The sequence below is a fragment of the Stenotrophomonas sp. yr243 genome (assembly GCF_900184195.1).
Classification (GTDB): Bacteria; Pseudomonadota; Gammaproteobacteria; order Xanthomonadales; family Xanthomonadaceae; genus Stenotrophomonas; species Stenotrophomonas lactitubi.
This window is the reverse complement of record NZ_FXWT01000001.1, coordinates 1-57,671: the sequence shown is the minus strand read 5'-3', so window position 1 is coordinate 57,671 and position 57,671 is coordinate 1. Positions and strand designations below refer to the sequence as shown.

The window sequence follows — 57,671 nt, the reverse complement described above, 5'->3', positions numbered from 1 at the left end:
CCTTGGTCAGGTCGTACGGGGTCATTTCAACCTTGACCCGGTCACCGGTGAGGATGCGGATGTAGTTCTTGCGCATGCGGCCGGAGATGTGGGCGATGATTTCGTGCCCATTTTCCAGACGAACGCGGAAAGTGGTGTTCGGCAGCGTCTCGCTGACGGTGCCCTCGAACTCGATGGAATCGTCTTTCGACATGTAGTCCTGTGCGGTTCAGAAAACGGCCACGTTGGGCCTAAGGCGCAGCATTTTACGCGTCAAACGCCCAGCTTGCAAAGATTGTGTTATTCCCCGGCAAAATCCGCTGCCGGCACGCGCCCGACCAGCTGAGCCCAGGCGCCTTCCCGGCCCGGCGCCTGCACCGCGCTGCGGACCTGTTGCAGAAACGGCGCGCGCGGCAGGTGCTCGGCGCCCATGCGTAGCAGGTGCGGGTTCTCCACCTGCGCATCGATCAGTGGCCAACCCCAGCCATGCAGCGTGCGCGCCAGTGCCGCCAGCGCCACCTTGGAGCCGCCGCTGGCGCCACTGAACATGCTTTCGCCGAAGAACATCGCGCCGATGGCCACGCCATAGATACCACCGACCAGCGTCTGCCGGTCCCACACTTCGAAGGAATGCGCGAATCCCAGGTCGTGCAGCTTGCTGTAGGCATCCACCATCGCAGGGCTGATCCAGGTGCCGTCCTGGCCGGGACGGGGGGCGCTGGCGCAGGCACGCATCACCTGGCTGAAGGCGGTGTCGGCGGTCACTTCCCAGTTGCTGCCGCGCAGTTGCCGGCGGAACCTGCTGCTCAGGTGCACACCGTCGGTACGGAACACCATGCGCGGGTCCGGCGACCACCACAGGATCGGCTCGCCCTCGCTGAACCACGGAAAGATGCCGCCGGCATAGGCGTTGAGCAGGCGCAGCGGGTGCAGGTCGCCGCCCACGGCCAGCAGCCCGTCGGGTTGGCGCAGGGCGGTCTCGGCCGGCGGGAAGGGGGCATCCGGCGCATCGGCCAGGCGCCAGGGCAACTGACGGGTCATGCCGGCATTGTATTCGTCGTGGCGATACGCGATGTCTGGCACCATCACGCTTCACCGGCAAGGAGCCCCGCATGAGCGACCCCATCACCGCCATCCTCGATGCGCACGATGCGCCGCGCACACGCAATGACAGCCTGGGCATGCTGTTGACCCTGGCCAGCGAAGACCGCCCCCAGCTTGGCGCGCTGCTGCTGCAGGCGCTGGAGCGCCGCTCGCCCAGCTCCACCTTTCTCGATACGGCGCTGGATCTGCTGCCGGATGAAGCTGTCGCGCCGGTCTGTATCGATGCTTGGCGGCGCTATCGTGACGGCGAGCGCAGCGAGCTGCTGACCAGCGTGCTGGAGTTTGCCAGCTACCAGGCGCCGCAGGTGCTGCAGGAGGACTGGGACGCGCTGCTGGCGGTCGCCATCGAGGATGACATCCAACTGGCCCCGCAGGTCTGGCAGGCACTGCCGCCGCCGGTCGCGGCGAACTGGGCGCATCGGTTGACCGAGGCCGATGACGATCGCGAACTGGAGCGCGCCAAGGCACTGCTGTTGGCAGCCCAGCCGGAAACCCATGCCGCCGCCCGTGGTTACCTCGCCGACTGGAGCGATCTCGACGCGGAGGTGTGGGCGCACTGGGCAGGCCTGGCTGATGGCCCTCGGCTGCGCCGCCTGCATGACCAGCAACCGCTGCACCTGCGCTTTGGAATCAGGCAGCACCGTGCACAGGTGGCCGAAGAGCCGGGCTGGCGCAAGCGGATCTGGCGGCTGCACCCCACCTGGAATGGCGGTCAGGTGCAGCATGCGGGGCACATGGGCGGCTTGCTCGACGCTGTGTGTGGCAGTTGTCATGCACCGCTGCAGCGTCTGTTGCAGACCGACACTGCGGCGCTGGAGGAGGGAGCGGCCGGCTCGATCACCCTGGGCCTGTGCCTGGACTGCTGCGGGTGGGAAGATCCGCCCGTGCGTTTCTATCGCCACGATGCGGAAGGCGTGCCCAGCTGCCACCCCAGCCAGCACCGTGAGGTGCCGATCAATCCCACCGACAGCGGCGACCTGATGCAGGCCGACGTCGGTCTTGCCGCGATGGACAGCCCTCGCTGGCAGCAGCAGGACTGGGGCCAGTCCAATCATCGGCAGAACCTGTCGCGCGTGGGCGGCGCGCCCAGCTGGGTGCAGAGCGCGCACTACCCGGCGTGCGTCGATTGTGGCGAGCAGATGCCTTTCGTGATGCAGCTCGACTCAACATTGCCAACCACCAATGAGGGCATGTTGCTGTGGGGGAGCGGCGGCATGATGTACAGCTTCTGGTGCGGAAAGTGCCGGGTGAGCGGGCATTTCTGGCAGTGCACCTGAGCGCAGTGCCCTGAATTGCTCTGGTAGGTGCCAACCTTGGTTGGCACGCTTCTCCGACGCTACGGCTCCGCACGAAACGGGCTATGCCCCTGCAGCTCCTGCTGGTAGCGCCGCACATCCCGCCGCTCCTGCCGGCACCAGTCGCGCAGCGCCTCGGCAAACTCTGCATCGGCCACCCAGTGCCGGCTTCGCACGATGGTCGGCAGGAAGCCGCGTGCCAGCTTGTGCTCGCCCTGCGCGCCCGGCTCGAAGCGGGCCACGCCCTCGCGCAGACAGTACTCAATGCCCTGGTAGTAGCAGGCCTCGAAGTGCAGGCCGGGCAGGGTGGCGCCGCCCCAGTAACGGCCGTACAGCGTGTCGCCACCGCGCAGGCACAGTGCACCGGCAATGGGTTCGCCGTCCTGTTCGGCCAGGAACAACACCAGCCCGCGGCCCAGTGAAATCGCCAGGTGGCGCAGGAACGCCTCGGTCAGTGCTGGCGCGTTGCCGTATTCCAGGAACGTCTGCAGGTAGAAGCGGTACATCGCCTGCAGATCTGCGCGGCTGGCTTCGTCGCCATGAACCACCCGGAAGGTGATGCCCTGGCGGGTGACCTTGGCCCGCTCCTGGCGGATGTTCTTGCGGTGTTTGTGGTCCATCGCGCCCAGGAACTCTTCGAACGTCACCCAGTCACCCGGGTTCTGCCACTGGAACTGGATGTCCTCGCGCAGCAGCCAGTCGTCATCGAAGACCGTTTCGTCAGCTGCCGTGTGGAAGTTGATGTGTGCTGATGACACATCCAGCGCGGACAACTGTTCGCGCAGTGCCGTCAGCAGGGCGGTGCGCTGCGCGTCGTCACGGGCCAGCAGGCGCGGACCGGTCACCGGCGAGTACGGCACCGCGCCGAGCCACTTCGGGTAGTAGTCGCGGCCGTGGCGCGCATAGGCGTTGGCCCAGGCGTGGTCGAACACGAATTCACCGTGGGAATTGGTCTTCAGGTAGCCGGGAATGGCGCCGACCAGGGCATCACCGTCCCACAGGGTGAAGTGCTGCGGCTGCCAGCCCCAGTCCTCGCGCAGGCAGCCGTAGGTTTCCAGGCCGGACAGGAAGGCGTGGCTGACGAATGGATTGCGGCCATCGTGCAGGGCGTCCCAGGCGGTGGCGGGAACGGTCTGCAGGGAGTCGAGGAAGCGGGCGGTGGGCATGTGAGAAAGGATAGGGCAGGTGGGATGCGAACGGTGTTGGCGGGATCGGGTTGGTTTGTTCCGGGCCTTGAGTGAGGAAAGTTTGAATCCTTTGGGGGTGTGCGCGCGTTGGAAGAACGCCGCTGCGGCATCGGACAGGCTGGGTGCGTGCCGCAGGAGCGGTGCATTCATTCCACACAAGGAGTAGTCACGTTGAACCGGAAAAATCCCCGAAGAACCCTTTTTGTGCTGCTGACCCTTTTGGGCGGCGCACTATCACCTGGCCTCGTCCTGGCTGCCGCGCCTCCCGTCGCAGCAGAGCGCGACGCAGGACTCGACATGCTGTTGACCCAGAAGGCGCGTGACATCCTGGAGCGGGTTCGTCTCGTGGATGGGCAGGCGCGGACCCGCCGGGTCGAGGTGTCAGCGGATATCGCCAAGGGTGTTGTGACCGTGGCCTTGGATCGGGCCTTCCTTCCGGCCGATTACGGACCGTCGTTCGAGGATCAGCGAAGCGAGATCAGTTTTGGACTGCTGCATTGGGCCGAGCAGGCGGCGCCGTTCAGTCGTGTCATTTTTCTGTATGACGGGAAAGATATCGAACACTACTTTCCTGAGATAAAGGCTGCGGACGATGCGGCGCGGGAGGCGGGGGAGGCGCTGCGGCGGATACGTGGAACACCTGGTTCCGGGATGGCATTCGTAGCAGCCGGGCATGGGTATTTCTACAGCTACAAGGACAACCGGTGGGTGACCTCGAGGGATGAATGGAATGGCGTCTCCGAGGGGCTGTTGACTCCGTCGTACGCCGAGGAACTAAAGGCGGTGATCGAGCAAAGGAGCCAGATGCCTGTCGTCCGTCCGCGCGTTCAGACCATGGGGACGACTCATCCGCCGAGTGGTGAGGAGTGGTGGACCATAGCTGCGCGCTACGCAATTGCGGAGCAGTATCCGGGCGAGACAAAGATATGGAATACGTACGCAGGTAGTGCGCTTTGGGATCGGGAGGAGCGTGAAGACATCAACAGTCGACCGCTTCTCGCAAACCACCACCGGGCTGAGGTGGCGATTCATCTACATAGCAATGGAGAACCCTCGGGGTCCGCACGAGGCACTCGTGTGATCGTGCAGCCTGGAAGGCCGATGGATGCTGCCCTTGCACAGAGTGTTCTATGTTCGATGAAGGAGCTGATTCACTCGTTGCCTGAACATGGGGCATTCACCGTGGCTCCTGCTCCACACGCGCTGAACAAAGGGGAGAATCGAGAGGCGCACATGCCGTCGATCATCGTAGAGACGGCGTTTCACACGAACCCGGATGATGCCAAGGCGCTTCTTGACCCCGTCTTCCGGTCTGCTGCCATGAAGGGTGTTGAGAAGGGCTATCGCCTATGGGCGACGGGGAAAGCCTGCGAGCCACTGGCCCTGCAAGCACTTCCCGACGTCGAGATTCCACTTCATTCGTCCCGTGAAGTGATGGTCAACTTCGCGGGGAATCCTCAGTATCCGCTAACCGTCGAGGTGTCCGTCGCGGACTGTGACAGGCTCGGCGTGTGCACTCCTTGGAAAGGCCGGTTCGATGTGCCTGGGGAGCCGGTCAAGTACAAGACGAGTTGCACCTCCAGCAAGCCCGGCGTCGTTCGGTGGAGCGTGTTGATTCGGGATGCGGATGGTGTGACGGCGCCGCCGGTTGAGTTCAACCAAGCCTGCGTGCGGGTCTGATCGCCCCTTACGGTGAAAATAACGGCGTGCCGACAGGTGCGCACTCATCAAAAAGGCCGACGCTTTCGCGTCGGCCTTCCCGGTCAACCAAACCTCGACGCTACAGAAGCCAGCCTCAGCTGGCCTTGCCCTGCGCATCCAGGTAACGCTCGGCATCCAGTGCGGCCATGCAACCGAAGCCGGCCGAGGTGATGGCCTGGCGGTAGTGCTGGTCGGCCACGTCGCCGGCGGCGAACACGCCTTCCACCGAGGTCTGGGTGGCGTTGCCGCCCAGGCCCGAACGGATTTCCAGGTAGCCATTGTTCATGGTCAGCTGGCCGTCGAACAACTGAGTGTTCGGGTGGTGGCCGATGGCCACGAAGAAGCCGTGCGCATCGATGTCGCGGGTGCTGCCGTCCAGGGTCGACTTCACGCGCACGCCGGTCACGCCGGCCTCGTTGCCCAGCACTTCCTCCACCTGGTGGTGCCAGACGGTTTCGATCTTGCCGGCTTCCACCTTGGCGAACAGCTTGTCCTGCATGATCTTCTCCGCCTTCAGGGTGTCGCGGCGGTGGACCAGGTAGACCTTGCGGGCGATGTTGGACAGGTACAGCGCTTCTTCCACGGCGGTGTTGCCGCCGCCGACAACGACCACGTCCTGGTCGCGGTAGAAGAAGCCGTCGCAGGTGGCGCAGGCGGACACGCCGCGGCCCTTGAACTCGTCTTCGGTCGGAATGCCCAGGTACTTGGCGGTCGCGCCGGTGGAGATGATCAGGGCGTCACAGGTGTACTCGTGGCTGTCGCCGATCAGCTTGAACGGGCGCTGCGACAGGTCCGCGGTGTGGATGTGGTCGAAGATGACCTCGGTCTCGAAGCGCTCGGCGTGGGCCTGCATGCGCGCCATCAGGTCCGGGCCCATCAGGCCGTGGGCGTCACCCGGCCAGTTGTCCACTTCGGTGGTGGTCATCAGCTGGCCACCCTGCTGCAGGCCGGTGATGACGACCGGCTTCAGGTTGGCGCGGGCAGCGTAGACGGCAGCGGTCCAACCGGCCGGGCCGGAACCGAGGATGACAAGACGCTGGTGGCGGGAGGGCAGGCTGGTGCTCATGTAGACTCGCGAAAAGGTAGATGGGACAAGGCGCGGCGATGTTTGCACAGCATCCTTGGCTGGTCATAGAGTGGCGGCTGGGGCAGGGCGATTCAAGCCGATGAACAGAACAGCGCCATCCACCGGCGGTTTCGGGCCCTGTCCCCGCTTGCGCGGCAACGGATAACTGAAAACTGACGCCGTCTCGTTTATTATCAAACACTAACAGCGCATTCCAAAGGTATGGTCTAAGGTGGCGAAGCAGGTCCCCGAACGCTCCAAGTCCGACGACAAAAAGGCATCGCGTCGCACGGCGGCAGCGGCCACGACCGACAATCCACGCCGTCAGCGCCTGTGGCGCGACCTGGGTCTGATCGCCATCGCGCCGGCGCTGCTGTATCTGGCTGCCAGCCTTTTCACCTATTCAGCGACGGACCCGGGCTGGTCGCACACCGGCAGCGTGGTCGCGCCGGTACACAACATGGGCGGCCGAGCGGGCGCGTGGATCGCCGACGTGCTGCTGCAGCTGTTCGGCTATATCGCCTTCCTGCTGCCGGTGGTGCTGGGCGCGCTGGCCTGGATCGCGATGTTCGGCCTCAAGCGCGAGAGCAAGGGCGAGAACGACCTGGACCCCGCGTTGCGGCTGGTCGGCCTGGTCGGCTTCCTGATTGCAGGCACCGGTTTCCTGCACGTGCGCCTGTTCAGTGGCGACGTGTCCCATGCCGGCGGCATTCTCGGCAAGCTGGTCGGCAATTCGCTCAGCGTCGGCTTTGGCGCGCTCGGGGCGAACCTGTTCGTGCTGGTGCTGCTGCTGGCCTCGATCACCTTGGCCACAGGCCTGTCCTGGTTCGTGGTGATGGAGAAGATCGGTCGCGGCGTGATGTCGCTGGCGCCGTTGCTGGAGCGCAAGAAGGAGCAGGCCACCGAGTGGCAGCAGACCCGCGTGCTGCGCGAGGAACGCCAGGAAGTGCGCAAGGCCGATGCCGAAGTGCGCGCCAAGCGCGAACCGGTGAAGATCGAGCCGCGCCCCGAGCCGGTGATCGAAAAGAGCGACCGGGCCAAGCGCGACAACCAGATCCCGATGTTCCGCGGCGTCAACGGCGACGGCTCGGACCTGCCGCCGCTGGCCCTGCTGGATGATCCCAAGCCGCAGCCCGTCGGCTATGACAAGGACACCCTCGATGCGCTGTCGCGGCAGATCGAGTTCAAGCTCAAGGATTTCCGCATCGATGCACAGGTGGTCGGCGCCAACCCCGGCCCGGTCATCACCCGCTTCGAGATCGAGCCGGCGCCGGGCATCAAGGTCAGCCAGATCAGTTCGCTGGACAAGGACATCGCCCGCGGCCTGTCGGTCAAGTCGGTGCGTGTGGTCGATGTGATTCCGGGCAAGTCGGTGATCGGCCTGGAAATCCCCAACGTCACCCGCGAGATGATCTACCTGTCCGAGTTGCTGCGCTCGAAGGAATACGACAAGTCGGCCAGCGCGCTGACCCTCGCGCTGGGCAAGGACATCGCCGGTCGCTCGACCGTCGCCGACCTGGCGCGCATGCCGCACCTGCTGGTGGCCGGCACCACCGGCTCGGGCAAGTCGGTGGCGGTCAATGCGATGGTGCTGAGCCTGCTGTTCAAGGCGTCGCCGAAAGACCTGCGGATGCTGATGATCGACCCGAAGATGCTCGAACTGAGCGTCTACCAGGGCATCCCGCATCTGCTGGCGCCGGTGGTCACCGACATGAAGGAGGCCGCCAACGGCCTGCGCTGGTGCGTGGCCGAGATGGAGCGCCGCTACAAGCTGATGAGCGCGGTGGGCGTGCGCAACCTGGCCGGCTTCAACAAGAAGGTGAAGGACGCACAGGACGCCGGCCAGCCGATGATGGACCCGCTGTTCAAGCCGAACCCGGAACTGGGCGAGGCGCCGCGGCCGCTGGAGACGCTGCCGTTCATCGTCATCTTCATCGACGAATTCGCCGACATGATGATGATCGTCGGCAAGAAGGTCGAAGAGCTGATCGCGCGCCTGGCGCAGAAAGCACGTGCGGCCGGCATCCACCTGATCCTGGCCACCCAGCGCCCGTCGGTGGATGTCATCACCGGCCTCATCAAGGCCAACATTCCCACCCGCATCGCCTTCCAGGTCAGCTCGAAGATCGACTCGCGCACCATCCTCGACCAATCCGGCGCGGAGACGCTGCTCGGCCACGGCGACATGCTGTACCTGCCGCCAGGCACGGCGATGCCCGAGCGTGTGCACGGCGCCTTCGTGTCCGATGAAGAAGTGCATCGCGTGGTCGAGCACCTCAAGGCGATGGGCCCGGCCGACTATGTCGACGGCGTGCTGGATGAAGTGCAGACGATGGGCGATGGCGTGGTGGTCGGTGCGACTGGCCTGCCGGAGACCAGTTCCGGCGGCGGCGATGAGTCCGACCCGCTGTACGACGAAGCGCTGCGCGTGGTCACCGAGACCCGTCGCGCTTCGATCTCCGGCGTACAGCGGCGTCTGAAGATCGGCTACAACCGCGCAGCGCGACTGATCGAGGCCATGGAAGCGGCCGGCGTGGTCAGTTCGCCCGAGCACAACGGCGACCGCACGGTGCTGGCACCGCCGCCGCCGAAGTAACCCTGCCGCATTCCCGACGCCCAAGGAACCGACGCATGCTTCAACCCGTTTCCTGCGCGCTGGCGCTGGCCTGCCTGCTGGCAGCCGGCCCGGCGCTGGCTGATGCCGCCGCGACGGCTGCACCTGCGGTCGCGCCGCCGTCCACCGGCAGCGATGCCGAGGCGAGCAACAACTTCAGCTTCGTCCGCTATCGTGCCGACTACCAGGTGCGCCCTGATGCCGGCAACGTACAGACTGAAACCTACGAAATCCTGCTCAAGACCAAGGCAGCGGTGGAGCAGTTCAGCCAGGTGCGGCTGAGCTACAGCGAGAAGATGGAAACGCTGGACGTGGTCAACGCCTACACGCTGACCGCCGACGGCCAGCGCCGCGAGGTGCCGGCCGATCGCATCTACACCCAGGAAAGCTATTCCAGCGCCTCGGCGGCGATGTATGCCGACCGCAAGGTGCGGGTGATCGTGTTCCCCAACCTGGCGCCGGGTACGCGGCTGTTCTACCAAGTGCGGCGCACCCAGCTGACGCCGTACTTCCCGGGCTACTTCGGCCTGTGGGAAACCTTCAATGTGTTCACCCAGTACGACGATGCCGAGGTGACCCTGAGCGCGCCGGCCAACCTGCCCATGCATGTGGACAGCCGCGGCGTGCAGGGCAGCGATCGCCCGGTGGTGAAGAACGGCCAGGCGACGTGGCGCTGGCGCTACCAGCGCCGCGAACCGATGCAGGCGCAGAACTGGTCGGCGGCGGTGTGGGAGTTCGGGCCGAACATCATGGCCAGCACCTACCGCGACTGGGCGCAGATGGGCCGCGCCTATCAGCTGAAGGCAGGGCCGGCCGCGCAGGTCACGCCGGAGATCCAGGCGCTGGCCGACGAGGTCACCACCGGCATCAGCGACCGTCGCGCGCAGGCCGATGCCTTGTACCGCTGGGTCGCGCAGAACATCCGCTACGTGGCGGTGTACCTGGGCAATGGCGGCCTGGAGCCGAACAGCGCGCAGAGCATCCTCGACAACCACTACGGCGACTGCAAGGACCACGTAACGATCCTTGAAGCGTTGCTGGCGGCCAAGGGCATCACCAGTTCGCCGGTGCTGATTGGTGCCGGTGGCGGCCCGACGCTGCCGAGGATTCCGCTGCTGGGCCGCTTCAACCACGCCATCACCTATGTGCCCGAGTTCGATCTATACCTGGACTCGACCAGTGCCTGGGCGCGCTTCGGCCAGCTGCCCGATGGCGACCTTGGCGCACCGGTGCTGCACACTCGCGATGCCACCCTGGCGCGCACGCCTGCCAACGACCCGCAGCGCAACGCGACGGTGATGGACGTGCGCTTCACCTTTGACGCGCAGGGCAATCTGCGTGGCGAGACGGTGCCGCAGCTGAGCGACAACGCCGAGATCGGCATGCGTGCGCAGTTCGCCCAGCTCAATGCGCAGAACCGGGCGCGCGCTGAAGAATCGATCATGGCCGCGTCCGGTTTCGATGGCCGTGGCCAGCTGCAGCTGCAGGGTGTGCCGGTCGACCTGACCCGGCCGTTCGGTTATCGCATGGCGTTCCAGGCCGAGGATTACGTGGACTTCGACGTGGCCGGCGGCATGGCCGTACCCGATCCGCCGGGTGGCGAATCAGTGCGCGGGCTTTATGCCAGCGCCTCGGCACCGGACAACGAGACGCCGTTCTACTGCAATGCCAGCCTGCGCGAGGAAACCTATCGCCTGCAGTTCCCGGCCAATGCCCCGATCATCGCGATTCCCGGCAGCCAGCGGTTTGCCAATGCGGCCGGCGAGTACCGGGTCGACTGGAGCCGGCAGGGCCAGGAAGTGACCGTGCACCACCGCCTGCAGCAGAACGCGGTGCGCGGCGCCGAGGCGCTGTGCCAACCGCAGGACTATGCCGCGTTCCGTGCGCTGTTCCGCGAGGTGCGTCGTGGCTTCCGTGGTCAGGTGCTGTACGGCAAGCTGCCGGGCGCGGGCGGCTGAATCGCCGATCAGCGATCAGGGCGTCATAATGGCGTCCTGATCGCCCATTCATCTTTTGCCGGGCACACTGGCACCCAACTTTCCTGGCCGCGCGCCCACAGGATTTCCGCATGAACCTTCGCCTCCGTCGTTTCCTCGCCACCACCACCCTGGCCGTGGCCTGCGCCGCCGCCGGCAGCGCCTGGGCCGGTGCCCGTGATGACCTGAAGACCTTCACCACCGGCCTGAAGGGCCTGGATGGGCAGTTCAGCCAGCAGGTGTTCGACAGCCGTGGCAAGGTCAAGGAATCCACCAGCGGCCGCGTAGCCTTGTCGGCGCCGCGCCTGTTCCGCTGGGAGTACGTGCGCCCGCATGAACAGCTGATCGTGGCCGACGGCAAGAAGGTCTGGATGTTCGAGCCGGACCTGGAACAGGCGACCGTGCGCGAGCAGGGCAAGGAAGAGCAGAACAGCCCGCTGACCGCGCTGATCAACCCGGCGCTGCTGGAGCAGCAGTACGACGTGAGCGAAGAGGCCGCCACCCGCGATGGCCTGCAGTGGCTGTCGCTGTCGCCGAAGCGCGATACCGAAGCCAGCTTCCAGTACGCCGCGCTGGGCTTCAATGCGCAGGGCCTGGCGAAGATGGAGATCACCGACGCTGTCGGTCAGCGCACCGTGATCAGCTTCAGCGGCTGGAAGCGCAACCCCAGCTTCGCCGCCAACACCTTCCGCTTCACCCCGCCGGCCGGCACCGACGTCATCGGCAACTGATCGTGGTCGCCGGGCATGGCCCGGCGCTACCTGCTCTGGTGGATGTCAACCTTCGCCCTTGGTGGGTGTCAACCTTGGTTGACACGCTTTTGATCTGCCGGCCAGCGGCCGGCACTATCGATCATGGTCCGCCGGGCACGGCCCGGCGCTACCGCCGTTGGTAGGTGCCAACCTTGGTTGGCACGCTCTCGCGGTACAATGAGCACGTGCCAAGACATCGCTCCACTTCATTCCCCGGTCCCGATCTGCTGAGTGTCGATCGGGAACACATGCGCCCGCTGGCCGAGCGCATGCGCCCCCGCACCCTGGACGAAATGGTCGGGCAGAAGCGTCTGCTCGCGCCGGAAAGCGCGCTGCGCCGCGCGGTCGAATCCGGTCGCGTGCATTCGATGATCCTGTGGGGGCCGCCCGGTTGCGGCAAGACCACGCTGGCGTTGCTGCTGGCTGAATACTCCGACGCCGAATTCCGTGCCATTTCCGCAGTGCTGTCAGGCCTGCCGGAAGTGCGCCAGGTACTGGCCGAAGCCGCGCAGCGCTTCGCCGAGGGCCGTCGCACGGTGCTGTTCGTCGACGAAGTGCACCGTTTCAACAAGGCACAGCAGGATGCGTTCCTGCCGCATATCGAGCGCGGCACCATCCTGTTCGTTGGCGCCACCACCGAGAACCCGTCGTTCGAGTTGAACTCCGCGCTGCTGTCGCGTTGCCGCGTGCACGTGCTGGAAGGCGTCTCGCCGACCGACATCGTTGAAGCGCTGGAGCGTGCGCTGGGTGATCGCGAGCGCGGCCTGGGCGAAGAGCGCATCGAGGTCGCGCCGGAACTGCTGCTGGAAATCGCCACTGCCGCTGATGGTGACGTGCGCCGTGCGCTGACCCTGCTGGAAATCGCCGCCGAACTGGCGGGCGGGGAGGGTGGTCGCATCACCCCGCAGACCCTCACCCAGGTGCTGGCCGATCGCACCCGCCGCTTCGACAAGGGCGGCGAGCAGTTCTACGATCAGATCTCCGCGCTGCACAAGTCCGTGCGCAGCTCCAATCCTGACGCCGCGTTGTACTGGCTCACGCGCATGCTCGATGGCGGCTGTGATCCGTCATATCTGGCGCGTCGGCTGACCCGCATGGCCATTGAAGACATCGGTCTGGCCGACCCGCGCGCGCAGAGCATGGCGCTGGAAGCGTGGGACATCTACGAGCGGCTGGGCAGCCCGGAAGGCGAGCTCGCCTTCGCCCAGCTGGTGCTGTACCTCGCCAGCACCGCCAAGTCGAATGCCGGCTATGCCGCCTTCAACCAGGCCAAGGCCGATGTGCGCGACAGCGGTACCGAAGAAGTGCCGCTGCACCTGCGCAATGCGCCGACCAAGCTGATGAAGGAGCTGGGCTACGGCGCCGAGTACCAGTACGACCACGACGCCGAGGGCGGCATCGCGCTGGATCAAACCGGTTTCCCCGATGCGATGGGCGAGCGGGTGTACTACAACCCTGTGCCGCGTGGGCTGGAGATCAAGCTGAAGGAAAAGCTGGACCGGCTGCGTGCCGAGCGCGAGGCGGCGAGGGCGGCCAAGGGCGCATAGCCCGGTTTGCTTGCGGACAACGCTTCTCATTGCCTCGCCCGCCAGCATTTGTCAGACTGCGCGGCTCTTTTTTCAAGGAACGATGCCGTGCAGGAAATGATTCTGCCGTTGAAGCGCTATGCCCAGTTCGAGGGTCGCGCCAACCGCCGCGAGTACTGGATGTTCCAGCTGTTCCTGTTGCTTGCGGCAACCGGAGTAGGCGTGCTGTCGCTCACGGTGGCACTGGTTGCCGGTCTCGTCCTGGAAGCCGATTCCAGCTGGATGGCCGGGATCACGATCGGGGCGCTGGCGCTGGTGGGTCTGCTCTGGCTGGCCACGATCGTGCCGCTTATCGCAGTGACCGTGCGCCGCCTGCATGACTGCAACCAGTCGGGCTGGCTGTACCTGCTGGCGCTGGTGCCGATGGGTGGTCTGGTGATCCTGGTGTTCGCGCTGCTGCCGGGTACGCCGCAGGACAACCTGTATGGCCCCGTGCCCGCTGGTCCCTGACCGCACGGGCCACACCTCATGCAACGAAGCCGGCTCTGAGCCGGCTTCGTCGTTTCTGCGCTGCTGTCAGTGGTGCCGAGCTGCTTACTGCAGAACGCAGTCGCCCAACGCCAGGTAATCCGATCCCGAGCTGAACTGCAGCGTGCAGCTGGCGGTGAAGGAAACACCTTCCTCCATCGCTGCAAGCTTGGCGTTCTGCTCGTCATCGGAAGCGGTCAGGCGGGCCAGCACCTGGCCATCTTCGTCGCCCGCCTCAAGGACCGGCTCGCCCTGCAGGTTGCTGGAGGCGCCCAGACTCACCGCCGTGAACTGCACGGTCTGGTTGAGCTCTTCCAGCCCTAGGGAGGAATAGCCGGCCTCTTCGTAGGCCGAATACAGCCCGGCAAGGCTGGGCGCGGCATGGCCGGCCAGCGGAGCGAGGAGGCCAGCGGCGAGTGCGATCAGTGCTTTGTGCTTCAAGGTGTTCTCACAATCATGGGATCCGATCCCATGAGGGTTGTGGAGCTGATGGGCGGGGGCCAGGCTGGCACCCGCGAGGGCGGGGCGATTCCTGCGCCCCGATGGCACGAAAAGTAGATGAACACGGACTTCCGGCGCAAGCGCTGGCGCACATGCTGCCGCGCGCGTGATACACAGTGTGACGTTTGATCGATGTGATAATCATTCGCGTTTAAGGTAGACTGCGGTCCCTTGTGAACCGGTGGCCGCGTGCCGCTTTCGCCGTCACTGATGAAGTCTTCCGTCCTGCCTCCGCGCCGTGGCCCGCTGCTATCCGGCCTGTCCGCCTTGATGATGGGCCTGCTCCTGGCTACCCCGTACGCATACGCGCAGCAACGCAATCCGCTGCAGAAGATGGGCCAGACCGTGCTCGACGCACCGGCGGCCAGCTATCGTTTCGAGCGTTTCGTGATCGACAGCCCCGACCAGCAACGCCGCTGGCGGGTGAACGTCGCGATCCCGGCGAAGGCATCCAAGGCGCCATCGCCGGTGCTGTACGCGCTGGATGGCAATGCCGTGGCGATGGTGCTGGACCAGCCATTGCTGGCCGAACTGGCCACACGCAAGGCGCCGCCGGTGCTGGTGCTGATCGGCTACGACAACGACCTGCGCATTGACTCGGCGTCGCGCACCCGCGACTACACCGCGTGGATCGACCGTGCCGATGATGAAAGCGGCAAGACCCAGGCCGTTGGCGGCGGCGCAGCGGCGTTCCTGGACATGGTCGAGCGCCGCATCAAGCCCGAAGTCGAACGCCGCGCCAACATCGATCGCCAGCAACAGGCGCTGTGGGGCCACTCGCTCGGGGGTCTGTTCGTGCTCAGCAGCCTGTACACCCGTCCGGCCGCCTTCCAGTACTACCTCAGCGCCAGCCCGTCGTTGTGGTGGAGCCAGGGTGCGCCGCTGGGTGACGTCGAGCAGCAGTTCGTGCAGAACGCACACGGTCAGCCCGCGAAGGTGTGGCTGATGCTCGGCGGTGCCGAGCGCGTCGGCGACCGCGGCAAGCGCGATATGAGCAATCCACGCGTGGTCGCGCATCTGCGCCGCATTGGTGGCGCCACCCCGGATGCGGCAATGCAGCTGTCCGAACGCCTGGGCAAGGTGCCGGGGCTGAGTGTGCAGTACCGCGAGTTCCCCGGCCTCGGCCACGGCCCGATGCTGCCGGCGTCCTTCCACGCAGCCCTGCATGAACTGTATGGCGTGACCGATCGCAGTGCCGGTGACGGCCAGCCAACCGGTGGTGACAACGCCGCCGAATGAATCCCTCGCACGGCAGGGCCGTGCGACCCCACTACCCAGGCGGACTGTCGACGTGCAGCGGCCAAGGCAACCGATGAATCCCGCGCCACGAGGCGCGGCCTACGTGTGCAAGGAGCCTTTCATGTCGTTCCGTCCGTCTTTCCGCCTCACTTCCCTGGCCGCCGGCCTGCTGCTGGCAGTGACCGCCACCGCACAGCCGGTGTTCGACCAGCCGGCCAGCGCCACCTTCAAGGGCCAGGTTGCCTCACGCGGTGACAACGTGGTTCCCGGCAGCACCGCCGATGTCACCGGCCGCGGCTTCGTGCCGGGCCAGCAGGTCAGCCTGCTGCGTGGCGATACCGTGCTCAACAGCCAGCCGGTGGTGGTCGATGCCGATGGCAATTTCAAGACCCAGCTGGCCATTCCGGCCGATGCGGTGCCGGGCACCCACCCGGTGGTGGTGCGCGCCAGCCAGCCCGCCGCCGCAACCGTGCTGAAGCTGCGCGTGTCGCCGCAGTTGCCGCTGTCGGGCCAGGCGCGGTTCGCTACCCAGTCCAACAAGCTGGTGCCGGGCCTGTACCAGTCGGCCTACAGCGCTGCCAGCAACGCGGTGTTCGTGACCTCGGCGGTCGGTCGCCCGCCGGTCACCCAGTCACAGCTGCTGAAGCTGGACCCGAAGTCGCTGAAAGTGACCAAGGCCATCACCCCGGCGCAGGTGCCGGGCAGCGCCAACGGTGCCGTGTTCGCGGTGTATGGCGTGGGCGTGGATGATGCCAACGGCAACGTCTGGGTCAGCAACACCCGCCAGGACACCGTGGCCGTCTATCGCCAGGCAGATCTGTCGCTGGTCCACCAGTTCCCGGTCGGTACCGTGCCGCACGCACGCGACGTCGTGGTCGACAGCACGCACGGCAAGGTGTTCGCCTCGGCCACCGGCGAAGATCACCTGTCGGTGTTCGACGCGAAGACGCTGAAGGCGCTGGAGCCGATCACTCTGGCCTCGGGCGTGGACGACGAGAAGTTCGTGCCGATGAGCCTGGTGCTGGATGAGCCCAGCGGCAAGCTGTTCACGGTCAGCATCGGTACGCCGGAAGCGGCAGTGATCGATGTGGCAAGCGGCAAGGTCGACAAGGTGATCGACCTGGGCAATTCGATCAGCGCCTCGGGCGTGGCTTTCGATGCCCAGCGCAACCGCCTTTACGTGGCCTCGCAGGGTACTGACAACCTGCTGATCGTCGACGTGGCCAGCGGCAAGGTCGTGCACGACGTGCCGGTTGGTGCCGGCGCACTGAACGTGGCCTTCGATGCGAAGAGCGGCCTGGCTTACGTCACCAATCGCGGGGCCGGTACGGTCACTGCCGTTGATCGCGATGGCAAGGTGGTCGGCAATCTCGATGGCGGTACCTTCCCCAATCACGTCCGCGCCGATGGCAAGGGCAATGTCTTCGCCGTGAACAAGTCGCGTGGCGCTGAAGATCCGAAGGGTGACCGCATCACCCGCATCACCCGCATCAGCCTGCGCCAGCCGTAAGCCACAGGGCAGGGCGGCACCCCGCCGCCCTGCCAGCAAGGAGAACCTGCATGAACATCGCTTCCCGCCTGCGCCTGTGCGCGCTCCCGCTTGTCGTTTCACTGGTGCTGGCCGCCTGTGGCGACAAGGCACCGCCGTCTTCGGGCAACCCCGACGCAGCTGCGCCGGCTGCCGCCACCGCCGAGGCCGGGGCACTTCCCGCAGGCTGGCAGCGGGTGGCGGGCAATGACGTGCCGACCCTGCCGGGGCAGCAGGCGGTGTTGCCGACCAAGGTCCAGTCCGACGATGGTGCCGGTGTGGAGGTGGACGACACCAGCCGGATCATTGCCGGCGGCGACGACATCATCGCGGTGATCGAAGCGCTGGGACTGGGCAAGCAGGTGTTCGCCGCGCCGACCAACACCACCACCGAGGCAGGCCTGGCTGCGCCGCATCAGTTCCTGTTCAACCGCACGACCGGCGTGGAAGGCGTGCTGAGCCTGCAGGGCTCGCTGTTCATCGGCAACAGCCTGCGCCGCCACACCGAGCTGGCAAAGAAGCTACGTGAAGTAGGCGAGCCCGCGGTGGTGATCGATGACCTGCAGCCGGCACCGGACAAGGTGCGCAAGATTGCCGCCGTGCTCGGCGTGGCCGACGCAGGGCAGACCTTGGCCACCCAGGTGCAGCGTCAGCTGGATGAGGCTGCCGTTATCGGCAAGGGGCTGGAGCATGCGCCGCGGGTGATCCATGTGTCGGCGACGGGTGCAGGCGGTGCACCGACCGTGGCCGGTGCCGACAGCGCGTCGGCCAAGCTGATCGCGCTGGTCGGCGGCATCAACATCGGCACCGAGGCCGGCGTGGCCAACTATTCGCGGCTGAGCAACGAAGGCGTGGTCGCGGCGGCACCGGAGGTAATTCTGGTGACCGAGCATGACCTGCAGTTGTTTGGCGGTGCCGAGGGCCTGTGGAAGGCCTATCCGACCCTGAAGCAGACTCCGGCCGGACAGGCCAACCGGGTCTGGGTGATGCCGGATGCGCAGCTGAAGTACGCCAGCATCGGTTCCGGTGCGGGCGCGTTGGCTCTGGCCCAGGCGCTGGCGGCGCTGCCGAAGGCATGAGTCCTGCGGATCGGCGCCGCCGTCGCGGGCGGACGATGTTGTTGATTGCGCTGGTCGCGCTGCTGGGTGCGGTGCTGGCGTCGTTTGCCGTGGGGCCGCTGCGCCTGCCGCCACTGGAAGTGATGCAGGCGCTGGCGGTGAAGCTGGGCCTGCTCGATCCGCAATCGGTCAGCAGCCGTGACCTGGCCGTGGTGTGGCAGCTGCGCATTCCGCGTGCGCTGCTGGGTGCCATGGTGGGGGCGGCGCTGGCGATGGCCGGCGCCAGCCTGCAGGGACTGTTCGGCAATCCGCTGGCCGATCCGGGCATTGTCGGTGTCAGCCAGGGTGCTGCGTTGGGCGCGGTGGCGGCGATCGTGCTCGGTGCGGCAGGCGCAGCCGGCTGGCTGGTGCCGGTGGCGGCGTTCGGCGGCGGTGCCGCCGCGATCGGGTTGACCTACGCGCTGGCACGGCCGGGCAAGGGCAGCGGCAATGCCACGCTGTTGCTGGTGGGCATTGCGATGGCCGCATTCTGCTCGGCCCTGATCGGCTTCCTGACCTACATCGCCAACGAAAGCGAACTGCAATCGCTGGTGTTCTGGCAGATGGGCTCGTTGGCGCGTGCCAACTGGGCTGATGTGGTGGCGGTGCTGCCGCTGTTTGCCATCGGCGCATTCGCGCTGCAGCGCCTGGCCACGCCGCTGGACATGCTGGCACTGGGCGAACGCCAGGCGCAGCACCTGGGGCTGGATGTGGCGCGTACGCGACGCCTGCTGGTGGCGTTCAGTGCGCTGTTGGTGGGTTCTGCGGTGGCGTTCGCCGGTTCGATCAGCTTCGTTGGCCTGGTGGTGCCGCATGTGGCGCGGTTGCTGGTCGGCCCCGGCCATCGCTGGCTGCTGCCGTTGTCGGGCTTGCTGGGTGCGCTGCTGATCGTGGTGGCCGACACCGCTGCACGCACCCTGGACCCGCCCGCCGAGATTCCACTGGGCCTGTTCTCCGCCGCGCTGGGCGCGCCGTTCTTCCTGTGGCTGGTGCTGCAGCAGCGTCGCAAGGCGGCTGCATGAGCGCATTTCTGCAATTGCGCGACGTGGTGGTGCGCCGCCAGCAGCGCGAAATCCTGCATGGCATCACCCTCGGATTCCAGCCGGGCACGGTGACGGCGCTGGTGGGCCCCAATGGTGCCGGCAAGTCCACCCTGCTGGGTGTGGCGGCCGGCGATCTGCGCGCCGACGGTGGCGACGTGCATCTGCACGGACGCCCGCTGCGCGACTACAAGGCCGGGCCGCTGGCACGCGAACGTGCGGTGATGCCGCAGGAACATGGCGTGCGCTTCGCCTTCAGCGTGGAGGAAGTGGTGGCGATGGGGCGCCTGCCGCATCCGCCGGATCCGCAGGTGGACGATGCGCAGGTCGAAAGCGCAATCGATGCTGCCGAACTGCAGGTACTGCGCCTGCGCGAAGTGCAGCAGCTGTCGGGCGGTGAATCGGCGCGGACCACCTTCGCCCGCGTGCTGGCGCAGGACACGCCGTTGCTGTTGCTGGATGAGCCCACGGCTGCACTGGATCTGCGCCACCAGGAGCGCACCCTGCGCAGCGTGCGTGCCTGCGCCGAAGCGGGCGCGTGCGTGATCGTGGTGCTGCATGACCTCAATCTGGCGGCAGGATATTCCGATCGCATCGTGCTGCTGGAGCAGGGCAGGGTGGCCGCTGACGGCACGCCTTCGGAGGTGTTGACTGAAGCCAACCTGCGGCGCGTCTACCAGCAGGACGTGGTGGTGCTGCAGCATCCGCGCCGCGGTGTGCCGTTGGTGGTGGTTACCTGAGGCGAAGCGGGCATGCGAGGTTGTGCCGCGTATCATGTGCGGCTCGATTTTTTCAAAGGAATGGCCTGATGAATCTCTCCCGCCCGCGTTGCGCCCTGTATGTCGCCTTGATCGGCGTTGTCGGCGCTGCAAACGCCGCTGCGACCACCAAGGTTTCGTTGATGACTGCATCCGAGCAGGCGTCGCTGATTGAGACACGGCATTCGACCGGCGAGGGTGCAGCGGTTTCATCGTTCACCACCGAGTACTTCGGCAATGGTGAGATCGGCATGGCCTGGGAGGACAAGCGTGTGCTGCTGTTGTGCAAGAAAGCGGCCTACCTCAATCTTCCAGGGATGAAGCCCGACGCCAGCAAGCTGTCGGTCGAACAGCGGCAGATGGTGGCCTACGAGGCGATGATGGCTGGCTTCGGCGGCATCGCTGCACTGGGTGCGGTCACCGGCGAGTCGATCGAGGTTGCCGATGACGGCACCGAGACGCGTCGCCCCGGCGAATCCACGTGGGCCTACGGCGTGGAGCGCTACGAGGTGGCGACCCAGCGCATGCCGGACGACGTCCTGCGTGTGCGCGTGCGCAAGCAGGCGACGGTCAACAACGCAAAGCCGTCCGCGCCGGGTGACACCTTCAGTACCGATGAAGACCAGGCGGCGCGCCTGGCCGAACTGGCGCCCACCGGCAGCTGGACCGAAGTGCTGATCCATGGCGGTCCGCGCAAGCTGCGCACCGACCCGGCAATGTCCCTGAAGGGGTGGGTGTCGACCGTCGAGCAGCATGCTGCGACCGTGGGTGATGCCCGCCGTCTGCACGACTGCAAGTAAGCCGCCTGGCGTCCTGGGTTGCAGCCACCCATGGGGTGGCTCTACTTTGGGGCTCATCGTTCCATCCATGTGCGCAATATTCACTTGCGCGCCAGATTCACAGGTCTAAAATGCGCCGCATGAACCGGATGCCGCTCCTGAAGTTTTTCACCCTGACCCGCGCAAGCGCGGAACGGGCGTGTCTGCCTGGAGCCCCACGAGGCCGCTGATCGCGGCCTTCGCTGGACCATCCACAGAGCGCCCTCCGGGGCGCTCTTTTCGTTTCCGCTTTCCATCCATCAACCCGCTGCACCGCAAGGAGAACGTGCCATGCACCAGATCACCGAGACCGAACGCTAGCCGCACACCCTGTAGCCAACGGGGGTGTGCGGCCCCCGAAGTTGGCCCAGCAGGAATCCATCTCATGAACACCAACACCCAAACTCTGTCGCGTCTTCGCAACCTCGGCATCATTGCCCACATCGACGCTGGCAAAACCACGCTTACCGAACGCCTTCTGTGGAAGACCGGCGAGATCCACCGCGTCGGCGAAGTGCACGACGGCAACGCGACCACCGACTTCTCGGCGATCGAGCGCGAACGTGGCATCACCATCGGCGCTGCTGCCGTGCACGCGCAATGGGCGCCGCGCGATCTGCCGCTGCATCAGCTGACCCTGATCGACACCCCCGGCCACATCGACTTCGCCATCGAAGTCGAGCGTTCGCTGCGCGTGCTCGACGGTGCCGTGGCCGTGTTCTCGGCCGTGGACGGCGTGCAGCCGCAATCGGAGACCGTGTGGCGCCAGGCGCGCCGGCATGGCGTGCCGTTGATTGCGTTCGTCAACAAGATGGACCGCATCGGCGCCTCGTTCGAGCGCGTGCTGGAGCAGCTGCAGGACAAGCTGCGGGCGCGACCGTGGGCGCTGGGTATGCCGCTGGGCAGCGAAGGTGACTTCCATGGCTGGGTCGACCTGGTCGATGGCCGCGTGCTGCATTGGCAGGACGGAGGCGCGGCGACGGTGACGGCCTGGAGCGATGCCGAGCGCGCGCAATGGCGGCCGCAGCGCAATGCGCTGGTCGAAGCCGTGGCCGACCACGATGACGTGCTGGCAACGGCGTGGCTGGAAGGCCGTGACATCGACGCGGCGATGCTGCGTGCAGCGATCCGTCGCGCGACCCTGTCTGGTGCCGGCGTGCCGGTGCTGGCCGGTGCCGCGTTCAAGGACAAGGGCATCGAAACGCTGCTGGATGCAGTGGTCGATTACCTGCCGTCGCCGCTGGATCGTCCTGCCGTTACCGCTGAAAGCGAGGGTGGCGACGTCGTGCTGCCGCCGGACCCGGACGGCCCGCTGGCGGGCCTGCTGTTCAAGATCACCCACCAGCAGCACGGCGCATTGAGCTTCGTGCGGCTGTACTCGGGCACCTTGAAGGTGGGCGACAACGTGGCCAGCTCGCAGCACGCGCAAGGGCGTCGCATCAGCCGGCTGGTGCGCGTGCAGGCCGACCAGACCCAGGACATCGCACAGGCCGTGGCCGGCGACATCGTGGCGGTGCTGGGCTGGAAGGATGCGGTCAGCGGTGAAACGCTGAGCGGGCGAGGGCAGCCGTTGCTTCTGGAGAACATCCAGGCGCAGGCGCCGGTGCTGGCGTGGCGGCTGGAGCCGGCGCGTGCGGCTGACCTGATCCGATTGGCGCAGGGCCTGGCCAGCCTGGCTCAGGAAGATCCCTCGTTCCGGGTGGAAACCGATCGCGACACCGGTGAAACCCTGGCCTGGGGCATGGGCGAGCTGCACCTGGAAGTGATGGTCGAGCGCCTGCGCAGCGAGTGGAAGCTGGACATCGGCATTGGCGCGCCGCGCGTGGCTTACCAGGAGACGCCGCAGCGTGCCGTTGAAGGTGTTGTGGGCCGGTTGGTCAAGCAGACCGGTGGCCAGGGCCAGTTCGCGCACGTGGTGCTCGATGTGGTGCCGCGCGACGACGGTGAGGTCGTGTTCAATGACCGCATCGTTGGTGGCGTGGTTCCGCGCAACTTCATTGCTGCGGTGGAGAAGGGCGTTCGTGCCGCGCTGTCGGAAGGCCCCCAAGGCCATCCGGTGGTCGGCATCGAGGTCAGCCTGGTGGATGGCCAGACCCACGCCAAGGATTCGTCGGAGATGGCGTTCCATCGGGCGGGCAGCGAGGGCATCAAGGCTGCGCTGGCGGCCAGCGGCACGCAGTTGCTGGAACCGGTGATGGCTGTCACGGTGCATTCGCCGTCCGCCTCGGTGGGGGACGTGGTGGGAGATCTGAATCGTCGCCATGGCCGCGTCGCCCGCATCGACGACCAGGACGGTCGCGCCGAAGTCAGCGGTTTCGCGCCGCTGGCGCAGCTGGTCGGTTACACCACCTCGCTGCGTTCGCTGAGCCAGGGGCGGGCCAGCAGCGAATCGCATCTGCACGGCTACGAGCCGGTGCGTGCGTCGTAAGGAAGGAGCAGGGGAGCCCGTTCGCGGGCTCCCCTTTTTTGTGTGCTGACGGGGTCCGTATCCACGCATGGCGTGGATCTACCAATCTTGCATTGGCGGGGCCGCATCCACGCATCGCGTGGATCCATCCAGGGAAGTAGATCCACGCCGTGCGTGGATGGGTGCCATCCGTGCGCCACGCACTTGCACTGCATTGCAACAAAACTGCAGAAAAAGCTGGATTAAAGTGATGCCTCACGATAAATTGCGCACCCCCCGTTGCTTGCCGCCGCCCGCACCCTGCCCATGCGTGATGACAATGATCCCGGAACCCTGGAGCTGACCCTGCCGCGCAAACGCGGTCGGCCGCCCAAGTTCGGGTACGCAATGAGCGACGCACAGCGGGCCGCACGCTATCGGGCGCGGCGCGCAGGGCAGGCCAACCACGCCGACGTGCGGCACTGCAGCGATATGGTCCTGCTGGACAAGATCCGCGCGGCGGTCAGTGCACGCGACACCGAATTGGCCGGTTTTCTGGTCCACGTTCTGTGGCAGCGTTACCCGTTGCAGCTGAAATAAGTCGGCTGCGGGGTGGCCGTTGTCACCTGCCTTGTTGATAATGCGGGATTCAGGTTGTTCCCGCTGGCGCGCCCGGGATGGCAGGCGCGCATGATCGACATGGTTTCTACGATGACCACCACCAGCGACACCACCACCGAAGCTGCGCCGAGCAGCGCGCCCTTGTTCTACACCCGTCCGGTGCCGCTGCAGGCAGACCTGCACGCCGATCTGCGCATCCTGCCGGGCAAGCTCGAATTCGCTGCCAGCAGCAACTCGATCCCGCTGGTGCTGGGCGAATTCTCGCTGGCGCTGCACCACTTCCCGATCCTGTTCGCAGGCCCGAGCGCGGTGCCGATGGCGGCGGTGGGTGTGACCACCGACAACCTGTTCATCACCGATGGCCTGTGGGACGACGAGACCTACATTCCGGCCTACCTGCGCCGCCATCCCTTCATCTTCATCGACACCGGCGCAGACAATGACTTCCTGCTCGGCATCGACGAAGACAGCCCGCGCATCGTCCGTGGTGGCGAAGAAGGCCAGCCGCTGTTCGTCGATGGCAAGGCCACCGACATGGTGCAGCAGGCGCTCGAGTTCTGCGGCCAGTTCACCCGCGAGCACGAACAGACCCAGGCGTTCTCCAAGGCGCTGGTCGACAACGGCCTGCTGGTCGAGCGCAATGCAACCGTGCGCCTGCCCGATGGTCGTGAGTTCAACCTCAACGGCTTCTTCGTGGTTGACGTGGAGAAGTTCATTGCACTGCCGGACGCGACCGTCGTCGAATGGCACCGCAACGGCTGGCTGGCGCTGATCCACCAGCACCTGATGTCGCTGGGTCGCTTCAACGACCTGACCCGCCGCCAGGCGGGTCGCAACGCCGCCTGATTCAGGCCGCCGGCGCGGTTCCTGCACCCCGGGAGCCGCGCCAGCCTTGCATCTCGACCAGCACCTGGCGCGCATCATCCCATTCGGGTGGCGTGTGGTCGCCCAGCTCCCAGAGATCACCGGCAAGCGCCTCCATGCCGTCCGTACCAAGCATCTGCAGCGCCCCCTGCAGCCGATGCGCGTGATGGCGCAATTGCGCGTCATCACGACGAGCAATCGCCTCATGCAGGCATTGCAGTTCGTGATCGATATCTTCTTCGTAGGCGGCCACCAGTTCGTGGGCAATGCCCTCGCTGGTACTGGCGGTCACAGGCTGATCGAGAGCCCGTAGCAGCGCATCGATCTGCAGCGGCTTGACCAGCACCGCGTCGATGCCCGCCGCCTGGCAGCGTAGTGCGTGGTCACCACCGGTGAAGGCGGAGAGCGCAAGCAGCCGGGCACGAGGTGCTCCTTCTTCCTCGTGCAACCGCAATTGCCGGGCCAGCGCGTATCCATCCATTCCCGGCAGGCCGATATCCAGCATCACCAGCGGGCAGGGCGCCTCCTTCTGCAGCGCCAATGCATCGTCGGCGTTGGCAGCCTCCTGTACCGTCGCGCCCCAGCACCGCAGCTGGGCTGCAATGACCTGTCGGTTCAGCGCGTGGTCCTCGACCAGCAGGATGCGCATGCCGTCCAGCCGGGGCAAGGCGGCCGCTGTTGAAGCGGCCTGCGCATCTTCCTGCACCGGCTGCACGGGCAGATGCAGAATGAAGCGGCTGCCGCGTCCATGCACGCTATGAACATCCAGAGTGCCACCCATCGCTTCGGCCAGCGTGCGACAGATCGACAGGCCCAGCCCGCTGCCTCCGCGCTGCCTGCCGGCGTCGGCCTGCTGGAAGGGGACGAACAGCCCTTTCATCTGCGCTGGCGCGATGCCGATGCCGCTATCGATGACTTCTATCAGCAGTGATGCGGGCTTCGCTGGCGTATCCAGCTGCAGGCGCAGTTCAATGCCGCCTACGTCGGTGAACTTGACGGCATTGCCGAGCAGGTTGTCGAGCAGTTGCCGCAGGCAGTCCGGGTCCGTTGCCAGCAGGGGAAATGGCGCCTGCGGCGCGGAAAGTTGCAGGCACAGCGCCTTCTTCTGCGCCTCGGGTGCAATGGCCTGCAGCGCCTGCGTGCATACCGCATGAGCGTCGCAGGGCAACAGCTTCGGTCGGAAAGTGCCGCTGGCCAGGCGGGAGAAATCCAGTGTGCGATTGAGCAGTCCGCGCAGCGCGTGGCCCGCATTTGCAGCGGCGGCCACCAGCTCGCGCTGGCCAGCTGGCAATGGCGCCTGGCCCAGCAGGTCGATTGACGCCATGATCGCCTGGGCCGAATTGCGCACCTCATGGCTGATCATGCCGGCCATCTGGATCTGCTTCTGATCAAGGCCCTGCTGCAGACGCAGTCTGCGCGTGGCCAGCAATGGAAGCGCCAGCAGAACAACGAGCGCAGGCAAAAGCCAAAGTGTGGTGGCACCGAACTGACGCCGCAGCGTCTGCCCGAAGGCGGCTGGCAGCGCCTGCTGGGCCCAACGCTGCAGCAGCCGGGCATGTTCTTCGACGGTGATGTCATCCAGCGCCGCCTCGATGCGCTCAAGCAGCCTCTGGTCTTCGCGCCTGGCAAGCAGATGCAGTTGGGTCGGAAAACCGGCGTCAAGCACCTGCAAGCGCAGGCTGTGGGAAAAGTGGCGCCGCGTCATCGGACGCGCGGTGGATTCCAGGCCGATCGCTGCGTCGGCAATGCCAGCATCCACCGCAGCCAAGGCCGCCCGCATGCTGGGCTGGGGCAGGACGGGCACTGCCGGGTAGTGCTCGGCGAGCCACGCCGGATAGGGGCCTCCTTCAACGGCAGCGATCCGCAGCGTGCCGACATCGGCAACCCGCCGCGGCAAGCGCTCGCCGATGCGGCCGGCCAGCACGCTTGCACCGCCATGAAAGCTGCGCGAGGGCGTCAGGCTGGGGCAGGGCAGGCGCGCCCCATCGCCAGCACCCTGCACCAGTACAAGATCAGCCCGTCCCTCGCAGACGGCACTCATCGCTGCCAAGGTGCTGGGGAAGGCGAGTTCAACGAAGGCCAGGCCGGAATGGCGGGCAACGAGCGAAGCATAGCCATGCGCCAGCGTCTGCAGCACCTCGGGATCTGCAGCATCTTCGGGCGCAGGGTGCAGCGTGGGCCCCGCAGCCACCCGGACCTCGCGCCCAGCGGCCCATTCTCCGTGCTGGATATCGCCCGCGGACGTGCAGGGAAGCAGTGTGAGCAGCGCCAGCAGCAGGGATTTGCGTGCGCGCTTCAGCAGCGCGGTCACAGGGCCTCCAGCTGCTGCCGCATCGCGAAGATCTCCGCATCATTGCGCAACCCCAGCTTGCGCAGGGCCGCGACCTTCTGCGTGCTGACGGTCTTGATGCTTCGGTGCCGGTGCAAGGCAATCTCCGAAACGGTCAGCCCATCCAGGACCAAACGAATGACCTCGCGCTCATTCCTGCTCAGGGCGTCGCAGGGCGTCAGCAGCTTGCACGAAGGCGGTATCCGGCAAAGTCCTTGGGAGACACGCACGACCGCGTCGGAAAGTTCGGCCAATGGTTCGGATTTGCCGACAAAGCCGCTGATTCCTGCATCCAGCAAATGGTTGATGATCGCCGCCGAATTCTGCCCGGCGAAGCCAAGCAGCGTCACCCGCGGTAGCGCCTGGCGCAGATGCTGGACGAGCTCGGCGCCGCTGATATCACGGGGCGCCAGGGTGATGTCGATGACGGCCACATCCGCGTGGCACTGCTGCAGGGCCAGCACAAAGGTCTGGCTGTCACTGTGGCTGGCTACGATCTCGAAGCGGCTGTCGTTGCCGAGATGAAAGGCCGTGCCACGGCGGACGACGTCATGGTCATCGAGCAGGGCCAGGCGAAGCCGGCGCGGTGCAGGGAATCCGTTCATGCGCAGGAGTGTTGTCAGCGCCGAGTGGCGTGGCGCTTATTCTGGCGCCGCTGTCGCGTCGTTCATCGAAAACGTTCGATTTTTGAGACTTTTCCTAGAGCGGAGTTGGTAGAAGCCTGGTCTTTGTGTCGGGAATGGCACTACGCGGGTGCGGCAGCGCAGCCTGTTGCGTCTTTGCCTGTGCGTGGTGGTGCCAATTAATGTGACGCGTCACGCCCGGCGGACCCACTAACGTGGACTGAAAAAAGGGGCGGCCGCAAGGCCGCCCCAATGTCGCTCAATGGGCGTACTGCAATCAGAACCGCACCGACCACCGCGCGTTCGCACCATGGTCGCGGCTTTCACTGCCGAACTGGCCGCTGTAGCCCAGCTCCAACTGCTGGTGCGGGCTCAGCCATGCCGACACGCCCAGCTCGGTCACTACCGCGTTGTCAGCAATGGGAGCGCCACTGACGGCAAACGCGGCGCCACCGTTGACGAAGGCGAGGTTGGCCACCTGGCTGCGGTCGCCAGTGGCCCGCCGATAGCCCACCGCACCGCGTAGGTGCAGCCAGCTTTCCTGCTGGAACGAGGCCTTCAGTCCCTTGTCGAAACGCAGGCCGGCGGTGGCTACGGTGGTGCCGGTGTCGTCGACCTCGCCTTGCAGCGCCGCTGCACCTCCGCGTTCGTTGACGCGCTTCAGGTCCACTTCCACACGTGCAACCTGCAGATACGGCTCCAACCCGCCCTCCGGCCCGCCGAAACGATAACCGGCTTCAAGGAACGCTTGACGCGTACGGCCGTCATAGCGCGCGCTCAGGGTGTCACTGAAGCCCGCGAATGCCACCTCGCGGGTACTGTCCACTTCGTGCTTGCTCCAGGCCACGCCGCCGCGCAGGCCGAAGCCACCCCAGTTGTGGCTGGCGTAGGCGCCGAAGTGGGTGTTGTCGATCTTCGACTTGGCACGCCGGCCATCCTGCTGCTTCACATCGGTGCGGCCGGTGCCGGCCAGCAGGCCGACCTGCCATCGATCGAACTCGCGGTCGATGCCGACCAGCAGGCCGTTGCTGTTGGCTTCGGTGCGTGCCGTTTCGGCATTGCCATCCAGTTTGCCGTTGCCACCGATCGCCTGTACCCAGACGCCGGCTGCGTCGCTGCCACCGGCACCTGGTGCGGCTACGCCGGCACGGCGCGACAATGCCGCATCACGCACATAGCGACTGCTTTCGACCAGCGCCAGCGGCGTCGCAGCGTGCAGTTCGCCACTCAGGCCATCCAGTACCGCAGCCACCTGCTGAGGGAACAACTGGGTCAACGGCTTGGGAAGGCCCTGGTTGATCGCGAGGGTATCGGCCGCAGCGCCCACGGCGCGCTGGTTCGGAGTGCTGGCCGCGGTTGCCAGCAGGGCACCGCGGGCCACGCCGATGCGCGTGGTATTGGCGGCGTAGGCCACACTGAACTGCAGGAAGGGTGAGAACGCGCTGAAATCGGTCTTCGCGAACTGGCCGCTCACGCCGCCATCGGCGCGCAGCACGTTGAACTGTTCGCCCAGGTAATACACACCCGGCTCGGGTAGTGCCAGCAGGGTTCCGCCCAGCGTCGCAGTGCCGGTGACGTGCAGCTGGTCACTGCGGCTGCCCGGTGCCAGCTCGGCCGCATAGGTGCCGGTCGCACCCTGCACGTAGTTGCCGTTGATGGTCAGCGTGCCGATGGAATTGCCTGGCGCGATGATGCCGTCCACGCTGGTGCTGCCGAGCGTGCCGATGCCCTTCAGCAGGCCGTTGGTGCCGACCGTGGTGGTGGCGCCGGTCTGCGTGCCGTTGAAGGAGACCACGCCGCCGTCGACCACCAGGTTACTGTCCTTCAGTACGCCGCTGGCGCTGATCGTGCTGACGCCGCCGGTGGTGTTCAGTGCGGTGGAAGCCAGAGTGCCGTTGAGCAGGAGGTGGCCGTTCTGCACCTCGACTGCCGAGGTGAGGGCGTTGCTGCCATTCAACTCCAGCGTGCCCTCGCGAAGCACCACACCGTTGAAACTGTTGTCGCCGCTCAGGCGCAGCCAACCGATGCCGGACTTGGTCAGCTTGCCGGGGCCTGCGATGTCGTTGGTCCAGTCGTCCCAGGCGTCACCTTCCCAGACTTTCAGGCCGCCGGCCTTCTGGTTCATTGCCACGTCGGTGTCCACGCGCAGCGAGCCATAGCCTTCGATGGCCTTGCGCAGATCGACCATGCCCCAGCCGTAGACATCGTCCACTCCCGGCGCGCCGAGGTCACGCGCCGTTGTCAGCAGGACGTCACGCACCTGCGCATTGTCCAGATAGGGGAAGCGCTCGAACAACAGGCCCAATGCGCCGGTGATGTGTGGAGCGGCCATCGAGGTTCCGCTCTTCTTGACGTAGTCGTAGTCCGGCAGCAGGCTCCGCGTGTCAATTGTGACGTTGCCAGCGCTGTCCTTGGAAAGCGTGGCGTCCAGCTTGGTTTTGGCGCCATAGGTTGTAGAAAGAATTGCCGTGCCAGGTGCCGCCAAGCACCAGTTTGCGGCCAGGCCGCAGCGCATGGAGCGATTGCTCAGCTCCAAGGCTTCATTGACGTTCACGACAGCCAGCCAATACGGCTCAACATCTTTCTGGGCGCGTGGCAGCGTGGCGTACATGCCCGCGATCGGCGCCTGTTGTGGAGATGGATTGGGCGCGTCGGTATTGCCTGCAGCCCATACTTGAATGAGGCCGGTCCCGCGCGAAGCGGTGGCCATCACGGCCAGCCGGTCGGCGAAAACCGCATGCGACAGATAGACGTCCATCTGCTGGGCCGTGCTCGGCTCGGTAGCAAGCCCCCAACTGTGGTTGATGGCCCGGATCTGCTGTTGTTCGAGCTGTTCGTACAATTGGCTGAAGGCCGCTGTAGGGGCGCTGACGGATTTGGAACTTCGCTCGAGCGTCATTCGTGGCGAAACACTGAGATGCGCCACACTGTTGGAAAACAGGCGGGCGACACTGAGGTCGGCACCGAAGGCTACGCCGTGCATGCCGGTGCCATCCCGATTGGCAGCGATCGTCCCAGACACATGGGTGCCATGTGTCCCGTAGGTGACCCCTTCAAAATAGTTGTTTCGGTTGAGCAAAGCGGCGTATCGCGGCTCAAGGGTCTGATAGGTGAGCTGGACCTGATCGCCATCGGTCCTGAAGCAACTGTTGGGGCCTTCGATCACCTCTGCCGGGCACAAACTGCCATCGGCAAGAACCCCCGCCAGGCGGATGCTCCGATGGTTCTTGCCGGCGAACTCGGGATGTCCAAGTGCGGCGCCATCGTCGAAAACACCCAGCCGGACGCCTTTGGCGGTCAGGCCGCGAGCGTAGGCGAACTCGGCGCCCATGGCAGCCAAACCCCAGTCTGCTTTGAACTCATCGGTGCGCCAGCTTTCTGGATCACCAGCATTGCCAAGAATGGCAGTGCTGGCGACCGCTGCAGGCGCAAGCGTCGCCGAGGCAGGGCCGGCAACGGATGAAACGGTAACGGTGTTGATCGTCGGCTGCGCCCATCCTTCCAGCAGTTGGCGCTGCTGCTGCCAGGCCTCCAGTGATTCAGTGGCCATCGCCGGCAACGCCGTTGCCAGCAGCAGCGAACTGATTACGGCAATCGCCAGGGGGCTGGGCGAGGGGGAGGGCGGCGAACGGTCGTGCAGCAGTCGAGTCATCATGCAGCTTCCTTGATTGGGTGACGGGACGAGGTGAGCAACTTGCGCCGGGCTTACGGGCCAGGTGCTGTAGAGCGTGCGGAAGCGGGGCGCTTGGACAGGGGTTTGTGGGCCGCTCCAAGTGGTAACGTCGGCAAGTGCGCCTCACCCCCAGTGGCTTGCTGATGCACGCAAGCCCGCTGGTGCCACTGGCCTGTTGCATCCGCCGGACCCGTGGCCAGAATCTGGGTGTTCGGTTACAGCCCAGGCGCGTAGATTTGATGGGCGGACCGGCGTCAATTGAGGCTGAGCGGCTGATTGCGGCTCGGCGCGATATCTGGGTGAGAAAGCGTGTGCGAGCTCGGCAGATCTATCGGGAGACGATCGCTGGCTTTAACAGCGCGGGCGTGCTGATGCAGCGTTGGCCGAGGCTAACCGTGGCGGGCCTGGGATTGGTGGCCCGCCAGGTAGGCGAACTCAGGGGCGTCAGCCTGGGAGATCGGCCTGGGAACAGGTGGGCCAGTCGGCTTAGAACATAATATACATACTGCCGTCGACAGAGTTGCTAAGGCTCTGAATTTGAACGGGATTTGCGCGCGCGACGCTTGGTGCTGCGACGACTACCAGCATCAACACTGCCGCCGCCGCGCTGAGTCTGTCCAGGACTGAGCGCCACACCTTGCGTTCGACCGGGGAGGTCGCGCGTTCGGCGTGAATCTTCGCCATCCAGACAGCACCGTCGAGCTTGCCCAGTTCGCAAAGCTGCGCAATTCGCTCATCTGAGAGACCTGCCACGCCCTTTCGCGCTTGGTGAAGGGTCTGCCGCTGAATTCCCAATTTCGTCGCCAAAGCCATATCGGACGGGAGTCCCGACCGTTCCCGCACTGCGTCGAGAAGTTCTGCAAGAGCGCTCATGTGATGAATCCTATTGACACGACGTGATGGGATCAGTTTACATCCGCCACGTGATGTAGATACATCACACCCGTCACCGGCACCCCAAGGCCGCTGGCGGGTTCCCTTGGGGGCTTGGGGTAGGGGACAGGGATGATCGATCCGCTTATTGCCTTCGTGCTGCTGGCAGCCATCGTGGCCGTGTCCATCGGTGGCGCTCGCATCGTTTCGTGGCTGCTCGACCGGCGTGACCACACCGCCTCGCAGCAGTCGTGCGAAGCCGCCTTCGTCGCCCAGGCTCGTGCCGAGCTGGCCGCAACCGGCTGGACCCCGAGCCACGAGGCGCTCTATCAGGCCGAAATCGCGGCCACCAAGCGCGGCAATCTTCTGGCCGCCGCCAACTACGCCGAGCAACAGGAGGCCGCCAATGTCCGCTGAGTGCTTCGTCATTAGCGCTTCGGACTGGGACCAGTTGATGTGGGTCTTCTCCGGCATGTGGCTCTTTCTCACCATCCTTTTCGTGCTGTCGCTGATCGATTGGGATGTGTTCTGGCACCTCCTGCGCCATTACGTAAGGGCGCTGCTGCGTCGTCGTCGCATGCAGCGCAACCGGGGTGCAGCAGATGGCCGTTGATCGCGCTCGCTTCAGGATGGCCGTTGAGGGCGGGGCAGGGGGCTTTTCCCCGCTTTCGCCCGGTGAAAAGGGGCAGCGGGCGGCGGCGGAGATTGGCCCGGGGAGTAACACGGGCCAAAAGGGTCAGCAGGACGCAATCATCGACTACCTGACCATTGTGGTCCCGCTCTCCGCCCTTGAAGAAGTGAACTGCAAGAAGCTGGATCTGTTGCTGTTTCGCATGTTCGGATTTCAGGGCGAAGTGGTTGCCGGTGCGATCCGTGATCGCAACTGGAACTTCTACGAGCAGTCAGCGGTGCTTATCGACCGGGAAAACGAAGTCGTCGGCCGTGTCGGCATCGGCGGTAAGAAGAACACCGTGTGCCTGAGCCTTACCGGCATGGGCTGCAAGTGGATTCGTGACTGGCCGCGTGTCTACAAGCAGTGCGCCATGCTCGACGCCAAGATCACCCGTGTGGATTGCGCGCACGACGACTACGAAGGCGAGCGCCTGGACGTGCATGCGCTGCGCGAAGTCGCTGCACAGGGCGGTTTCACCGAAGGCGGTTGCCCGCCGCGCCATCGTTTCATCTCCGATGAAGGCCATAACACCGGCTGCACGCTGTATGTCGGTGGCAAAGGTCACAAAGAACTGTGCGTGTACGAGAAGGGCAAAGCCGAGGGCCTGCCGTCTTCTCGTTGGGTGCGCGCCGAAGTGCGCCTCTATGGCAAGCACATGGAAATCCCGTTGGATGTGCTGTTGAACCCGGGCGCATACCTGCGCGGTTCGTACAGCGCCTTACAGGACCTCATCAAGGGCGTGTGCACTCGATTGCGCACGATCCGCAAGCACGTCGAAGTTTCTGCCGAGGCAATGGTGCTCTGGATGGAGCGTCAGGTAGGCCCGGCCCTCAGTGTTCTGCGCGGAGCGTTCGGAGCTTCTTGGTCCGACTTCTGCGAGGCCCGCATCGTCCGTGACGGTCACCCCGGACGTTTTCGCGGTATTGCCAAGGGTGACGCACTCCATCGTTTCGTGAGGGAAGAACTATGCCCATCTGCCGCGTAAAGTCCGGTGCCGTCGAAGAACGGCACAACACAAAGACCAACGCCATCAATCGTTCGCAGACCGTGGGTCTCGACCTCGGCAACGGCTTCGAACTGCCGTTCCGCGTCGGCCTTGGTCAGCGCCCCGCCTACCAGCCGGGTGAGTACGACATTGATCCGCAGTCGTTTGCTCTTAGCGAGTACGGCGATTTGGTGCTGAAGCGTTACGTGGATCTGGTCCCGCTGCAGGCCAAGGCCGCAGCAGCCCCGGCGAAGCCGTAAGCCATGGCCGTGCTGATCCCCGCTTGCCGCGAAGCCGACCTGGACACGGCCACGGGGACCTGCACGGCTGTGATCTGGATTCCTCAGCCGGCACTGCTGCCGGAACTGCCGATTGAGGATGCACAGGCCATTGGCGTAAAGATCGCGCTCCTTTGGGCTGTCGCGTACGTGTTCCGGCTCATTCGCAAGAAAATCGAACAGTCCTAGGAGGACGCATGAAGAAGATGTTTAACGCCCTGAAGGGCAAGGGCACCGCGCTGGCGGCCGTGGGTACTGCAGCGCTTGCGTCGGCTCCGGCGTTCGCGTCGGGCGGTACCGCTGTTGATGTGGGCGCGGTCGTTACCGCCATCAACGGTGCCTTGGGCCCCATCGGTCAGATCGGCATTGCAGTGCTGAGCGTGCTGGTGGGCATCAAGGTCTACAAGTGGGTGCGCCGCGCGATGTAATGGCAACCGGGGGGCAGGGCCGACTCCCTCCCCCCGGTCTTTCAACGCCCTGGACAGGGTAGGGGGCTTGGGATGGAAGGGTGGATCTGGCTTGGCGCATGGCTGGTTGCCTGCGCGATCATCTTTGTGGACTTCAGCTGATGCCGTCGCATGCTGTGGTTGCTCTGCGTGCTGCGGCCATAGTGCTGGCGCTGTTTTTGCTGCTATGCCCTAACTCGGCGCATGCCGCGACGGATGTTGGTCAGGCGATGCAGAGCTGTCGCAATAGTGTTCAGTGGAAGGCGCTGAACTCCGCGCGCCGATGTGATGATCTTGGGAGGATGCCTGACGGAGTTTGCCTCGTCGGATTGCCTGCGACAAATGGGCCCGGGCACATCGGCACATGGTCCTATGACTGTGACTTGACGTGCAAAAGCCGCGCCGACTACAACGGCCCCTATCCCAACAGTCAATACACGCCACTGAGCGGTTCAATTTCTTGTGATCTTGGCTGCACGGTCGCCTGGCGACGGAATGCTGATGGGTCGGTCAACGGATCTGCGAAGAATGCAGACAAGCCGTGTACCGGCGAGGATTACGACAACGACGACAAATGCAACGCGGCCGTTGGTGGTGGTAATGGCTATTTCTACAATCGGCAAGTAGGCGTCTGCGAGCCGAAAGAGGCGGACTGCGGCGGGGGGCAGAAGCCCAATTCTCTCGGGAAGTGTGCTCCCGAGCCCTGCCCAGATGGCATGGCTCAGCAAGCCGATGGCACGTGCAAAAAGAAGGACAACGAGTGCCCGGCAGGGCAGGTCCGTTCGCCGGACGGCAAGTGTTTGCCTGGGGACGGTCAGTGTGCCGCTGGTGAGGTTCGCGGGCCAGACGGTACGTGCAAGAAGGATGGAGACGGCGACGGTCAACCGGATGACCCCGGCGAGAACGAATCCTTCTCTGGCGGTGACGACTGCAGCGCTCCACCATCGTGCAGCGGGTCTCCCATCATGTGCGGTCAGGCGCGCATCCAGTGGCGCATTGACTGCAACACGCGAAAGAATCGCAACATCTCGGGTGGTCTCTGCAGCGCTATGCCGGTCTGCACGGGCGAGAAGTGCGATGCGATGGAGTACGCCGGACTCCTGATGCAGTGGCGCTCAGCCTGCGCTCTGGAAAAGATGGCGCAGGGTGCCGGCAATGGCGGTGGAAGCGCGGACGTAAAGGCGATTCGTGACGCACTCACCGGGAGCGGAGGAGCTGTTACAACCGCGCCGGATCGACCCAGTTCCGACGTATGGTCACGCAGCAGTGGTACGCCGGTAAAGCCAAACACCAGCGGTTATGGCTGGGGCCGTACGTGCCCTCAACCGCCAAGCATTGAGGTGTTCGGGAACTCAATTCAGATCAACACTGCGCCGGTCTGCAATTGGCTGATTCTCGGCGGATACTTCGTCATGGGTCTTGCTGCGCTGTTCTCGCTGCGCATCATCGCAACTAGGGACGCTTGATCATGCCAATGCTCATCAGTACGTTGCTTACCGCGCTCGCTGCGCTGTTCCGCTCCAAGTGGGGTCCATGGGTCGCTGAGGCGATGGTATGGCTGGGGTTGTCCTGGGCAACCAATGAGTTCCTTGTTCAGCCGTGGATCGACCAAATGGAACAGGCAATGCGCGCTGGCGCGCCGGGCGGCGAGTTTGGCGCCTTGGTTATTGCCTACGCAGGCCTGATGAAGTTCGACGTTGCTTGCACCATGCTCGCGTCCGCTGCCACTGCCAAGTTCGCTGTGGGCGCTGCAAAAACGTTCCTGACGAAGCGAACCTGATATGCCTATCGAACTGTTCACCGGTCAGCCCGGCAACGGCAAAACGGCATTGATGATGGAGCGGCTCGTTGCAGAGGCGAAATCAGCGGCCCGTCCGATCTTTGCAGCAGGGATCGACGGGTTAGATCCGGGCCTTGCAACTGTCTTGAAGGATCCACGTGAGTGGAATGCGGTCAGGCCCGGCGAAACCTGCACGTGCAATGACACGGAGTCGGAATCGGCCTGCGACGCACATGTGATCCCGAACGGCTCGCTAATCTTCGTTGATGAATCGTGGAAGTGGTTCGGGCACCTTCATGACGCTTCACGTCAGCAGACGCCGCGCCACGTTCTCGAACTGGCTGAACATCGGCATCGTGGCCTGGACTTCGTGTGGACTACACAGCAGCCGAACCAGCTGTATCCGTTCGTACGTGGCTTGATCGGATCGCACGCGCATGTGGTGCGCCGCTTCGGCACCAAGATGCTCGATGTGTACCGCTGGGGTGAGTTGAACGAGGAAATCAAATCTCTCGCAAAGCGCGATATGGCGCAGCGTACGACGCGCCTTCTCCCTTCGCAGGTTTTCGGACAATACAAGTCCGCCGAGGTTCACACGATCAAGGCTCGCATTCCATTCAAGGTGATGCTGCTGCCGGTGCTGATTGTCGTTGCCCTTGTGTGCGCCTACTGGGCATACACGTCGCTTCGCTCATCGGACCTTGCTGGTGGAGAGGGGAAAGAGGGGACGCGATCGGCGTCAGCCGATGCGGCCCCTTCGCCGTTCCGCGCCCAGGGCGCGAAGGAGGATGCACCGCGCTGGCCCACAGCCGCCGCGTATGCCAAAGACCATTTGCCGCGCATCGGCACCATGCCGTGGACGGCACCCGTTTTTGATGAGCGTCAGGCGCGGTCCGATCCGCAGCTGGTGTGCATGTCGTCACTGGAGGGGGTTGATGCACAGGGCGTGCATCAGGAGGCCAGTTGCCGTTGCCTGACAGAGCAGGGCACCGCTTACGAGTTGAGCCAGCCTGAGTGCCGCACGCTGGCGCGCAATGGACCCGTCTACAACCCTTACCGGGAGCGTTCTGAGGAACGCCGGGAGCAGCGGCTTGATGCGTCCGAGCGAGCCCGGCCGGGATCGGCGTCGGGGTGGACGGGCAGCACCGTGCAACACGTTGAGCGTTCTATGGGCTCGTTCCCGGAATCTGCGTCCTATCGATCAGATAGCTACCTGACCACTCAGCCGGGGCCGAACAAGCTATGACCTGCAGCGGGCGCGAGTTGTTGAAGTGGCTGGCCGTCATCCTCATGACCGGGGATCACGTCGCCAAGGTGATCTATGGTGGATACGTGCCTGGACTCAGTGAAGCGGGGCGGGTTGCCTTTCCGCTGTTCGCACTGGTGATGGCATATAACCTCGCCCAGCCCGGCGCTGATGTGGGCAAGTCCGTTCGCAGGCTCGCGTTGTGGGGTGTCATCGCGCAGCCGGTGCACGCGCTGGTGTTCGGCTACTGGTTGCCTCTAAATATCCTGCTCACGTTTGCCTTGTGCGCTGCTGCGGTCTACGCGGTCGGCCACCGGAAATGGATCGTCCTGGCATTCGCCGCGGCGGTGCTTCCGCTGTTCGTGGACTACCAGTGGGCCGGTGTGGGGTTCGTGCTGCTGGCGTGGGTCGGATTCCGCACAGAACGGCCTCTGCTGGTTTTGGTGGCATTCGCGCCGCTGTGTGCCTTCAATGCCAACCTGTGGGCGCTGGCTGCCATTCCGGTGGCCGTGGGGCTGTCCCATGCAGCGTGGCCGGTTCCGCGCGGCCGTTGTGCCTTCTATGTGTACTACGTAGCCCACCTTGCCTGCATAGTGCTGCTGGCACCTATGCTGCGGCCATGAGCCTGCACCGATACTTCGCGCGCGAGCGAAGCCGTAAGGCGTAGACGGTCAAGGGCAGGGGGCGTCGGGTACGTTCTCCCATCCGCCTGGAATCCGCCGAAACGCGACCCCGTTGATGCAGCGCAATTTATCGTGGTCGGTCGCGTTCCTCAGCCGAGCGGCTTCCGCATTCTGGATGGCGATTTCATCGTCCATTGCCTGAGCCATCTTGATTTCCGCCTCGGCGCGTTCGCGGCGCTCGCGCAGTTCGGCCATGAACGCCTTGTTGTGCGCGGTGTTCGATGGCGTCTCGTTTGAGGCGGTTTCTGGTCTATTGAACCGCGCATTCCATGCGTCTCCGGTCCGCAGATGTAGCCAGATTCCAGCACCGGCCATGCCCAACAGCAGCACGGCCCACATACCGAGCCACGGAAACTCCCAGCGTGAGCGTGGGATGGGCGGCAGGTATTCCGGTCGTTCGCGCTCCATACGTCCCCCAAGGCGTTCTACGCGCATTCTACCGGGGTGTAGGGGCGGCGCCCCTACGGAAGCGCCTCACACGCGCTGGCGGCGTTTCGGCCCCGGTACCGGCAGGACTGCTACAGGTGGTTCGGCGTCAGGGCCAGCCAACGCCACCGATGGACGCTGTTGGCGGCGAGCCACAACATCTCGCAGATTGACGACAGTGGCAGGACAATGCGGAAAGCCGGCGCGTCGATTACGCACACGCTTGGAACTGTCGATCGACGGATCTGAACGAGCGTCGCCCATCATCCGGCGCCATTCCTGCGCCTGCGCAGCGGTGAGCGACAGCCAGGCCAGATCCTCGGGGTACAGTTCACGGCCTTCGGGGGTGACCAGTCGACCAGCCTTAAACGAAAAACCGGCCCAAGGGCCGGTTAGGTTGCGATCTCGCACGATCAGGCTCCATGCCGCAGCGGGATCAGGGGGCGAGGCAAGCGGCGTGCCAGCCAGCCCCGGATGCGCTTGAACATAATATACATTATGCGAAATACAGAGTGTCCGCCGAAAGTTGCAGAAGATTGATCCACCTCTTCGCGAACCCCTAGCCGGTTAAGCTCACGTCGACTTCGGGCTCTACCGCCGTGCGCGCAACCTTGGGGTCGCCTCCTTTGAGAACATCAGCAGCTTGACTCGACAAATCTGACCTACTCAATCCAGTCCTCTCGCTCAGATTTCGCCGTTTCCAGGGCTTCATGAAGCCGGGCATCAAGTTGCTGTCTTGCTGCCTTAGCTCGGTCGGCTCTCCGAAGCCACGAATCGAGCGTGAGCGTAAGCAAGAGGAGTCCGAGCACCACGCGACGGAGCAGCGTTTCGAATAGGAGTTAGCAGCTCACGAACCTAGATGGCGAAGTGAACGCGCAACTTCGGACCCGTTCGGCAGCGAATTTCTCGTTGTTCCGTTCACATGCAGCTACGCCAAAGTTCACCGGATCAAGAGGCGCTCAACGGTGGACTACTGGTGAGTCGGTTGAAATGTGCGATTTCCTGGAACGAAGCCCTGTTTGGGTCGGAAGCGCCCCTTCCCTACCCCCGATAAATCTCCCTTATCGACCTGTGGAAGGCTAACGTACGCCGAGATCGCGCCTCCGCTCTGGGAGCGTGAGAGATCCCAGTCCGAGAGATCATTGCGCATGCAGACCCTCCGAACAACCGCCTGCATGGGTAATCAGCCGCGGCGCCGCTTGTGCCCGGCCCTGGACGACGATCGACGCCATATGCCCGATTGGCGCTGACACATCTGCACCCCACCACACGGCGCTGGTGCCATCGCCGCCAAGTGGTTGCCATTGAGTGCCCCACTCGGCTCCGCCAACGTGCTGGTTGCTGGGATCCTCCAGTAGGCCTACGCCGCGGGCCTTCAACCAGGCCTCCTTGCGTACCCACAGCCGGGCCAGCGCGCTGGCAGCATGCGATTCGGGCGTGAGTTGGAGGTCGGCCCGTTCCTGCTCGGAACAGATGTAATCACGCATGGCGCTCTGGTCAGTGATGCTGGCGATGCATTCAATGTCCGCACCTACTTCAGTGGAGGCAATGGCCAGCACAGCATGCGAGGTGGAGTGTGACAGGTTGAACTGGACTGGATGGTCTCCGACCAGATAGGGCTTCCCGTGACGCCCGCGCTCGAAGCGAAGCGCTGCGGGGGGAAGCTGCAGACAGTCTGCGATGATTCTGCGCAGTTGCCCGTGCGCGACGGTGTAGGCCACCTTGTCGCGGAGCGCGTGAAAGCGGGCAGCGCGATGCTGCTCTTCGGCCGAGAGCAGCGGCCCAAGTTTGCATGCCAGGTGCATGTCGTCCAGCGGCCAGCACCAGCAATGCACCTCATCAGGTGATAGGGTCACTTGGTTACCGCATGGGACTGTGCCATCGCCGACCAGTCCCCCAGCACGCTATCCACGATGGCCCGGTCATGGTCGAGTATGAAGAAATGCCCCCCCTTGAACCAGTGCACCTTGAACCCCCGCTGGGTTTCCTCGCGCCACATCGTTACCTCCAGCGCGTCGGGGTCATGTTCGTCGCACCCGGCCAGTACCGTGATGGGAATCCGCAACAGCTCGGCCTTCCGGTACCGGTAATCGAACGCCATGCGGAAGTCGGCACGCACGGCGGGCAGTACCAGTTCCATCAGTTCGTCATTGGCCAGTACCGCCGGCGGCGTAGCTGCATACTCCTGCAGTACACTTTTGAGTTGATCGGCTGGCAGGTCGTGCACACGTCTCAGGGGGCGCCGTCGCTGCGGTGCATCGCAGGCGGAGACGAACAGGTGCTCGGGTAGCGGCAGTCCCGCGGACTGGAGCAGGCGCGCCAGCTCAAACGCCAGCAGAGCACCAAGGCTGTGGCCGAACACCACGAAAGGTGCCGGGTCCAGCAGGTTGATCTCCCGGGCCACCGCACCTACAACATCGGCCAGGGCCTCCAGTGGCTGCTCCAGCAGCCGGTCTGCGCGGCCGGGCAGCTGTATCGCACAGATCTCGGCGCGCGCCCCCGCGAGTGCCTGCCAGCTGCGGTAGGTGCTGGCATTTCCGCCAGCAAAGGAAAAGCAGAACACGCGGCGTGGCGCGCCCTTCTCGGGCGGCCGGGCAAACCAGGGCGAATGTCCACCAGCTCGCAACATCAGCACGTCTCCTCGGACTCGTCGAACTGGCGCGCGTACGTTCCCGCGATGGTGCCGTCCTCCATGCGAATTACCCGGTCGGCATAGCGGAAGTAGGCGTCGTCATGACTGATCACGATGACAGCCTTGCCTGCGGCCCTGAGCGTCTGGAGAATCTGCGTGTAGAAGATCCGTTTGAATTCCGGGTCTTGATCGGCCGCCCACTCGTCAAACAAGTAGGCGGGACGATCTTCCAGGAATGCTGATACCAGCGCCAAGCGCCGCCGCTGTCCGCTGGAAAGGCGAGTGGAACTGAAGCGACCATTGGTAACCCGGACCTTGTGCTCCATCTGAAGAATGCGCAATTGCTCGGCGGCAGCGTGGTCAAATTTCGCATCGTCCTGGGCGACGGCATGTTCGAACAGCTGAAAATCGGCGAACACGGCTGAAAATTGATTGCGATAGGCGGCCACATTGTCAGCGGTGACCTGCTGATCGTTCACGAACACAGCCCCCCTGTCGGGCTCATACAGGCCGAGCAGCAGCATGGCAAGCGTTGTCTTGCCGCTTCCATTGCCGCCGGTTAGAAACAGTATCTCGCCTGACCGTACAGTCAGGTTGATGGGCCCCACATTGAAGGCGACCGTCGAGCCATCTTCGGTGCGGCGTTCGACCTGCCGCAGTTGCAGCGTCAATGGTGCATGAATGACGAGCGATGCCTCGCTGGAGGACGGGGGCCGTACATGGTCGTCCAGTTCAGTGCCCACACTGTGCACCCGGGCAAAAGCGATGCTGGCCTGACGCAGCGGAGGTATTATTGCCAGCAGTTCGCCCACCGGCCGGATCAGGTAGAGCAGGATCACCGTGGCGGCCGCAGCGGCCGGTAGCATGTCCGGGTACAGTGCGGGGATGCCGAACAACACCAGACCGATGATGACATAGAAGCTTGCCAGCCCCGCGTTGGAGATCGCCACGTAGCCGGTCATTGCCTGGATGTAGGATGCGCTGACCTTACGCGCCTCTGGCAAGACGCCCTCTTCGACCACGAACGCGGCGCGACGGGCATTGAGCTGCAGTTCCTTGGCGCCAGCCACCAGGGTGCCAAACTGCGCATACAACGCATCCAACTCTTCCCGGACCCGTCGCAGGCTCTGGCGCGGACCACGCTCGGCACGCCCGTAAGCCGCCATGGCCACTCCGAGCAGGACGGCGATCGCCACGAACAAGCCGCCGGATGTGATGGCCATGTAGCCCAAGCAGATCAGGGCAAGTACGCCATTGGAAAATGCCAGTGGAATCAGCGCCGAGGCGGACACGATTACGTCGGTATCCTTCGTCAGGATGGCATTGAGTCGCGCAGCACCAATGGCCTGTTGCTTGATGAAAGGCACCTTCAACAGCGATCTGCTCAGGTCCTCGCGCAGGCGCACCACTGTCGCTTGCGCGGAGCGCATAAGCAATAGATCGCAGACGGTCTTGGAAAGCAGGAACACCAGGCAGGCGAATGCATACGGCCATCCGCCCGACATGCCCTGCCCGGTCATTGCATGCCCGATCAGCACGGCGAGGCTGGCGCCTGCCAGACCACTCACTACTCCGGCGACTGCGCCGATGGCGAATCCAAGCCGGGAATGCCGGAACAAGTAAGCGGTAAGCGCCTTCATTGCGCACCTGCTGCGGAAATGCCATCGGCCTGCACAATGTCCCTGACAATGGACAGGTACTGTGCGCCGAGCGCCTCGATCTCGGATCTATCGAAGTAGGCAGTGCTCCAGTTGAGGGTGAGCAGTCCAGAGGCATCGGCCTGGCTCATTGCCATGGTCAGGTTGAGGGGATAGTGGAACCGGTCGAACGCATGGATCCGCTTGATATTGACACCTCGTGGCTGGGCTTCGAGCTGGCGTGAGTGATGGAAGTCGACGAAGTTGAACGATCCGAAGAACAACGTGTCCGCTTCAGGAACCATCACTCTCAGGTCGGCTCGGGCGTGCTGTTCCACTTCCTGCAGTCGGATGGCGAGCCGCCGGCAGTCGTCGCCTTCATCTGCGACCACGGGAGCCATGTTCCAGAACAGCCCGATAGCACCCAGCGGATCAGACAGTAGTTCACTGCGACCGTTCATGACCACACCAACCGTAGTGCGCTTTTGCCCGGTCATCGCCCGCATAAGATGGTGGTAGGCGTTCACAAATAGCGCCTTGAGTGGAACCGCGTTTTCTCGGCAGTATGCCCTGACCTGCTCACCGAGCAGGTTATCCATGGGCAGCGCGATGGGTTCCAGCGATCCGCCACCCGGGTCGTCGCGTCGCGCGCGCAGGGTGGGCGTCCGCTCGACCGCATTCCAGTAGCGGCGTGCCCTTCCCTGCGCTGCGGCATCCTGCTCCAGTGCCACTAACTCGCCCGCTACATTGGCTTGAGCGGTCGGTGCGAAAGGCGCCCCGCGGCGGTAGGCTTCATATGCCTGCAGCAATTGCCCGAGAAACACGATGTTGCCCCAGCCATCGCAGATCGCATGGTGGATTGAAATCATGAATTCATAGCTGTTGCTGGAGCGCGTGAACCACCGGAAGCGGTATAGCGCTTGGTCGCCAAGTGCGTCGAAACGGTTGATCCGGTCCTCTCGCAGCATCCGCAGCACGGCAGTCTCCTGTGCTGCGGAATCGAGGTGCGACAGGTCATCACGTTCCAGTGCGAAGGGCACATGATCCAGCACAGTCTGCCAGATGCCCTCGCCGTCCTGGCTGAAGCGGGTACGCATGACAGGGTGAGCGGCGATCAATGCCCGCAACGCCCGCGCCATGGCATCTGGATCCGGGTCTTCATCCTGCACGTGGAACGACTGCTGGCAGTGATATACCCCCTCATCTCTCGACTCCCCGTAGCCCATGACCATGACCTGCTGCATGGACGAGAGGCGATACCGCCCGCCCGGCAACGTTGCCGCGGCTGATACAGGTTTCGACGGCGATGCGGGGGAAGACATGCGCGTCGCAAGCGCGGCGATCGTGGAGTGCCTGAGCAGCTGCACTACGGTGAGGGCAATGCCACGGCGGCGGACTGCCTGTACCACCTGCACGGCGCGGATGGAGTCACCGCCGAGTGCGAAGAAGGGGTCGTGAACTCCCACGCGCTCGAGTAGCAGGACTTCGCACCAGATCGCGGCCAGCATTCGCTCCATGTCAGTGAGTGGCGCAGTATAGGAGCGTCTGGCGACGGCGCTGTCATCCGGACGCGGCAGCTTGGCCCGGTCAAGCTTCCCGTTTGCGTTCAGTGGCCACTGCGGCAGGATCACATAGAGGGCGGGCACCATATAGTCCGAAAGGTTCATCAGCAGTGCATCCCGCAGGTGTGCGGGGCTGCCTATCGCTTCGTTGTGGCCCAGCAGGTAGGCACACAATTGCCGTCTCTCTCCGGCATCCTCATGGGCGACAACGACGGCGTCGCGCACGCCGGGCATGGTGCGCAACCGGGACTCAATTTCGCCCAGTTCAACGCGGAAACCGCGGATCTTGATCTGGAAGTCGTTGCGCCCCTTGTACTCGATCGTACCGTCCGGCATCCAGCGTGCCAGATCGCCGGTTCGGTAGCGGCGGGCGCCAGGACGGGGGTTGTTCGGATCTGGGAGGAAGTGCTCGGCCGATAGCGCCGGACGATGCAGATAGCCTCGGCTGACCGGGGTGCCGCCAACGAACAGCTCCCCGTAGACGCCGATCGGGCATGGCGCGCCATGTGCATCCAAGATATGGATGGTGCCGTTGGCGACCGGCTTCCCGATATGCGGGCGAGGCGCGCCTCCACGAACGTAGGCGATGGTGGCGTCCACGGTGCATTCGGTGGGGCCATACACATTGAAAAAGCGCGTGCCCGGCAGTTCCTGCATTGCGGCCCACAGCTCCGCGCTGACAGCATCGCCACCGATTACGAATGTCATCGATGCGCGCAGCGCAGCAGTAGAAAGGCCAGCTTGGAACCACATGGCCAACTGCACGGGAGTGCCGTCCAGTACATCAAGGCGCGCGGTCCGTAGGAAATCGAGCATGCCCTCGCCGTCGAAACGCACGTCTTCGGGGACCATGACCACGCAATGGCCCGACATCAGCTGTGTGATGGACTTCAGTGATGCGTCAAAGGCCACGGAAGCGTTCAAACCGATTCGGGCGCCGGGCGAATATGGCGCAAAGATGGACTCTTGAAGCGCCGTCCATAGGTTGAGCACACTGTGATGCTCCACCATCACGCCCTTGGGCAAGCCCGTGGACCCTGACGTATAAATGACGTAAGCCAGATGACGATCGCTCAGGCCTGCTACCGATACCGGCGTGTCGAGCGCGTGGGCGACCTGCGGCCCATCAATACCCAGAACCGGCAGTTCGCCGGCGACCGCCTGGAAACAGGGTGCCTGTGCGCAGGTGCTAACCAGCGCAAGCGCACCGCTGTCGTCCAGAATGTGGCGAATGCGCTCAGGGGGCATTGCCGGATCCACTGGAACATAGGCGGCGCCCGCCTTGAGGATGCCCAGTAGACCTATCATTGTGCTGGTGCTGCGTTCGGCGCCCAGCGCTACCCGGTCGTCCGGTCCAACCCCCAAGGCTGCCAGCACGTGTGCCACCTGGTTGGCGCGTCGGTTCAGTTCGCTATAGCTGAGTACAGTGCCACCCTCTTCCACGGCATCGGCATTGGGCTGCAGCAGAACCTGCTGCTCGAACTGCTGGTGGATCAACCCGGATACCGCTCGGGGCCGGGACGTGTCGTTGAACGTGTGCACTACCGCCTCGCGCTCATCGGCTGATATGAGGCTTGCCGACAATGCAGGCGCCGCAGGATCCGCAAGCATCCCACTCAGCGCGGCCCTGTAGTAGCCGAGGATACGCGCTGCTTGGCGGGCTCCCATGCGCTGGGGATCGACTTTGAGCTGGAACGCAATCTGATCCTGTGATTGGCTGAACGTAGCAGACAGCGGGTAGCCGGTAGCCTCGTGGCTGTGGTTGCCCAGGATGGTCACACCTGCTGTGCCGGCGAGCTGGTCATACGCATGGAAATGCACGTAATTGAACGTGGATTCGAAATGTGCGACGCGGCCGTTATCCGCGTACAGGGCGAAATATGGATGGAAGCGATGCTCGATGACGTCGAGTTCACGTTCGAAGGTTTGCAGGATCGCCTGCTCCCAACTGCTGTGCGTGCGTGTGACGCGCAACGGAAGCGTGTTGAGGAACAGGCCCAGCACCTTGTCGCCATCCTCGGCTTCCGGGCGAACATTGCATACCAGTCCCGTGATCACATCGTCCGTGCTGCAGATCAGCGAAAGCACGCTCATGTGAGCACACAGCAGCACCGTGCGTACCGGTACGCACAAACGATCCGCCAATCCCTGCAGCGCCCTCAGCTGATCGGCGGGGATCACGTCCTTCAGGGTGCCGCTGAAGTCTGCGATCTCGTCCCACTCCGCGCCCATACCGGTTGGCATGGGGCACGGAGTGTACCCGTCGAGGTGCTTCTTCCAGAAGGCGCGTTGCGGCTCCGAGTTCAGTGCCTGCTTTTCTGCGGCGGCGGCATGCCCTGGATGGGTGTTTAGTGGGGCCAGCAACAGCCCCGGTCCGGGCTCGCCCAGCCGCGCGAGGTACCCACCAAAAAGCTCGGCCTGTAGCAGCGACACGCTCCAGCCATCGAGAATGGCGTGGTGGAAGCTCAGCGTGTATTGGAGCGATCCACCACGTAAGTGGACGAAAATCCGGAGGAGCGGGGCCTGCGACTCGTCGAAGTCGTTTAACTTCTCAGCCTCCAGGAAGTTCTGGATCTGCATGTCCTGTCCAGAGCGGTCGAAACCGGATAGATCCATGACCTGCAGAGGTACATTGGCTTGTTTCCATACCGTTTGCATCGGCTCGGCCTCCGGATCGAAAATGAAGGCGGTACGCAGTACGGGGTGGCGGCGGGCCATGACCTGCAACATCTCCCGCATCAGGGGCTCATCCCAGCGCGGGAGCTGCAACTCCAAGCTGAAAACGTCGTGGTAGACGCCGCGGTCGGATTGAGCCTGGGCATCGAACAGCATCCCCTTCTGTAGCATTGTCATGGGGTAGCGTGCTTCGAGCGATGGATCCCCCGCGAGTACTGCATCCATGGTGTTGTCGACGACGGAAATTGGTTGCTGGCTAACGGTGACCTTGGCCAACTGGGCCACGCTCGCGCTGCGGAACACCTGCGCGACGCTCAGCGACAGGCCGAGTTTCTTGGCCTTGGCGACCACGGCGATAGTACGGATGGAGTCGCCGCCCAACTCGAAAAAGTTGTCATGCCGACCTACCCTTTCGATCCCGAGCACGTCCTGCCAGATCGATGCGATGGCCTGTTCCACCTCGTTGACGGGGGCTTGGTATCGGTGCGTGGCAATGGCGGTGGCGCCTGGAGCGGGCAGCGCTTGCCGGTCGAGTTTACCGTTGCCCGTCAGAGGCCATTCTGCTACGCGCACGAATGCAGTCGGGATCATGTACTCGGCCAGGTGATGGCGCAGTGCCTCACGCAGCGCTGCCGCGGAAGGATTCCCGCCTGCTTCTGCGATCAGATAGGCCACCAGGCGCTTGTCGCCCGGCACATCCTCCCGCGCATGTACCACGGCCTCGCGCACCCCGTCGCAGGCCTGCAGGCAGGCTTCGATCTCCCCAAGCTCGATGCGGAAGCCTCGGATCTTTACCTGGAAATCGTTGCGGCCTAGGTACTGAAGATCGCCATCTGGCAGCCTGCGGGCAAGATCGCCGGTGCGGTACAGCCGTGCCGATGGATCGCTGCCATACGGATCAGGAAGGAAACGTTCGTCAGTTAGTTCCGGGCGGTTGAGGTAACCACGCGCAACCCCGGCTCCGCCCACGTACAGCTCTCCGCAAACACTGACTGGCACTGGTTGTTGATGCGCATCGAGCACGAGGATGCGCAGGTCACTGAGCGGGGCTCCGATCAGGCTGCCCCGCCCCGCCTCCACATCGGCGCGTTCGATGCGACGGAACGTAGCATGCACGGTGATTTCCGTAATGCCATACATGTTGACCAGCCGGGTACGGTCAGGGTCGTTACGGAGGATCCAAGGTGCCAGCATGGAGAGGTCAAGCGCCTCGCCGCCAAAAATCACATGACGCAGCCGGTGGCGCAGCGTGCTGCCGGCCTCTGCTGCGATCAGCTGACGAAACGCACTGGGCGTTTGGTTGAGTACGGTGACGCCCTGCTCTACCAGCAACGCGTGGAACTCACCAGGGCTGCGGCTGATGTCGGTCGGGACCACCACAAGGCGCCCGCCGTACAGCAGCGCCCCCCAGAGTTCCCACACCGAGAAGTCGAATGCGATGGAATGGAACAGCGTCCACGTGTCGTCCGGGCCGAATTGGAACGCGTCACGGGTTGCCGCGAACAATCGTGTGACGTGACCATGCTCGACCATGACGCCCTTGGGCTGCCCGGTCGAACCGGATGTGTAAATCACATAGGCCAGATGTTGAGGGCGGAACTCTGACAGGGACGGCTTGTCAACCGGCTGATCGCGTGGTAAGTCCAATTCATCGAGCAGCAGTAACGGCACCTGGGGGAACGAGGGGAGTTGTTCGGCCACGACCGAGTCGGTCACCAATGCCATCGGCGCACTGTCGGCGAGCATGAACGCGAGGCGTTCGCGCGGGGCCGAAGGGTCCATCGGCACGTAGGCAGCGCCTGACTTGAGGATCCCAAGCACCCCCACTACCAGGTCCAGGCCACGATCCATGCACAATGCCACGCGTTGCTCGGGTCCGGCACCGCGGGCTCGCAGTGCGTGCGCCAGTTGGTTGGCGCGGACGTCGAGCTCGCGATAACTTAGGGTCTGCTTGCCGTGCACCAGTGCCACCGCGTCCGGAGTACTGGCGGCATGCGCCTCGAAGGCCGCTTGGATGGGGTCGTTCTGTACATGCCGCGTTGGTGCGACGGGACCCCGCACCAACGTCTGCTGATCGACAGCGGACAGCAAGGGCAACGTGCTGACACGTTGCTGATCATTAGCCACCATGCCCGTCAGGACATGCTCAAGTGCATCGGCCATGGCCTGGACGCTCGCCGGTTCGAACAGGTCACAGGCATAATCCAGCCCGCCGAAGAGCTCGCCAGCACGTTCCACAAAGGACAGCGACAGTTCGAACTGGGTGGTCACCTGCGGCATTGGCAATGACGACAGCGCAAGGCCCGGAAGACTGAAATCGCCTCCGTCCGGGGTGTTGTCCAGTGACAGCATTACCTGGAACAGCGGGTTATGCGCGAGGCTGCGGACCGGTTTGACGGCGTCCACCACTTGCTCGAAGGGAACGTCCTGGTGCGCATAGGCTGCCAGCGCAGTGCTCCTGATCTGCGCAAGGAGCTCGGCCACCGTCGGATCGCCGTCCAGTCGCACCCGCAGGGCAAGGGTATTGACGAAAAAGCCTATCAACCCGGCAAGCTGGGGGCGCTGGCGGTTGGCAATCGGGGTGCCGACTACCATGTCTGTCTGTCCACCGAAACGGGACAGGACAATTGACCATGCACTGAGCAGTGTCATGAACAGCGTGGTTCCGTGCTCGCGGGACAGGCGCTTGAGCGCGGTCAACAATGTGGTGCCGATCCGGAGTGGCAGGCTGTTGCCGCGGTAACGCTGCACAGCGGGTCGCGGCCTATCGGTTGGCAAGTCGATCGCGACCGGGGCGCCGGCCAAGTGCGTCTGCCAGTGGTCAAGCTGGCGCTGCAGCGCCCCGTCGCGTAGCCAACCGCGCTGCCACACCGCATAGTCGGCATACTGCAACGTCAGGGGCGGCAGCGGGTCTTCCCGTCCTTCACTGAAGGCAGCATAGAGGGTGCCCAGTTCGTGCATCAGAATGCCCAGCGACCACCCGTCGGACACGATGTGATGCTGGGTTATCAGCAGCACATGCCGATCTGCTGAAAGACGCAGCAGCTGCCCGCGCACCAAAGGTCCCTGCGCGAGGTCGAACCGCCGTTGCGCCTCAGCAGACCCTATTGCACGTACCGCGAGTTCCTGCTCTGCGTCTGCCATGCCTGACAGGTCGTGATGATCGAGCGGGAAGCCGACGTCGCCTGCAGCGATGATTTGCCTGGGTTGCCCGTCCACACTTTCAAAGTGCGTGCGCAGGCTCTCATGGCGCGCAACGATCCGGTCCAAGGCCGCCTGCAACGCCGTGTGGTCGAGTACGCCCTGCAAGCGCGTTGCCGAGGCGATGTGGTAAGCAGCACCTGCCGCCGGGTCTAGCTGATCCAGAAACCAGAGTCGCTGCTGCGCCCAGGACAACGGCGGCGGCGGCCCAGATCGGCGAGGGATCACGGCCGGGGTTGCCGCGACCTGCCGCCGGGCATGTCGCTTCTGCAGTTCACGCAGCAGTACCGCGCGCTTCAGCTGCTCAGCCTCCGACTCTGTTTCAACGCTCATTCTGTTCTTCCTCTTCGAGCATCCGGCGAAGGTCCTGCTGTGACAGGTCACTAAGCATGCTTCCCAGGTTGTTCACGTCCTCGTCCTGGAACTCGGCGATCTGAATGCCCACTACCGCATCGGCAAGGGCCGCGAGTACGGGGCGCTCGAACAACGCGCGGACGCTCAACTCGATGGCGAACGCGTCGCTGATCCGGGCGCATAGCTGCACCGCCAAAAGGGAATGTCCACCAAGGTCGAAGAAATTGTCATGCCGACCGACCAGCGCGATGCCAAGCACATCCTGCCAGATGGCAGCGATGGCCTGCTCGGTCTCGCCGACCGGCGCTTCATGATCTTGCTTCGCAATCGCATCTGCTTCGGGTGCTGGAAGAGCCATCCGATCCAGTTTGCCGTTGGCCGTTAGCGGCCACTGCTCCACGCGCACGTAAGCGGCGGGAACCATGTAGTCCGCCAGGTGGCGCAGGAGGGACTGGCGCAGCGTCGCGGAGGCGAGTTGCGCGCCGGGCTCGGCCAAGACGTAGGCGACCAAGCGTTTGTCACCGTCCGCGTCCTCACGTACTAGCACCACGGCTTCACGGACGCCGTTACAGGCCAGCAGGCGTGCTTCGATCTCACCCAGTTCGATACGGAATCCGCGAATTTTCACTTGGAAATCGATACGACCTCGGTATTGAAGCTCTCCCTCGGGCAGCCAGCTGGCGAGATCGCCGGTACGGTAGAGTCGTGCCGAGGGATCGCTGTTGTAAGGATCTGGCAGGAAGCGCTCGGCGGTCAGTTCCGGGCGGTTGAGATAGCCACGCGCCACGCCGCTACCACCTACGTAGAGTTCTCCGGTCACACCTATCGGCACTAGCTGTTGATGCGAATCCAGAACCAGCAGCCGCAGGTCTGAAAGGGGAACGCCGATCACGCTGCCCCGCCCCGCCTCTACGTCACCGCGGTGGATGCGGCGAAACGTGGCGTGCACGGTGATCTCTGTGATGCCGTACATGTTGATGAGCTTGGTCTGCTGCGGATCGTTCCGGTCGACCCAGGTGGCCAACATCCGCAGATCAAGCGCCTCTCCGCCGAAGATCACATAACGCAGCTGGTGGCCCAACGTACTGGCAGCCTCCGCTGCGATCAGCTGCCGGAAGGCACTGGGGGTCTGGTTGAGAACGGTGACGCCCTGATCCACCAGCAGTGCATAGAACTCTGCGGGGCTGCGACTGACCTCCGTGGGCACTGCGATCAAGCGACCGCCGTGCAGCAATGCACCCCAGACTTCCCATACCGAGAAATCGAACGCGAAAGAGTGGAACAGTGTCCAGACGTCATTGGCATCAAAGGTGAAGTTCTCCTGTGTGGCAGCGAACAGACGACTCAGGTGCCTGTGTTCGACCATCACGCCCTTGGGCTGACCGGTGGAGCCAGAGGTGTAGATCACATACGCAAGATGCTGTGGCTCCAATGCTGCCGTGGCCGGGTTGTGGCGGGGTTGACTGTCCACCATGCCTGGGGTGTCGACAACCACCAGCGGAGCCGCTGGCGCATGCTGGAATCGCGACGCCAGATGCGACTGGGTCACGACGGCCATCGGTGCACTGTCCGCCAGCATGAACGCAAGGCGCTCGGGCGGTGTGGTCGGTTCCAGCGGGACATATGCCGCGCCGGATTTTAGGATACCCACGATTCCGATCACCAGCTCGGGCCCACGGTCCATGCAAAGCGCCACCCGCTGTTCGGGTCCGATGCCGCGGGCCCGCAATGCGTGGGCCAACTGGTTGGCGCGGGCATTGAGCTCGCCGTAGCTGAGTGTGGTGTCTTCGAAGACGATGGCTACCCTTTCCGGATGCTGCTCGGAGTGCGCCTGGAAACGCGCATGCAGGAACTCCTGGGCCCCATGGTCGTACGGCATCGGGGAGAACGACGACAGCAGACTATGCCGCTCGTTGTCGGGGAGCAGTTCAAGCGCGCTCACCTGTTGGCGGTCATCACGCACCATGCTGTCTAGCACAGTGTGCAGACAGTCGATCAATCGTTGCACTGTAGTGGGGTCAAACAGATCGCTGGCATATTCCAGCCCGCCCAACAGCTGACCGCCGCTTTCGACGAATGAGAGTGACAGATCGAAATGCGTCGTCACGTGCGGGGTGGGGACAGAAGACAGGGTCAGCCCAGGCAGGCTGAGCTCCCCTCCGCTGGGGGTGTTGTCCAGGGACAGCATTACCTGGAAAACCGGGCTGTGCGCCAGGCTCCGTGCGGGCTTCAGCGCCTCAACCACCTGTTCAAACGGCACGTCCTGATTCGCGTAGGCCGCAAGCGTGGTGGCCTTCAGCTGGGCCAGGAGTTCGGCCACGGTGGGATCCGCATCCAGCCGGACCCGCAACGCCAGGGTGTTGACGAAGAATCCAATCAGCGGCTCGATCTCCGGACGTTGACGGTTGGCTACCAGGGTGCCAATCACCACATCGGACTGGCCACTGATCCGTGACACTACGGTGGACCATGCCGCCAGCAAGGTCATGTACAAGGTTGTGCCATGCTGCTGGGAAAGGCGCCGCAGCGCGGTCACACGCTCGGCGGTGATCTGCAGGGGCAGATTGCCACCTCGATAGCTCTGAGTCGCCGGCCGCGGGTGGTCCAGCGGCAAAGTGAGAAGGGCCGGTGCGCCGGAGAGGTGGGTCCGCCAGAAGTCAAGCTGCTGTTCCAGTACCTCGCCCTGCAACCAGCTGCGCTGCCACGAAGCGTAGTCCGCATACTGAAGCGGTAGCTGCGGTAGCGGATCCTCCCCTCCTGAACTGTAGGCGCTGTACAGGGTGGATATCTCGTGGACCAGCACGCCGAGCGACCAGCCGTCGGAGACGATATGGTGCTGGGTCACCAGTAGCACGTGCTCCTGCGCGGACAGGCGTAACAGGCGCCCCCGGATCAGGTCGCCCTCGGACAGCGCAAAGCGCTTCTGTGCCTCGGCGGCCGCCAGCTGCCGCACGGCCGCTTCCTGCTCGGCTGTGTCCAGTGCGGACAGGTCGTGGACGTTCAGGCTGAAGCCGTGGTCTGGCGTATCGATGACCTGTTCGGGGCGCCCGTCCACGTTGCGGAAGCGTGTGCGCAAGCCTTCGTGGCGGGCCACGATACGATTCAGCGCGGCCTGCAGCGCCGGCTGGTCCAGGGTTCCGCGCAGGCGGATGGCAGTGGGAATGTGATAGGCGGCTCCGGCCGCCGGGTCGAGCCGATCCAGGAACCATAGCCGCTGCTGGGACCAGGACAGCGGCAACGCCTGGTCTCGCGGAACCTGTAACAGTGGTGGCTGCACCGAGCGACCCGCCTGCGCGATGCAGCGAGCAAGATCGGCCAGCGTAGGATGGTTGAACACCTCACGCAGCGCGACCTCGATGTCCAGCAATCGGCGCAGTTGCGAGATCAATTGGATGGCCAGCAGCGAATGACCACCAAGGTCGAAGAAGTTGTCATTGCGCCCAACTTGTGCAACCTGCAACAACTGCTTCCACAGCTGTGCCAGCGTGACTTCGATCTCCCCACGCGGCACATCGAAAAACTCCACACTGGCCACCGTACGCTCGGGCGCCGGCAGTGCCTGCCGATCAAGCTTCCCGTTGGGGGTCAGCGGCCAGGCTGGCAGCTGCACGAAGGCGCTGGGCAGCATGTATTCGGCAAGCGAACGTGCCAGCACGGAGCGAAGCTCGCCGGCCTTGACCGGATCGCCGGAGCCGGAGATGAAATAGGCAACCAGCCGCCTGTCGCCGGGTTCATCTTCGCGCAGCAGAACCACCGCCTCGCGGACATCCGCGCAGGCCTGCAGTGCAACTTCGATCTCGCCGAGCTCGATGCGGAAGCCACGGACCTTGACCTGGTGATCGTTGCGGCCGAGATAATCGATCGTACCGTCGGCCTGCCACGCCCCCAGATCGCCTGTGCGGTACATTCTCGCTGCTGGTCCGGGTGAGAACGGATCCTGGACGAAGCGCTCAGCAGTCAAATCAGGGCGTTCGAGGTAGCCACGCGCTACTTGTACGCCCCCTATGTGGATCTCGCCGGGGACCCCCAACGGCACCGGTGCGCCCCATCGGTCAAGCAGGTAAATGGGTGCACCGGCGATCGGCTTGCCAATGCTCTTTCCCGGACGCCGGCTGTCGACTGGGTCGACCGTGCACCAGACACACGCTTCAGTGGGTCCATACTCGTTGTACATGCGGGCGGAAGCCGGCATGCACTCGGCATGGCGGATAGCCACGCGGTGACCCAGCGCCTCACCAGCGACGATGACCGATCGAAGTGATTCCAGGCCCTCGCCGTTGCAGTAGGTCAACACGGCGTCGTAAAGCGATGGAACGCTCAGCCAGCTCTCGATGCGATGCTCGCCCACCAGTCGGGACAGCGCAGCCGGATCACGCGCCTCGTCATGGCGGGCCACCACAAGGGTTGCGCCGGAGCAGAGCGCCCAGAAGATCATCGCCACCGAACTGTCGAACGCAAAAGACGGAACCAGCAGCATCCGAGAATCCGCCGGGTAGTAGGCGATCCGCGCGCGGGTGGAGGCGACGATACCTGCATGGTGGACCATCACGCCCTTGGGCCGACCGGTGGAGCCGGACGTGTAGATGACATATGCCAGATGATCTCCCGATAGCCCGGCCTTCTCCGGGCGCTGCGTGGGTTGTCCAGCGGTGATCGGGCATTCACCGTCCAGCGTGACCACACGATGCGCGTCCGCGCCCAATGCACTCAGCATGCCAACCAAGGCGCGCTGGGTAAGCACCACCTGCGGCGCGCAATCACTGATCAAATAGGCCAGCCGTTCCGGTGGATACGCCGGATCCAGAGGGACATAGCCGGCACCGGCCTTCAAAATGCCGAGCATGCCGACCACCATGTCCACGCTGCGCTCCATGCACAGGGCAACACGCCCATCGGCAGCGATACCGGCAGCGATCAGGTAATGCGCGACCTGGTTGGCGCGCTGCTCCAGCTGGGTGTAGCTCAGGGACGCGTCGCCACAGATAACGGCCACCCGGTCAGGGGCTGTATCCACCGCCTGTTCGAACAGGGAATGCAATAGGGTGTCCGAGTCGACCTCGGGAACATCCGGATTGAATGCCACCAGCATCCCGCGCTGCTCAGATGGCGGGAGCATGGGCAGCTGGTATACCGGTGCCTGAGGCTGCAGCTCCAGTGTGTCGACCAGCCCCTGCACGGCCCGGTCGAGATAACCCACGATACGCTCCGCGACGATGCTACCAGTACATTGCGCGTTCATGGAGAAGCCCACGCCGTTGTCGTCCACCGACATGCTGAGCGGATAGTTGCTGCGCTCCTCTATGTGTACAAGCTCCACACCCATCCAGCTATCCGCCTCATCCCGGCTGCCGCGTGCTGCGGCGGCGATGGCCGTGTGCCGGTAGTTGAGCAGTGTGGTGAACAGAGGCAATGGAGCCTCGACAGCGCTGCAGCGTTGTGCCATCGGAAGGGGAGCCTGTTCGTGCTCCAGTAACCCGGCCAGTGTGTTGGCGGCTTGTTGGACGACGGCTCCGGTGCTGCGCTCACCCAGCCTGAAACGCACGGGCAGCGTATTGATAAACATACCCATGACCCGGCTGGAGCCCTCCGAAGCTCCCCAGCGGCCGGCCAGGACGGTACCAAAGACGACATCGTCGCGGCCGCTGCAACGGGCCACGACGTGCGCCCAGGCGACATGGAACAAGACAGCTGGGGACACACCCAAGCGTCGGGCACAAGCACGAGTGCGCTGGGCCAGAGCCGGGTCCAATGTACGCCGTGCCTCGTTAAAGTTCTCATTCTGTGCGTGCACATCAAGAACGCCGAACGGAGCGGTCGGTTCGTCCACGTCGCCCAGCATGTCGGTGAAGAATCGCTCATGCCCCGCATCAAGGGGGGCTGAGGTCTGTGCGATGAAGTTCCGATACGGAAGGCTTGCGTCGAGCGCGCTTCCTTCATCGTGCATCAGGGCGCCTACCTCACCGATCAGCAACTGCAGCGAATAGTTGTCGCTGATGATGTGATGGTCCAGCAGCAACAGGAGCCAGCCAGCGCCGTCGGCTTCCGGAGCGATGTAGGCCCGCAATAGCGGTGCCACACGCAGGTCCAGGCGAGTATTACGTGGATCGATCCGGCGCAGCAGCTGTGACAAGGCATCCTCGTCCGGTGCCAACGCCAGCGTCTCGACCCCTAGTGTGGCGGTGCGGTGTACGACCTGGACTGGTGTCGACAGTCCCGTCCAGTGCACGGACGTACGCAGGATGTCATGGCGATCGATCACGCGCTGAAGTGCCGCGACAAAGCGGTCCAGCCGCTCGCGACTGTCGAAGGCGATGACCGAGCGCATCAGGTAGGCATCGCCCGCCTGGTCCAGCAAATGATGGAATAGCATGCCCTGCTGCAAGGGGCCCAATGCGTAGATGTCCTGGACGCAATGATGGCCATCGCCTGCTTCGGCGACCACCGTGTCGATTTCCTCCTGGCTCAGGCTCACTAGCGGCAGCATGTCGGGCGTGATGCGCGATGCGTCGCGCAGGCCTGTGGAGCTGCCATGCTGGGTCAAGTGCGCGATCAGTACGTCCCGGTTTGACCTCAGTGAGTGTTTCAGTGCCTCTGTCAATGTGCCGGGTGGGGCACGAAGGGCCAAGCGGCCATCAACTGCCTCGATCTTGATGCCCAGGTCGGCGAGTTCTGCCAGCAGGTCCATCGCGCTCATATCAGGAATTCCTCCATGTTTTCATCCGCCAGGGCTGCATCTGGAATGCGGTTTTCCGGCACCACGAATGCACCGTTCGCCTTGTCACCAACAAGATGGGCCAGGGTCGAAGGTGTCGGCGAGGTGAAGACACTCTTGACATCAGCCTGCAGGCCGCGCCGACGCAGTTGCTCAATGACTGTGATCACCAGCAACGAGTGCCCGCCCAGTTCGAAGAAGTTGTCGTGGCGTCCCACCTGCTCCAGTCCCAGCACCTCCTGCCATACCGCAGCGATGGCCAGTTCTGTCTCCCCCACCGGCGCCTCGTAGCCACGGGCGGC

Annotated in this window: 43 protein-coding genes (1 of these 43 running past the window's edge); 26 read left to right on the top strand and 17 right to left on the bottom strand. The window is 64.3% G+C overall.

Features of this window, described 5'->3' with window-relative positions:
• On the bottom strand, window positions 1-193 hold the 5' portion of the coding sequence (gene infA / locus QOL57_RS00215; RefSeq protein WP_005409596.1) for a translation initiation factor IF-1. 26 nt of this gene lie to the left of the window's left edge; 193 of the gene's 219 nt are visible here — the first part of the coding sequence; it begins with the start codon at window positions 191-193; its stop codon lies off the left edge, out of view.
• Window positions 194-279: 86 nt separating this feature from the next.
• A complete protein-coding gene (aat, locus tag QOL57_RS00210) occupies window positions 280-1,020 on the bottom strand; it encodes a leucyl/phenylalanyl-tRNA--protein transferase (RefSeq protein WP_089241306.1) in 741 nt (246 codons plus the stop codon).
• Between the two features lie 71 nt (window positions 1,021-1,091).
• On the opposite strand from aat, the gene QOL57_RS00205 reads away from it, so the two are divergent.
• A complete protein-coding gene (locus QOL57_RS00205; protein ID WP_089241088.1) occupies window positions 1,092-2,360 on the top strand; it encodes a hypothetical protein in 1,269 nt (422 codons plus the stop codon).
• A 59-nt stretch (window positions 2,361-2,419) separates the two neighbouring features.
• Here QOL57_RS00205 and QOL57_RS00200 read toward each other — a convergent pair whose 3' ends face one another.
• The gene (locus QOL57_RS00200) at window positions 2,420-3,544 is read right to left on the bottom strand and encodes a GNAT family N-acetyltransferase (RefSeq protein WP_089241090.1); all 1,125 of its coding nucleotides are present in this window, start codon (window positions 3,542-3,544) and stop codon (window positions 2,420-2,422) included.
• A 192-nt stretch (window positions 3,545-3,736) separates the two neighbouring features.
• Here QOL57_RS00200 and QOL57_RS00195 point away from each other — a divergent pair, with 192 nt between their 5' ends.
• The gene (locus QOL57_RS00195; protein WP_141134269.1) at window positions 3,737-5,245 is read left to right on the top strand and encodes an N-acetylmuramoyl-L-alanine amidase; all 1,509 of its coding nucleotides are present in this window, start codon (window positions 3,737-3,739) and stop codon (window positions 5,243-5,245) included.
• A gap of 115 nt (window positions 5,246-5,360) precedes the next feature.
• Here QOL57_RS00195 and trxB read toward each other — a convergent pair whose 3' ends face one another.
• Entirely contained in the window at window positions 5,361-6,332 is a 972-nt protein-coding gene (trxB, locus tag QOL57_RS00190; RefSeq protein ID WP_025877237.1) for a thioredoxin-disulfide reductase, read from the bottom strand.
• Between the two features lie 232 nt (window positions 6,333-6,564).
• On the opposite strand from trxB, the gene QOL57_RS00185 reads away from it, so the two are divergent.
• The 5 genes from QOL57_RS00185 to QOL57_RS00165 all read left to right on the top strand — a co-directional run bounded on the left by QOL57_RS00185 (window position 6,565) and on the right by QOL57_RS00165 (window position 13,710).
• A complete protein-coding gene (locus QOL57_RS00185; protein WP_089241094.1) occupies window positions 6,565-8,928 on the top strand; it encodes a DNA translocase FtsK in 2,364 nt (787 codons plus the stop codon).
• Window positions 8,929-8,963: 35 nt separating this feature from the next.
• Window positions 8,964-10,904 (top strand): DUF3857 domain-containing protein, encoded by a 1,941-nt coding sequence (locus tag QOL57_RS00180; RefSeq protein ID WP_089241096.1) that lies wholly within the window; start codon window positions 8,964-8,966, stop codon window positions 10,902-10,904.
• Between the two features lie 110 nt (window positions 10,905-11,014).
• Entirely contained in the window at window positions 11,015-11,653 is a 639-nt protein-coding gene (gene lolA / locus QOL57_RS00175; RefSeq protein WP_089241098.1) for an outer membrane lipoprotein chaperone LolA, read from the top strand.
• A gap of 269 nt (window positions 11,654-11,922) precedes the next feature.
• Window positions 11,923-13,221, top strand: coding sequence for a replication-associated recombination protein A (locus QOL57_RS00170; RefSeq protein WP_223485498.1), 1,299 nt, complete (start codon window positions 11,923-11,925; stop codon window positions 13,219-13,221).
• 87 nt (window positions 13,222-13,308) lie between these two features.
• Window positions 13,309-13,710: a DUF805 domain-containing protein gene (locus tag QOL57_RS00165; RefSeq protein WP_089241100.1), complete on the top strand. Its 402-nt coding sequence runs from the start codon at window positions 13,309-13,311 to the stop codon at window positions 13,708-13,710.
• A gap of 84 nt (window positions 13,711-13,794) precedes the next feature.
• Here QOL57_RS00165 and QOL57_RS00160 read toward each other — a convergent pair whose 3' ends face one another.
• The gene (locus QOL57_RS00160) at window positions 13,795-14,169 is read right to left on the bottom strand and encodes a hypothetical protein (RefSeq protein ID WP_089241102.1); all 375 of its coding nucleotides are present in this window, start codon (window positions 14,167-14,169) and stop codon (window positions 13,795-13,797) included.
• 270 nt (window positions 14,170-14,439) lie between these two features.
• Here QOL57_RS00160 and QOL57_RS00155 point away from each other — a divergent pair, with 270 nt between their 5' ends.
• The 9 genes from QOL57_RS00155 (at window position 14,440) to QOL57_RS00115 (ending at window position 24,562) form a co-directional block, all read left to right on the top strand.
• A complete protein-coding gene (locus QOL57_RS00155; protein WP_089241104.1) occupies window positions 14,440-15,468 on the top strand; it encodes an alpha/beta hydrolase-fold protein in 1,029 nt (342 codons plus the stop codon).
• A 121-nt stretch (window positions 15,469-15,589) separates the two neighbouring features.
• Entirely contained in the window at window positions 15,590-16,978 is a 1,389-nt protein-coding gene (locus QOL57_RS00150) for an ATP-binding protein (protein WP_089241106.1), read from the top strand.
• Window positions 16,979-17,028: 50 nt separating this feature from the next.
• Window positions 17,029-18,075: an ABC transporter substrate-binding protein gene (locus QOL57_RS00145; RefSeq protein WP_089241107.1), complete on the top strand. Its 1,047-nt coding sequence runs from the start codon at window positions 17,029-17,031 to the stop codon at window positions 18,073-18,075.
• A complete protein-coding gene (locus QOL57_RS00140) occupies window positions 18,072-19,115 on the top strand; it encodes an iron ABC transporter permease (protein ID WP_089241109.1) in 1,044 nt (347 codons plus the stop codon). The genes QOL57_RS00145 and QOL57_RS00140 overlap by 4 nt, the downstream gene beginning before the upstream one ends.
• Window positions 19,112-19,873: a heme ABC transporter ATP-binding protein gene (locus QOL57_RS00135; RefSeq protein ID WP_089241111.1), complete on the top strand. Its 762-nt coding sequence runs from the start codon at window positions 19,112-19,114 to the stop codon at window positions 19,871-19,873. The genes QOL57_RS00140 and QOL57_RS00135 overlap by 4 nt, the downstream gene beginning before the upstream one ends.
• Before the next feature lie 68 nt (window positions 19,874-19,941).
• Window positions 19,942-20,691 carry a hypothetical protein gene (locus QOL57_RS00130; RefSeq protein ID WP_089241113.1) on the top strand — a complete coding sequence of 250 codons (750 nt, stop codon included), beginning with the start codon at window positions 19,942-19,944 and terminating at the stop codon, window positions 20,689-20,691.
• A 403-nt stretch (window positions 20,692-21,094) separates the two neighbouring features.
• Window positions 21,095-23,137: an elongation factor G gene (gene fusA / locus QOL57_RS00125; RefSeq protein WP_089241115.1), complete on the top strand. Its 2,043-nt coding sequence runs from the start codon at window positions 21,095-21,097 to the stop codon at window positions 23,135-23,137.
• 285 nt (window positions 23,138-23,422) lie between these two features.
• Complete coding sequence (locus tag QOL57_RS00120) at window positions 23,423-23,695, top strand: hypothetical protein (RefSeq protein WP_025877210.1); 273 nt, start codon at window positions 23,423-23,425, stop codon at window positions 23,693-23,695.
• 111 nt (window positions 23,696-23,806) lie between these two features.
• Complete coding sequence (locus QOL57_RS00115; protein WP_089241308.1) at window positions 23,807-24,562, top strand: SapC family protein; 756 nt, start codon at window positions 23,807-23,809, stop codon at window positions 24,560-24,562.
• A 1-nt stretch (window position 24,563) separates the two neighbouring features.
• Here QOL57_RS00115 and QOL57_RS00110 read toward each other — a convergent pair whose 3' ends face one another.
• The 4 genes from QOL57_RS00110 to QOL57_RS00095 all read right to left on the bottom strand — a co-directional run bounded on the left by QOL57_RS00110 (window position 24,564) and on the right by QOL57_RS00095 (window position 32,078).
• Window positions 24,564-26,891 (bottom strand): ATP-binding protein, encoded by a 2,328-nt coding sequence (locus QOL57_RS00110; RefSeq protein ID WP_244900815.1) that lies wholly within the window; start codon window positions 26,889-26,891, stop codon window positions 24,564-24,566.
• Window positions 26,888-27,514 carry a response regulator transcription factor gene (locus tag QOL57_RS00105; protein WP_089241117.1) on the bottom strand — a complete coding sequence of 209 codons (627 nt, stop codon included), beginning with the start codon at window positions 27,512-27,514 and terminating at the stop codon, window positions 26,888-26,890. Before QOL57_RS00105 ends, QOL57_RS00110 begins: the two co-directional genes overlap by 4 nt.
• 295 nt (window positions 27,515-27,809) lie before the next feature.
• Window positions 27,810-31,184, bottom strand: coding sequence for an autotransporter serine protease (locus QOL57_RS00100; RefSeq protein WP_089241312.1), 3,375 nt, complete (start codon window positions 31,182-31,184; stop codon window positions 27,810-27,812).
• 507 nt (window positions 31,185-31,691) lie between these two features.
• Window positions 31,692-32,078 carry a DUF3693 domain-containing protein gene (locus QOL57_RS00095; protein WP_089241119.1) on the bottom strand — a complete coding sequence of 129 codons (387 nt, stop codon included), beginning with the start codon at window positions 32,076-32,078 and terminating at the stop codon, window positions 31,692-31,694.
• Between the two features lie 132 nt (window positions 32,079-32,210).
• Here QOL57_RS00095 and QOL57_RS00090 point away from each other — a divergent pair, with 132 nt between their 5' ends.
• From QOL57_RS00090 to QOL57_RS00045, 10 genes are all read left to right on the top strand, one after another.
• Window positions 32,211-32,495, top strand: coding sequence for a hypothetical protein (locus tag QOL57_RS00090; protein WP_089241121.1), 285 nt, complete (start codon window positions 32,211-32,213; stop codon window positions 32,493-32,495).
• Window positions 32,485-32,691 carry a hypothetical protein gene (locus QOL57_RS00085; RefSeq protein WP_089241123.1) on the top strand — a complete coding sequence of 69 codons (207 nt, stop codon included), beginning with the start codon at window positions 32,485-32,487 and terminating at the stop codon, window positions 32,689-32,691. The genes QOL57_RS00090 and QOL57_RS00085 overlap by 11 nt, the downstream gene beginning before the upstream one ends.
• Window positions 32,681-33,736 carry a replication initiation factor domain-containing protein gene (locus QOL57_RS00080; RefSeq protein ID WP_089241314.1) on the top strand — a complete coding sequence of 352 codons (1,056 nt, stop codon included), beginning with the start codon at window positions 32,681-32,683 and terminating at the stop codon, window positions 33,734-33,736. The genes QOL57_RS00085 and QOL57_RS00080 overlap by 11 nt, the downstream gene beginning before the upstream one ends.
• Window positions 33,718-33,996: a single-stranded DNA-binding protein gene (locus QOL57_RS00075; protein WP_089241125.1), complete on the top strand. Its 279-nt coding sequence runs from the start codon at window positions 33,718-33,720 to the stop codon at window positions 33,994-33,996. Before QOL57_RS00080 ends, QOL57_RS00075 begins: the two co-directional genes overlap by 19 nt.
• A 3-nt stretch (window positions 33,997-33,999) precedes the next feature.
• Complete coding sequence (locus tag QOL57_RS00070) at window positions 34,000-34,203, top strand: hypothetical protein (RefSeq protein ID WP_089241127.1); 204 nt, start codon at window positions 34,000-34,002, stop codon at window positions 34,201-34,203.
• A gap of 8 nt (window positions 34,204-34,211) precedes the next feature.
• Window positions 34,212-34,442: a major capsid protein gene (locus tag QOL57_RS00065; RefSeq protein WP_089241129.1), complete on the top strand. Its 231-nt coding sequence runs from the start codon at window positions 34,212-34,214 to the stop codon at window positions 34,440-34,442.
• A gap of 98 nt (window positions 34,443-34,540) precedes the next feature.
• On the top strand, window positions 34,541-35,926 hold the full coding sequence (locus tag QOL57_RS00060; protein ID WP_089241131.1) for a virulence factor TspB C-terminal domain-related protein: 1,386 nt from the start codon (window positions 34,541-34,543) through the stop codon (window positions 35,924-35,926).
• Window positions 35,927-35,928: 2 nt separating this feature from the next.
• Window positions 35,929-36,240 carry a DUF2523 family protein gene (locus tag QOL57_RS00055; protein ID WP_089241133.1) on the top strand — a complete coding sequence of 104 codons (312 nt, stop codon included), beginning with the start codon at window positions 35,929-35,931 and terminating at the stop codon, window positions 36,238-36,240.
• 1 nt (window position 36,241) lies between these two features.
• A complete protein-coding gene (locus QOL57_RS00050) occupies window positions 36,242-37,486 on the top strand; it encodes a zonular occludens toxin domain-containing protein (RefSeq protein WP_089241135.1) in 1,245 nt (414 codons plus the stop codon).
• Window positions 37,483-38,109 carry a TraX family protein gene (locus QOL57_RS00045; protein ID WP_089241137.1) on the top strand — a complete coding sequence of 209 codons (627 nt, stop codon included), beginning with the start codon at window positions 37,483-37,485 and terminating at the stop codon, window positions 38,107-38,109. Before QOL57_RS00050 ends, QOL57_RS00045 begins: the two co-directional genes overlap by 4 nt.
• Before the next feature lie 48 nt (window positions 38,110-38,157).
• Here QOL57_RS00045 and QOL57_RS00040 read toward each other — a convergent pair whose 3' ends face one another.
• The 8 genes from QOL57_RS00040 to QOL57_RS00005 form a co-directional block, all read right to left on the bottom strand.
• The gene (locus QOL57_RS00040; RefSeq protein ID WP_089241139.1) at window positions 38,158-38,577 is read right to left on the bottom strand and encodes a hypothetical protein; all 420 of its coding nucleotides are present in this window, start codon (window positions 38,575-38,577) and stop codon (window positions 38,158-38,160) included.
• 66 nt (window positions 38,578-38,643) lie between these two features.
• Window positions 38,644-39,006, bottom strand: a complete 363-nt coding sequence (locus tag QOL57_RS00035; protein WP_089241141.1) for a DUF3653 domain-containing protein — start codon at window positions 39,004-39,006, stop codon at window positions 38,644-38,646.
• Window positions 39,007-39,734: 728 nt separating this feature from the next.
• On the bottom strand, window positions 39,735-40,451 hold the full coding sequence (locus tag QOL57_RS00030; protein ID WP_141134270.1) for a 4'-phosphopantetheinyl transferase superfamily protein: 717 nt from the start codon (window positions 40,449-40,451) through the stop codon (window positions 39,735-39,737).
• A complete protein-coding gene (locus QOL57_RS00025) occupies window positions 40,448-41,224 on the bottom strand; it encodes an alpha/beta fold hydrolase (protein WP_089241145.1) in 777 nt (258 codons plus the stop codon). The genes QOL57_RS00030 and QOL57_RS00025 overlap by 4 nt, the downstream gene beginning before the upstream one ends.
• Window positions 41,224-42,867, bottom strand: coding sequence for a cyclic peptide export ABC transporter (locus tag QOL57_RS00020; RefSeq protein ID WP_089241146.1), 1,644 nt, complete (start codon window positions 42,865-42,867; stop codon window positions 41,224-41,226). The genes QOL57_RS00025 and QOL57_RS00020 overlap by 1 nt, the downstream gene beginning before the upstream one ends.
• Entirely contained in the window at window positions 42,864-50,636 is a 7,773-nt protein-coding gene (locus tag QOL57_RS00015; RefSeq protein ID WP_089241148.1) for a non-ribosomal peptide synthetase, read from the bottom strand. Before QOL57_RS00015 ends, QOL57_RS00020 begins: the two co-directional genes overlap by 4 nt.
• Entirely contained in the window at window positions 50,626-57,351 is a 6,726-nt protein-coding gene (locus QOL57_RS00010; RefSeq protein WP_089241150.1) for a non-ribosomal peptide synthetase, read from the bottom strand. The genes QOL57_RS00015 and QOL57_RS00010 overlap by 11 nt, the downstream gene beginning before the upstream one ends.
• The coding region (locus tag QOL57_RS00005) for a phosphopantetheine-binding protein (RefSeq protein ID WP_283401525.1) at window positions 57,348-57,671 on the bottom strand (324 nt) is incomplete at its 5' end. The genes QOL57_RS00010 and QOL57_RS00005, both read right to left, overlap by 4 nt.

Bases quoted from the DNA above. Each gene is read 5' to 3' on its own strand.
- QOL57_RS00075 (WP_089241125.1), top strand. From the start codon at position 33,718: ATGCCCATCTGCCGCGTAAAGTCCGGTGCCGTCGAAGAACGGCACAAC.
- QOL57_RS00200 (WP_089241090.1), bottom strand. From the start codon at position 3,544: ATGCCCACCGCCCGCTTCCTCGACTCCCTGCAGACCGTTCCCGCCACC.
- QOL57_RS00015 (WP_089241148.1), bottom strand. From the start codon at position 50,636: ATGAGCGTTGAAACAGAGTCGGAGGCTGAGCAGCTGAAGCGCGCGGTA.
- QOL57_RS00085 (WP_089241123.1), top strand. From the start codon at position 32,485: ATGTCCGCTGAGTGCTTCGTCATTAGCGCTTCGGACTGGGACCAGTTG.
- QOL57_RS00105 (WP_089241117.1), bottom strand. From the start codon at position 27,514: ATGAACGGATTCCCTGCACCGCGCCGGCTTCGCCTGGCCCTGCTCGAT.
- QOL57_RS00100 (WP_089241312.1), bottom strand. From the start codon at position 31,184: ATGACTCGACTGCTGCACGACCGTTCGCCGCCCTCCCCCTCGCCCAGC.
- QOL57_RS00010 (WP_089241150.1), bottom strand. From the start codon at position 57,351: ATGAGCGCGATGGACCTGCTGGCAGAACTCGCCGACCTGGGCATCAAG.
- QOL57_RS00130 (WP_089241113.1), top strand. From the start codon at position 19,942: ATGAATCTCTCCCGCCCGCGTTGCGCCCTGTATGTCGCCTTGATCGGC.
- QOL57_RS00180 (WP_089241096.1), top strand. From the start codon at position 8,964: ATGCTTCAACCCGTTTCCTGCGCGCTGGCGCTGGCCTGCCTGCTGGCA.
- QOL57_RS00040 (WP_089241139.1), bottom strand. From the start codon at position 38,577: ATGGAGCGCGAACGACCGGAATACCTGCCGCCCATCCCACGCTCACGC.
- QOL57_RS00150 (WP_089241106.1), top strand. From the start codon at position 15,590: ATGTCGTTCCGTCCGTCTTTCCGCCTCACTTCCCTGGCCGCCGGCCTG.
- QOL57_RS00065 (WP_089241129.1), top strand. From the start codon at position 34,212: ATGAAGAAGATGTTTAACGCCCTGAAGGGCAAGGGCACCGCGCTGGCG.
- QOL57_RS00205 (WP_089241088.1), top strand. From the start codon at position 1,092: ATGAGCGACCCCATCACCGCCATCCTCGATGCGCACGATGCGCCGCGC.
- QOL57_RS00140 (WP_089241109.1), top strand. From the start codon at position 18,072: ATGAGTCCTGCGGATCGGCGCCGCCGTCGCGGGCGGACGATGTTGTTG.
- QOL57_RS00050 (WP_089241135.1), top strand. From the start codon at position 36,242: ATGCCTATCGAACTGTTCACCGGTCAGCCCGGCAACGGCAAAACGGCA.
- QOL57_RS00145 (WP_089241107.1), top strand. From the start codon at position 17,029: ATGAACATCGCTTCCCGCCTGCGCCTGTGCGCGCTCCCGCTTGTCGTT.
- QOL57_RS00020 (WP_089241146.1), bottom strand. From the start codon at position 42,867: ATGAAGGCGCTTACCGCTTACTTGTTCCGGCATTCCCGGCTTGGATTC.
- fusA (WP_089241115.1), top strand. From the start codon at position 21,095: ATGAACACCAACACCCAAACTCTGTCGCGTCTTCGCAACCTCGGCATC.
- QOL57_RS00070 (WP_089241127.1), top strand. From the start codon at position 34,000: ATGGCCGTGCTGATCCCCGCTTGCCGCGAAGCCGACCTGGACACGGCC.
- QOL57_RS00155 (WP_089241104.1), top strand. From the start codon at position 14,440: ATGAAGTCTTCCGTCCTGCCTCCGCGCCGTGGCCCGCTGCTATCCGGC.
- QOL57_RS00025 (WP_089241145.1), bottom strand. From the start codon at position 41,224: ATGTTGCGAGCTGGTGGACATTCGCCCTGGTTTGCCCGGCCGCCCGAG.
- QOL57_RS00090 (WP_089241121.1), top strand. From the start codon at position 32,211: ATGATCGATCCGCTTATTGCCTTCGTGCTGCTGGCAGCCATCGTGGCC.
- QOL57_RS00045 (WP_089241137.1), top strand. From the start codon at position 37,483: ATGACCTGCAGCGGGCGCGAGTTGTTGAAGTGGCTGGCCGTCATCCTC.
- QOL57_RS00060 (WP_089241131.1), top strand. From the start codon at position 34,541: ATGGCTGGTTGCCTGCGCGATCATCTTTGTGGACTTCAGCTGATGCCG.
- QOL57_RS00055 (WP_089241133.1), top strand. From the start codon at position 35,929: ATGCCAATGCTCATCAGTACGTTGCTTACCGCGCTCGCTGCGCTGTTC.
- QOL57_RS00120 (WP_025877210.1), top strand. From the start codon at position 23,423: ATGCGTGATGACAATGATCCCGGAACCCTGGAGCTGACCCTGCCGCGC.
- QOL57_RS00115 (WP_089241308.1), top strand. From the start codon at position 23,807: ATGACCACCACCAGCGACACCACCACCGAAGCTGCGCCGAGCAGCGCG.
- QOL57_RS00095 (WP_089241119.1), bottom strand. From the start codon at position 32,078: ATGAGCGCTCTTGCAGAACTTCTCGACGCAGTGCGGGAACGGTCGGGA.
- QOL57_RS00135 (WP_089241111.1), top strand. From the start codon at position 19,112: ATGAGCGCATTTCTGCAATTGCGCGACGTGGTGGTGCGCCGCCAGCAG.
- lolA (WP_089241098.1), top strand. From the start codon at position 11,015: ATGAACCTTCGCCTCCGTCGTTTCCTCGCCACCACCACCCTGGCCGTG.
- trxB (WP_025877237.1), bottom strand. From the start codon at position 6,332: ATGAGCACCAGCCTGCCCTCCCGCCACCAGCGTCTTGTCATCCTCGGT.
- QOL57_RS00170 (WP_223485498.1), top strand. From the start codon at position 11,923: ATGCGCCCGCTGGCCGAGCGCATGCGCCCCCGCACCCTGGACGAAATG.
- QOL57_RS00080 (WP_089241314.1), top strand. From the start codon at position 32,681: ATGGCCGTTGATCGCGCTCGCTTCAGGATGGCCGTTGAGGGCGGGGCA.
- aat (WP_089241306.1), bottom strand. From the start codon at position 1,020: ATGACCCGTCAGTTGCCCTGGCGCCTGGCCGATGCGCCGGATGCCCCC.